Origin of the sequence: Prochlorococcus sp. MIT 1303, assembly GCF_001631965.1 — a bacterium.
GTDB lineage: Bacteria > Cyanobacteriota > Cyanobacteriia > PCC-6307 > Cyanobiaceae > Prochlorococcus > Prochlorococcus marinus_D.
On sequence record NZ_LVHK01000024.1, the window covers coordinates 1 to 53,898 of the forward strand.

Annotated in this window: 61 protein-coding genes; 32 read left to right on the forward strand and 29 right to left on the reverse strand. The window is 44.9% G+C overall.

Going from position 1 to position 53,898, the window contains the following annotated elements:
* Positions 1–343 precede the first annotated feature (343 nt).
* Positions 344–622, reverse strand: a complete 279-nt coding sequence (locus PMIT1303_RS00485; RefSeq protein WP_063395413.1) for a hypothetical protein — start codon at positions 620–622, stop codon at positions 344–346.
* A 1,198-nt stretch (positions 623–1,820) separates the two neighbouring features.
* Between PMIT1303_RS00485 and PMIT1303_RS00490 the strand changes: the two genes are divergently transcribed.
* Positions 1,821–3,083, forward strand: a complete 1,263-nt coding sequence (locus tag PMIT1303_RS00490; RefSeq protein WP_063397076.1) for an MFS transporter — start codon at positions 1,821–1,823, stop codon at positions 3,081–3,083.
* A 750-nt stretch (positions 3,084–3,833) separates the two neighbouring features.
* On the opposite strand, the gene PMIT1303_RS00495 is transcribed toward PMIT1303_RS00490, so the two are convergent.
* The gene (locus tag PMIT1303_RS00495) at positions 3,834–4,436 is read right to left on the reverse strand and encodes a hypothetical protein (protein WP_063397077.1); all 603 of its coding nucleotides are present in this window, start codon (positions 4,434–4,436) and stop codon (positions 3,834–3,836) included.
* A gap of 1,191 nt (positions 4,437–5,627) precedes the next feature.
* Here PMIT1303_RS00495 and PMIT1303_RS13120 point away from each other — a divergent pair.
* Positions 5,628–5,780, forward strand: coding sequence for a hypothetical protein (locus PMIT1303_RS13120; protein ID WP_156486854.1), 153 nt, complete (start codon positions 5,628–5,630; stop codon positions 5,778–5,780).
* 200 nt (positions 5,781–5,980) lie between these two features.
* Here the strand turns inward: PMIT1303_RS13120 and PMIT1303_RS00505 are convergent, their stop codons facing one another.
* Together PMIT1303_RS00505 and PMIT1303_RS00510 are read right to left on the reverse strand one after the other, a co-directional pair.
* A complete protein-coding gene (locus PMIT1303_RS00505) occupies positions 5,981–6,220 on the reverse strand; it encodes a hypothetical protein (protein WP_063397079.1) in 240 nt (79 codons plus the stop codon).
* Positions 6,221–7,177: 957 nt separating this feature from the next.
* Positions 7,178–7,678, reverse strand: coding sequence for a Sema domain-containing protein (locus PMIT1303_RS00510; protein ID WP_231901155.1), 501 nt, complete (start codon positions 7,676–7,678; stop codon positions 7,178–7,180).
* A gap of 343 nt (positions 7,679–8,021) precedes the next feature.
* Here PMIT1303_RS00510 and PMIT1303_RS00515 point away from each other — a divergent pair, with 343 nt between their 5' ends.
* The gene (locus PMIT1303_RS00515) at positions 8,022–8,279 is read left to right on the forward strand and encodes a hypothetical protein (RefSeq protein ID WP_063397081.1); all 258 of its coding nucleotides are present in this window, start codon (positions 8,022–8,024) and stop codon (positions 8,277–8,279) included.
* 419 nt (positions 8,280–8,698) lie between these two features.
* Here PMIT1303_RS00515 and PMIT1303_RS00520 read toward each other — a convergent pair whose 3' ends face one another.
* On the reverse strand, positions 8,699–8,932 hold the full coding sequence (locus PMIT1303_RS00520) for a hypothetical protein (RefSeq protein WP_063397082.1): 234 nt from the start codon (positions 8,930–8,932) through the stop codon (positions 8,699–8,701).
* Between the two features lie 437 nt (positions 8,933–9,369).
* A complete protein-coding gene (locus PMIT1303_RS00525) occupies positions 9,370–9,777 on the reverse strand; it encodes an OsmC family protein (protein WP_063397083.1) in 408 nt (135 codons plus the stop codon).
* Between the two features lie 280 nt (positions 9,778–10,057).
* Between PMIT1303_RS00525 and PMIT1303_RS00530 the strand changes: the two genes are divergently transcribed.
* Both PMIT1303_RS00530 and PMIT1303_RS12660 read left to right on the forward strand, forming a co-directional pair.
* Positions 10,058–10,396 carry a DUF3288 family protein gene (locus PMIT1303_RS00530; RefSeq protein ID WP_063397084.1) on the forward strand — a complete coding sequence of 113 codons (339 nt, stop codon included), beginning with the start codon at positions 10,058–10,060 and terminating at the stop codon, positions 10,394–10,396.
* 51 nt (positions 10,397–10,447) lie between these two features.
* Positions 10,448–10,723 (forward strand): Ets-domain-containing protein, encoded by a 276-nt coding sequence (locus PMIT1303_RS12660; protein ID WP_074159175.1) that lies wholly within the window; start codon positions 10,448–10,450, stop codon positions 10,721–10,723.
* A 525-nt stretch (positions 10,724–11,248) separates the two neighbouring features.
* Here PMIT1303_RS12660 and PMIT1303_RS00535 read toward each other — a convergent pair.
* On the reverse strand, positions 11,249–11,542 hold the full coding sequence (locus tag PMIT1303_RS00535) for a hypothetical protein (RefSeq protein WP_041384453.1): 294 nt from the start codon (positions 11,540–11,542) through the stop codon (positions 11,249–11,251).
* 133 nt (positions 11,543–11,675) lie between these two features.
* Between PMIT1303_RS00535 and PMIT1303_RS00540 the strand changes: the two genes are divergently transcribed.
* Positions 11,676–11,879: a hypothetical protein gene (locus tag PMIT1303_RS00540; RefSeq protein WP_063397085.1), complete on the forward strand. Its 204-nt coding sequence runs from the start codon at positions 11,676–11,678 to the stop codon at positions 11,877–11,879.
* A 334-nt stretch (positions 11,880–12,213) separates the two neighbouring features.
* Here the strand turns inward: PMIT1303_RS00540 and PMIT1303_RS13650 are convergent, their stop codons facing one another.
* Together PMIT1303_RS13650 and PMIT1303_RS00550 are read right to left on the reverse strand one after the other, a co-directional pair.
* Positions 12,214–12,384: a hypothetical protein gene (locus PMIT1303_RS13650; protein ID WP_197459714.1), complete on the reverse strand. Its 171-nt coding sequence runs from the start codon at positions 12,382–12,384 to the stop codon at positions 12,214–12,216.
* Positions 12,385–13,577: 1,193 nt separating this feature from the next.
* The gene (locus PMIT1303_RS00550) at positions 13,578–13,925 is read right to left on the reverse strand and encodes a DUF1499 domain-containing protein (protein WP_063397123.1); all 348 of its coding nucleotides are present in this window, start codon (positions 13,923–13,925) and stop codon (positions 13,578–13,580) included.
* Between the two features lie 233 nt (positions 13,926–14,158).
* Between PMIT1303_RS00550 and PMIT1303_RS00555 the strand changes: the two genes are divergently transcribed.
* Positions 14,159–14,434, forward strand: coding sequence for an Ets-domain-containing protein (locus PMIT1303_RS00555; RefSeq protein WP_231901156.1), 276 nt, complete (start codon positions 14,159–14,161; stop codon positions 14,432–14,434).
* A gap of 72 nt (positions 14,435–14,506) precedes the next feature.
* On the opposite strand, the gene PMIT1303_RS00560 is transcribed toward PMIT1303_RS00555, so the two are convergent.
* The 3 genes from PMIT1303_RS00560 to PMIT1303_RS00575 form a co-directional block, all read right to left on the reverse strand.
* A complete protein-coding gene (locus PMIT1303_RS00560; RefSeq protein ID WP_041384447.1) occupies positions 14,507–14,977 on the reverse strand; it encodes a DUF427 domain-containing protein in 471 nt (156 codons plus the stop codon).
* Between the two features lie 170 nt (positions 14,978–15,147).
* Positions 15,148–15,888 (reverse strand): dienelactone hydrolase family protein, encoded by a 741-nt coding sequence (locus PMIT1303_RS00565; RefSeq protein WP_063397087.1) that lies wholly within the window; start codon positions 15,886–15,888, stop codon positions 15,148–15,150.
* Positions 15,889–16,672: 784 nt separating this feature from the next.
* Positions 16,673–17,296, reverse strand: a complete 624-nt coding sequence (locus tag PMIT1303_RS00575) for a MarC family protein (protein WP_369818691.1) — start codon at positions 17,294–17,296, stop codon at positions 16,673–16,675.
* Positions 17,297–17,632: 336 nt separating this feature from the next.
* Here PMIT1303_RS00575 and PMIT1303_RS00580 point away from each other — a divergent pair, with 336 nt between their 5' ends.
* Positions 17,633–18,847 (forward strand): pyridoxal phosphate-dependent aminotransferase, encoded by a 1,215-nt coding sequence (locus PMIT1303_RS00580; protein ID WP_063397090.1) that lies wholly within the window; start codon positions 17,633–17,635, stop codon positions 18,845–18,847.
* A 667-nt stretch (positions 18,848–19,514) separates the two neighbouring features.
* Here PMIT1303_RS00580 and PMIT1303_RS00585 read toward each other — a convergent pair.
* A complete protein-coding gene (locus PMIT1303_RS00585; RefSeq protein WP_063397091.1) occupies positions 19,515–19,766 on the reverse strand; it encodes a hypothetical protein in 252 nt (83 codons plus the stop codon).
* Positions 19,767–20,219: 453 nt separating this feature from the next.
* Between PMIT1303_RS00585 and PMIT1303_RS00590 the strand changes: the two genes are divergently transcribed.
* Positions 20,220–20,492, forward strand: coding sequence for a cupin domain-containing protein (locus tag PMIT1303_RS00590; protein ID WP_063397092.1), 273 nt, complete (start codon positions 20,220–20,222; stop codon positions 20,490–20,492).
* A gap of 2,110 nt (positions 20,493–22,602) precedes the next feature.
* Here the strand turns inward: PMIT1303_RS00590 and PMIT1303_RS13125 are convergent.
* Positions 22,603–22,788 carry a cytochrome B6 gene (locus PMIT1303_RS13125; protein ID WP_156486855.1) on the reverse strand — a complete coding sequence of 62 codons (186 nt, stop codon included), beginning with the start codon at positions 22,786–22,788 and terminating at the stop codon, positions 22,603–22,605.
* A gap of 348 nt (positions 22,789–23,136) precedes the next feature.
* Here PMIT1303_RS13125 and PMIT1303_RS00605 point away from each other — a divergent pair, with 348 nt between their 5' ends.
* The 3 genes from PMIT1303_RS00605 (at position 23,137) to PMIT1303_RS00620 (ending at position 24,763) form a co-directional block, all read left to right on the forward strand.
* Complete coding sequence (locus PMIT1303_RS00605) at positions 23,137–23,379, forward strand: Signal peptidase I (RefSeq protein WP_156486856.1); 243 nt, start codon at positions 23,137–23,139, stop codon at positions 23,377–23,379.
* Positions 23,380–23,585: 206 nt separating this feature from the next.
* Positions 23,586–24,011 (forward strand): NUDIX hydrolase, encoded by a 426-nt coding sequence (locus tag PMIT1303_RS00610; protein WP_063397095.1) that lies wholly within the window; start codon positions 23,586–23,588, stop codon positions 24,009–24,011.
* A 368-nt stretch (positions 24,012–24,379) separates the two neighbouring features.
* Positions 24,380–24,763 (forward strand): MAPEG family protein, encoded by a 384-nt coding sequence (locus PMIT1303_RS00620; RefSeq protein WP_063397097.1) that lies wholly within the window; start codon positions 24,380–24,382, stop codon positions 24,761–24,763.
* 250 nt (positions 24,764–25,013) lie between these two features.
* Here the strand turns inward: PMIT1303_RS00620 and PMIT1303_RS00625 are convergent, their stop codons facing one another.
* On the reverse strand, positions 25,014–25,793 hold the full coding sequence (locus PMIT1303_RS00625; RefSeq protein ID WP_063395396.1) for an ion transporter: 780 nt from the start codon (positions 25,791–25,793) through the stop codon (positions 25,014–25,016).
* Positions 25,794–25,978: 185 nt separating this feature from the next.
* Between PMIT1303_RS00625 and PMIT1303_RS13130 the strand changes: the two genes are divergently transcribed.
* From PMIT1303_RS13130 to PMIT1303_RS14175, 4 genes are all read left to right on the forward strand, one after another.
* On the forward strand, positions 25,979–26,152 hold the full coding sequence (locus PMIT1303_RS13130; RefSeq protein ID WP_155728036.1) for a hypothetical protein: 174 nt from the start codon (positions 25,979–25,981) through the stop codon (positions 26,150–26,152).
* Positions 26,153–27,757: 1,605 nt separating this feature from the next.
* Positions 27,758–27,934, forward strand: a complete 177-nt coding sequence (gene rpsU, locus PMIT1303_RS00630) for a 30S ribosomal protein S21 (RefSeq protein WP_011130394.1) — start codon at positions 27,758–27,760, stop codon at positions 27,932–27,934.
* A gap of 654 nt (positions 27,935–28,588) precedes the next feature.
* Positions 28,589–28,723, forward strand: a complete 135-nt coding sequence (locus PMIT1303_RS14170; RefSeq protein ID WP_255359741.1) for a hypothetical protein — start codon at positions 28,589–28,591, stop codon at positions 28,721–28,723.
* A gap of 538 nt (positions 28,724–29,261) precedes the next feature.
* The gene (locus PMIT1303_RS14175; protein WP_255359739.1) at positions 29,262–29,396 is read left to right on the forward strand and encodes a hypothetical protein; all 135 of its coding nucleotides are present in this window, start codon (positions 29,262–29,264) and stop codon (positions 29,394–29,396) included.
* A gap of 422 nt (positions 29,397–29,818) precedes the next feature.
* Here the strand turns inward: PMIT1303_RS14175 and PMIT1303_RS00645 are convergent, their stop codons facing one another.
* Positions 29,819–30,529: a DUF4079 domain-containing protein gene (locus PMIT1303_RS00645; RefSeq protein ID WP_063397099.1), complete on the reverse strand. Its 711-nt coding sequence runs from the start codon at positions 30,527–30,529 to the stop codon at positions 29,819–29,821.
* Positions 30,530–31,342: 813 nt separating this feature from the next.
* Here PMIT1303_RS00645 and PMIT1303_RS00650 point away from each other — a divergent pair.
* From PMIT1303_RS00650 to PMIT1303_RS00685, 7 genes are all read left to right on the forward strand, one after another.
* On the forward strand, positions 31,343–31,537 hold the full coding sequence (locus PMIT1303_RS00650; RefSeq protein ID WP_041384432.1) for a hypothetical protein: 195 nt from the start codon (positions 31,343–31,345) through the stop codon (positions 31,535–31,537).
* A gap of 702 nt (positions 31,538–32,239) precedes the next feature.
* Positions 32,240–32,392 (forward strand): hypothetical protein, encoded by a 153-nt coding sequence (locus PMIT1303_RS13135; protein WP_156486857.1) that lies wholly within the window; start codon positions 32,240–32,242, stop codon positions 32,390–32,392.
* 335 nt (positions 32,393–32,727) lie between these two features.
* A complete protein-coding gene (locus tag PMIT1303_RS13140; RefSeq protein ID WP_156486858.1) occupies positions 32,728–32,916 on the forward strand; it encodes a hypothetical protein in 189 nt (62 codons plus the stop codon).
* Positions 32,917–32,951: 35 nt separating this feature from the next.
* Positions 32,952–33,236, forward strand: a complete 285-nt coding sequence (locus tag PMIT1303_RS00665) for a hypothetical protein (protein WP_063397102.1) — start codon at positions 32,952–32,954, stop codon at positions 33,234–33,236.
* 335 nt (positions 33,237–33,571) lie between these two features.
* Positions 33,572–34,219, forward strand: a complete 648-nt coding sequence (locus PMIT1303_RS00670) for a methyltransferase domain-containing protein (protein WP_063397103.1) — start codon at positions 33,572–33,574, stop codon at positions 34,217–34,219.
* Between the two features lie 676 nt (positions 34,220–34,895).
* Positions 34,896–35,228 (forward strand): hypothetical protein, encoded by a 333-nt coding sequence (locus tag PMIT1303_RS00680; RefSeq protein WP_063397105.1) that lies wholly within the window; start codon positions 34,896–34,898, stop codon positions 35,226–35,228.
* A gap of 543 nt (positions 35,229–35,771) precedes the next feature.
* On the forward strand, positions 35,772–36,215 hold the full coding sequence (locus PMIT1303_RS00685; protein WP_231901168.1) for a DUF1543 domain-containing protein: 444 nt from the start codon (positions 35,772–35,774) through the stop codon (positions 36,213–36,215).
* A gap of 178 nt (positions 36,216–36,393) precedes the next feature.
* Here PMIT1303_RS00685 and PMIT1303_RS00690 read toward each other — a convergent pair whose 3' ends face one another.
* The 4 genes from PMIT1303_RS00690 to PMIT1303_RS00705 all read right to left on the reverse strand — a co-directional run bounded on the left by PMIT1303_RS00690 (position 36,394) and on the right by PMIT1303_RS00705 (position 39,246).
* Complete coding sequence (locus PMIT1303_RS00690; RefSeq protein WP_063397107.1) at positions 36,394–37,143, reverse strand: phytochelatin synthase family protein; 750 nt, start codon at positions 37,141–37,143, stop codon at positions 36,394–36,396.
* A 206-nt stretch (positions 37,144–37,349) separates the two neighbouring features.
* A complete protein-coding gene (locus PMIT1303_RS00695) occupies positions 37,350–37,913 on the reverse strand; it encodes a peroxiredoxin (RefSeq protein ID WP_063397108.1) in 564 nt (187 codons plus the stop codon).
* A 271-nt stretch (positions 37,914–38,184) separates the two neighbouring features.
* On the reverse strand, positions 38,185–38,583 hold the full coding sequence (locus tag PMIT1303_RS00700; RefSeq protein WP_063397109.1) for a trigger factor family protein: 399 nt from the start codon (positions 38,581–38,583) through the stop codon (positions 38,185–38,187).
* Positions 38,584–38,883: 300 nt separating this feature from the next.
* Positions 38,884–39,246, reverse strand: a complete 363-nt coding sequence (locus PMIT1303_RS00705) for a hypothetical protein (RefSeq protein WP_063397110.1) — start codon at positions 39,244–39,246, stop codon at positions 38,884–38,886.
* Between the two features lie 521 nt (positions 39,247–39,767).
* On the opposite strand from PMIT1303_RS00705, the gene PMIT1303_RS00715 reads away from it, so the two are divergent.
* On the forward strand, positions 39,768–40,061 hold the full coding sequence (locus PMIT1303_RS00715; protein WP_063397112.1) for a DUF1651 domain-containing protein: 294 nt from the start codon (positions 39,768–39,770) through the stop codon (positions 40,059–40,061).
* Between the two features lie 533 nt (positions 40,062–40,594).
* On the opposite strand, the gene PMIT1303_RS00720 is transcribed toward PMIT1303_RS00715, so the two are convergent.
* Complete coding sequence (locus tag PMIT1303_RS00720; RefSeq protein ID WP_063397113.1) at positions 40,595–40,912, reverse strand: hypothetical protein; 318 nt, start codon at positions 40,910–40,912, stop codon at positions 40,595–40,597.
* Positions 40,913–41,559: 647 nt separating this feature from the next.
* Between PMIT1303_RS00720 and PMIT1303_RS00725 the strand changes: the two genes are divergently transcribed.
* Positions 41,560–41,778: a hypothetical protein gene (locus PMIT1303_RS00725; protein ID WP_063397114.1), complete on the forward strand. Its 219-nt coding sequence runs from the start codon at positions 41,560–41,562 to the stop codon at positions 41,776–41,778.
* 84 nt (positions 41,779–41,862) lie between these two features.
* Here PMIT1303_RS00725 and PMIT1303_RS00730 read toward each other — a convergent pair whose 3' ends face one another.
* Entirely contained in the window at positions 41,863–42,093 is a 231-nt protein-coding gene (locus PMIT1303_RS00730) for a hypothetical protein (protein WP_155724601.1), read from the reverse strand.
* Positions 42,094–42,119: 26 nt separating this feature from the next.
* Here PMIT1303_RS00730 and PMIT1303_RS00735 point away from each other — a divergent pair, with 26 nt between their 5' ends.
* The 3 genes from PMIT1303_RS00735 to PMIT1303_RS13860 all read left to right on the forward strand — a co-directional run bounded on the left by PMIT1303_RS00735 (position 42,120) and on the right by PMIT1303_RS13860 (position 42,871).
* Positions 42,120–42,323 carry a hypothetical protein gene (locus tag PMIT1303_RS00735; RefSeq protein ID WP_231901158.1) on the forward strand — a complete coding sequence of 68 codons (204 nt, stop codon included), beginning with the start codon at positions 42,120–42,122 and terminating at the stop codon, positions 42,321–42,323.
* Positions 42,320–42,505 (forward strand): guanylate-binding protein, encoded by a 186-nt coding sequence (locus tag PMIT1303_RS00740; protein ID WP_197459716.1) that lies wholly within the window; start codon positions 42,320–42,322, stop codon positions 42,503–42,505. Before PMIT1303_RS00735 ends, PMIT1303_RS00740 begins: the two co-directional genes overlap by 4 nt.
* 144 nt (positions 42,506–42,649) lie before the next feature.
* A complete protein-coding gene (locus PMIT1303_RS13860) occupies positions 42,650–42,871 on the forward strand; it encodes a hypothetical protein (RefSeq protein WP_231901160.1) in 222 nt (73 codons plus the stop codon).
* Positions 42,872–43,140: 269 nt separating this feature from the next.
* Here PMIT1303_RS13860 and PMIT1303_RS14180 read toward each other — a convergent pair whose 3' ends face one another.
* From PMIT1303_RS14180 to PMIT1303_RS13655, 3 genes are all read right to left on the reverse strand, one after another.
* The gene (locus tag PMIT1303_RS14180) at positions 43,141–43,269 is read right to left on the reverse strand and encodes a hypothetical protein (protein ID WP_255359740.1); all 129 of its coding nucleotides are present in this window, start codon (positions 43,267–43,269) and stop codon (positions 43,141–43,143) included.
* Entirely contained in the window at positions 43,266–43,706 is a 441-nt protein-coding gene (locus PMIT1303_RS00750; RefSeq protein WP_063397116.1) for a cupin domain-containing protein, read from the reverse strand. Before PMIT1303_RS00750 ends, PMIT1303_RS14180 begins: the two co-directional genes overlap by 4 nt.
* Before the next feature lie 81 nt (positions 43,707–43,787).
* Positions 43,788–43,961, reverse strand: coding sequence for a hypothetical protein (locus tag PMIT1303_RS13655; protein WP_197459717.1), 174 nt, complete (start codon positions 43,959–43,961; stop codon positions 43,788–43,790).
* 474 nt (positions 43,962–44,435) lie between these two features.
* Between PMIT1303_RS13655 and PMIT1303_RS00755 the strand changes: the two genes are divergently transcribed.
* The 4 genes from PMIT1303_RS00755 (at position 44,436) to PMIT1303_RS00770 (ending at position 49,753) form a co-directional block, all read left to right on the forward strand.
* Complete coding sequence (locus PMIT1303_RS00755) at positions 44,436–44,660, forward strand: hypothetical protein (RefSeq protein ID WP_063397117.1); 225 nt, start codon at positions 44,436–44,438, stop codon at positions 44,658–44,660.
* A gap of 51 nt (positions 44,661–44,711) precedes the next feature.
* Positions 44,712–45,461: a sulfotransferase domain-containing protein gene (locus PMIT1303_RS00760; RefSeq protein WP_074159174.1), complete on the forward strand. Its 750-nt coding sequence runs from the start codon at positions 44,712–44,714 to the stop codon at positions 45,459–45,461.
* 88 nt (positions 45,462–45,549) lie between these two features.
* Positions 45,550–47,004, forward strand: a complete 1,455-nt coding sequence (locus PMIT1303_RS00765; RefSeq protein WP_063397119.1) for a radical SAM protein — start codon at positions 45,550–45,552, stop codon at positions 47,002–47,004.
* A 763-nt stretch (positions 47,005–47,767) separates the two neighbouring features.
* Positions 47,768–49,753, forward strand: coding sequence for a RiPP maturation radical SAM C-methyltransferase (locus PMIT1303_RS00770; protein WP_063397120.1), 1,986 nt, complete (start codon positions 47,768–47,770; stop codon positions 49,751–49,753).
* Between the two features lie 872 nt (positions 49,754–50,625).
* Here PMIT1303_RS00770 and PMIT1303_RS13660 read toward each other — a convergent pair.
* From PMIT1303_RS13660 to PMIT1303_RS00785, 4 genes are all read right to left on the reverse strand, one after another.
* On the reverse strand, positions 50,626–50,784 hold the full coding sequence (locus PMIT1303_RS13660) for a hypothetical protein (protein WP_197459719.1): 159 nt from the start codon (positions 50,782–50,784) through the stop codon (positions 50,626–50,628).
* Positions 50,785–51,039: 255 nt separating this feature from the next.
* Positions 51,040–52,509 carry a hypothetical protein gene (locus PMIT1303_RS00775; protein ID WP_063397121.1) on the reverse strand — a complete coding sequence of 490 codons (1,470 nt, stop codon included), beginning with the start codon at positions 52,507–52,509 and terminating at the stop codon, positions 51,040–51,042.
* 130 nt (positions 52,510–52,639) lie between these two features.
* Positions 52,640–53,323 carry a hypothetical protein gene (locus PMIT1303_RS00780; protein WP_063397122.1) on the reverse strand — a complete coding sequence of 228 codons (684 nt, stop codon included), beginning with the start codon at positions 53,321–53,323 and terminating at the stop codon, positions 52,640–52,642.
* Positions 53,324–53,451: 128 nt separating this feature from the next.
* Positions 53,452–53,724, reverse strand: a complete 273-nt coding sequence (locus PMIT1303_RS00785) for a helix-turn-helix transcriptional regulator (protein WP_063397125.1) — start codon at positions 53,722–53,724, stop codon at positions 53,452–53,454.
* Positions 53,725–53,898: the final 174 nt, after the last annotated feature.

Consider the following 53,898-nt stretch of genomic DNA (forward strand, 5'->3'; position numbering starts at 1 on the left):
AAGCAAATACTTGGAATGGTTTTGTTCTGGCCCTAATTTTATGAATGTATAACTCACAAGCTAAACAGAACACATCTAAAAAACACATCATTTTAAAAAGCCCCCAGTCTTATCTCTCACGAATAGGAGACTCTTTTGGTTTTGTTAATTATGGCTTTGTTGGTTATGGCTTACCCCCCACCTTCCCTCCTTCTTCTTATTGGTGGGGGCGTAGCTTTGTTCCCTTTTGTGGATAGATGGCTTGATAATTTTACAAAAGAAAAACCCTGCACATAAGCGCAGGGTTTGCTTGAACCTATTTGAATTTAAAATTCATTAGGACTTGTCGTGGATTCTCTTGCTATTAGGCACCACTGAAATTTAAAAGCCAGCCTAGGCCTAGACATTTCCATTCTGCCGGGCAACTTGCAACGGATCCAATGCCATTGGGATCAGCATTTACGCCAAAGAACCAAAGGACCATTACAAATAAAGCAGGCCCACCAAGTAAAAGTGCATGAATGGCACCAACTTGTTGATCCTCTACACCACGCCACCAAATAATAGGTGGAGCCAGCCACCGCTGCATCCACTTGGGAGCACCGTCGAGTGGGTCAATTGGATCACCTATTTTTCGTCCCATAATTCCAGGGTTGAGCGAAGACCATATAGTTCTAGCATTTCTTGGGCGAATTAGAATTATCTGATTGCAAAGTTGAAGTTACTCTTCATTGCTTGTGACGCCCCATCTGCAGGCCTAAATTTATCAGATTAATCTTGATAGCAGCTTGGTGAGGCGCTGTTTATAAGCAATGCCATGGCATGTGCTTTTCAAGATGATTTGGATTGTTTTTTGATCGCAGCTCTGTGAGCGCATTTTCTTCGATGGGGACTTTTGACAGAGAATGAGCTAGCCAGGCAGGGTTCATTTTGTGGATTATTTTTTTAGATTGACCGAGAAGGCTTCCTGCCTCACTACTGACAACCAATCGATTATGCGCATCTCACCTAATGCCCTAAGCGTTTAGGGCTTATGGGACCAAACAGATTTCAAAATATGGTAGAAATGCTGCTTAGGGTTGGATTTTATAGTGTATAATTAACCGGCTTTGCATTCTAATTCAAATGATTCCTTCAGCTGCGATCCTTGGAGTCCTTGGCATTCTTGGTTTTGCTTTCTTCTTCTGGTTGGCCGTTAACGATCCAGCAGACGCCTGAACATAAATTGCTTATCGGGTAGAGCCTTTCTCTACCCGATTGCTTTTTTATTCTTCTAAGGTTTCTTGGAACACATCCATTGAAATCGAACTCATCAATTCATTCTGACAAGTTGAGAAAATTTGATTCTCTCGCGATGTAGAAAAAGCTCTTATAGCTTTACTGCATCATGAGCACACAGAACTGTTCTGAAAGTTAGAGACAGAACAATCTCAAGCAGTTTTCGAATCAACACTATCTCAATATATAGCAATACATTCCTTTGAGGAGTTGGTTTGTGAAAATTACTTAATTCCCTTGATTGGATCAATGAAAATGAATATTAATTCCGAAAAAAACTTTTTTGTGATCAATTTCAGGTCTTTACCTTTTTAGAGGTTTGGTTGTCATCAATGATTGAATTATGATTTGAACACAGAGTCAAAAGACGTCAGCGCTTGTGGATATGTTTAAGTAGGATACGATGAGTACATTGAACGATTTTTTGTTGCAACGTATGGGCAGCACCTATGCTGTATTCTGACTCTCAATTGCACCATTTATGATTGAGTCTTAGATCAGATTTACTTGCTTAATAATGACTAGAGATTCACCTTGACTCAGCATTACTTTGGTTCTTTGGCATGATCGTAAAGGCCCAAGAGACATCAAACATACGTGTGATACTCGCTGGTCTCGTTGGCAACGTGATCGAATGGTATGACTTCGCTTTGTATGGATACTTTGCCACCGTTATTGGACAACAGTTCTTTCCCTCTAGTAATCCTTCAGTCTCTCTAATTGCTGCTTTCGGAGCGTTTGCTGTCGGCTTTCTAGTTCGCCCTTTCGGAGGGCTTTTGTTCGGACGTATTGCTGATTTGCTGGGACGAAAACAGGCACTTATCCTTACCTTGCTGGCGATGGCTATCCCAACAGTGCTGATGGCCTGTATGCCCAACTACAGCAGGATTGGAATAGCAGCTCCGATCATAATCGTTTTGTTGCGTATTATCCAAGGATTATCAGTCGGCGGCGAGTACACAACATCAATTGTTTATCTCGTTGAGAATGCCCCTGATAAACGACGAGGCTTCTTTGCTATTTGGGGTCTATGGGGAGCAGTATTGGGAATCCTCTTGGCTTCTGCCATAGCCAGTTTGCTTGCCAATATTCTTGACCCTCAACAGCTAGACATCTGGGGTTGGAGAGTGCCTTTTGCGCTCGGTTCACTTGTCGCATTAATAGGACTTTTAATACGACGTGGTCTTGTCACTGATGTATGTACAGAAGAGGCCATAGACCCAGTACAGCAGGTTTTCGGGAAATACCGTATGCATGTATTACGCTTGTTCTTGCTTAATATTGGTGGCGGTGTTGGCTTCTATGCAGCGTTTGTGTATGTTGTGAGTTACGTCAAGGAAATAGATATGGTGCCCGAACGAATAGCTCTGAATATAAATACAGTTTCTATGGCAATACTTTTAATACTTTATCCATTAACCGCTTTACTTTCAGACCGCATTGGACGTAAGCCCTTGTTGCTCGCTGGTGGTGGCATGTTGATGTTTGGCTCGATTCCACTTTTTCAATTGATACACACCACTGATCCGTTACGAATTTTCTTCGGGCAGCTTGGATTTGTGATTGCACTCGCAACTCTTTCAGGAGGATTAAATGTCGCGAATGTGGAGCTCATGCCTAAGGCGGTTCGCTGTACCGGCCTGGCCTTTGCCTATAACACTTCTATGGGGATTTTTGGTGGTACAACACCATTAATTGCGACCTGGTTAATTCAGGGAAGTGGAAATCCAATTAGCCCTGCTTACTGGTTAGCGGGCAGTGCTTCGATCACTTTATTAACAAGTATCTTTTGGGTTAGAGAGACGAGACTTTCATGCCTCTCTTGAACATAGAAAAATGAAATCAAGCACCTCTATTCCCCAATTAAGGTTATTTACTAGCTCATCATTAACCTGAGGTGGTACCCTCAAATCGTTTGGTTTGTGTTCTATTGCTGACAGCACCCGGAAGGAGGGCTTGCCCTAAGGCAATTTGTTGCGTTTTAAGTGTTAGACACCACAGGTCGGATTCGTTTAATATCCTCTGATAAGGAACCAGCCATTCGTTTCAGCCATGGATTTGTCAACAGTACTTCTATGGGCTTCTTTGCCATTTGCGCTGATAACGCTTTATTTTGGAACTAGGAATGGATATTACGACAGTGATTTGTATGAGGGTGATGGATGCGCCCATGACGTACAGAGATAATACTCTTTCCATTATCAGCTTTTATTAATATTGATATTCCCTTAGTCTTGCTCATTCGGCTTGTATATAACCCATAGAATTTTTTGATTCTCAGAAATAAATGCTGCGATTCAAATCAATTAATGCATAGTTTCCATTTCTATACTCACCTTATAAATGCTTCTCTTGTGGATATGATAATTAAGCTTTTTGGCTAAATTGATTCAAAATGAGACCTTGAATTTAAGTTTATTTTATGACCAATGGCTGATCTGGACTTTCTTTAGTAGGAGTCTAGATTTGGGCGTAGTGTATTCCTTTGCTAAATCAGTTTGTAAATAGCTTATTGTAGTTTTAGCCGTTCTATTGAGGAATACTTGTTCTGTGCAGATAGATAGTTGATTTCATACTTATTCGTGGCCACCATTGCAACTCATCACTTTTGTCGGAAGATCAGTTCTATTCATTCCATCATTGTTGGAAGTAGATTCAATACATTCATTCTGTGACTTAGCCCAACGAGCAATAGGCTCAAGCCTTTCAGCAATCGGCTCAAGCCTAGAGACACCAACGACTAGGGCGATCGTGCTGATTGCCGCCATCACTGTGTAGGCGAGATCTTTGGCAATTTCTTGTTTGTTAACTTTAGGACGCTCTAGCTGTGAGATTTGTTGGGAAGCCTGAATTGCCTTCCAGTCAAACCGCGTTTGCGAGGTAGGGATTAGAGCTGAGTTGATTTTTGCTCGCGAGTTAGATATTGGTTGTGAGCCATGAGTCGATCGAGAGGTAAGGATTGGATATGAAGAGGCAGGAATTGCTTGCATTTGAGGGGTCTGATAATCGTTGCTAGGCGTTGATTTAGAAGCTTCTGATCGTGGCCTCGATCCTGCAATGGTGATCACAAGTGAGACAGCCGCTACAAATAACGAGCGCAGGCTTTTCAGGGCATCGCGGAGCTCCATCGCCAGGCGTCGTCTGTCTTCGAAAAAGTCCGGGGTTGTTTCTTTGGTCATGCCTCCTTTTAGCTTATTTCAACCTTTGTGAGTAGTCGCTTTGAACGTCGATTTGTCTCTTGAGGAGAAAAGCCTGTATTTCTTCAATTGTAAGACATCAGTAGAGGAGTTATTTCATTGCCACTCCGCTTTTTTGTCAAGACAGAAAACCCTTTTGATCTTGCTTCACCGATGCACTTGATAATGTAAGCTTTTGAGCAATGATTCTTGCTTATTGTTGCTGTATAAAGTCCGATGGCATCCTGAACGAATAGACGCATGATTGGAATGATCTGCAAGGTATCCTTGACGTTCCTTTGAGCGCGACCCTCACTATTCCTGCGACCCCATAATGCATCTGGCAGAAATGGTCGTGAACCCCCATCTCGACCACTCGCTCATGGTGGTTCGATTCAATCATCCTTTTGACGAAGAAACGCGCTGCAGTACTTCCCGTTTAGTTCGATACCCGCCGTTTTAGCTCTTTCATCGAACTGGATCTTTTCCGTCCTCGCTGGGGGACCACCAGACTGATTTGAAAAATACAATCGTCCATTCTTCCCAACGTCGTTGGTGATACTGGATTGTTGATTACTCCGTTAATGGATTCTCATATCAATAATGTATCTTAGGATTTAGGGGCCTGATGACCAGAATCTTAAATTCGTCCTGTTCGAATGCTTTGAGCAGGCACGCTGTTAGCGATGATGTCTTCAGCTCCATTGTTTACACAGCTATCGTTGATGTTCCTTGCTGATGGGTTGAGAAATTGATATGGAATTACTGCAAATAAGGATTTTAGTTGATTGCGAATTGAAGTGAACCTAGTCTGTTTGATGGGTGCAGATCTAGTCTGGTTGAGAGTTTTAATCTCCGCGTGCAGTGCTAACCTGATTGTCTCAAAGATGACTTATCTGCTCATGATAGTATTACTTCCTACTTCGTTTAGATCTTGCCAATGATTTAACAACTTCATAGTTATCTTATGTCCGATGGACCAACAATCATATAATCTTCAACGCGACAGGAACTAATTTATATGATGGTGGTATTGTGTTGACAATACTACCATTCCTCTGAAGATTTGGATGGCCAACCTTTTTGGACAACGAATGAAAATGAGCAAACTCCTGACATCTGCCTTGGCTACAACATTTGTTTTCGTTGGGGTGCCGATGTCCGCAGTCGGAAAACATCATCATCATCATCATCATGACCATTATGTATGTGCTATCGGTTACCACTATGTTGGCGATGGTGTTTGTCGTCGCAATGGGGTTTGGTATCAGGGAAGACGGCACGAGCGTGGTTTGGAATACCGACCTGAACCCAGAGGAACTGTTGAGTTGTTTGATGGAGCGCTAAAAGTTAAATTTTAATAGTGAGTTCATATGAAAGGTTAATGTCTTTCATTTTTAGTTCTTGTTCATTCTTGTAATTGTGTAAATCATCATCAATTACTAGCTCATCATGCCTAGCGTTCTTTTGAAGATCCTTAATGAGGTTGAATCTATAATGTTAAGCTTTCTAGTAAAACTTGAACGCTTAAAAGCTTAAGGCTCTTGTTAATAGCGGAAGCGTTTCACTACTTTTGCTGGTTGATGGTTAGAACCCTCTTGATAGAGGATCCATTGGTTCGTTTCTAGGTCATGATCACAGCCAAATTCAAGGCTTTCCTTGTAGGATTCCCATTTTATGAAGTGGCAGGCTTGGTCTGCTTCAAAGGCTGAACGGTAACTAGTGAAAAATAAAAAAAGCATCACCCCAGCGGCGAGAACAATAATGGTAACGAAGCCGGCTTTCATGTTTGCTCTGATCGGTGTCTTAAGTACAAGGATGATATTGGCATAGCTGATGGAGTCTTGGCTGAGGTGAAGTCAGTTCTTGATTTTAATACAATGAACAGTACCTTTGTGAATCAAGGATAAATTTGAAATCCGATACTTGCGGCCAACAGTTTGTTTATTCCTACTTCTCTACTTGATTTTTTTAAACAATACCAATTCCATTGGGCTATTGGTTGTAATTCAACGCAGCTTTATGATGGTAGTAATAGCAATCTGGCTCCTCTAATAAACCCTAGGCGAAGTTTCACTTCTCTAGCGATGTCAGCCTTGTCAGCCCAGTTCGTCCCAACAACGACCTCGATCAGAGTTAAATATTTCGTCTTCGCAGATTTAGCAACCACAACGATACTCCAGTGTTTTTGGGATGATGATTGGATTGTTTCTACAAAGAATTACTGAGCTTCTTTTTTTGATGACAGAAGGCCCTATCAACTGCAGAAATCGTGACTTAGAGGTTTCTGACCCAGTGGATGAAATAGCCTTGCTGTCCAGCTGATCTACTTTCTCTCAAACCTTCAATCCTTCGCATCTGCTTTCGCTAAGTGGCTTGTGTCGGTTATTGATGTAGATCATACCCCTGTATCAAATACCAGCCAATAAATCCAGCTATGTTCAGACCAATGACAAATGCCCAAACACGCCAAGGTTGATCCTTCGAGATTTTCATAATTCGATTTCCTTGATGCACTATCTTATCATTTAGTTTTCTTTATTGTTAGACTAGCTCAGGGTACATAAGCCAGCTTTGCTTTCAACGCTACGCGCACTGTCTCTTGATATTCGATCATAGACTAAACTTTTGTTAGTTATAGCTCCTAGCAGGATTAAGCTATCAAATCTTGCTGATCTTAACCAGTGAGATCCCAATATTCCCAAAGCTTATATCGGTCTATTTGTTTATGCTTTACCGCCTCATCACCTCTTCCTTTGGAATAAGAACAATACCAACAACAGCGTTCCCCAGATTGGTAATAGATAAATAGCGGTGAAAACCCCCATTACGAAAACAGTAGAGGCAACAATTATTGCTGCTCCGATTCCAGCCCAAAGTAACCAGCGACGCAGCCTTTTCGGCCATACTTGGCCGGTGAGTCGATCTAGTTGATCCTGTAGCTCCCTACGTTCTTGAGTCATCTCCAGCAGACGGCTCTGATGCCAGGAGACTGAGTTGCGCGCTGATGATTCAACGATCTTTTTCTGTACACCTCCCAAGAAATCTGAGGAGCCAGAGAGCATTGAGCGCACACTAACCGCTTGAGCTTGAATGAGTGCACGGCTGGTTTCGCCGATTTTTCGCTCGAGTCTCTCTAGTCGAGCTTGCAAAGACTGCACAGGGTCAGCATTGCGTGAGAGGTCAATCCTTTGCAGGGCGACAACTTTGTTAGGTCTGCTAAAAATCCCTTGAATGAGGCGCAAATGGTTAGTTCCGGACCTTTGCATTATGGGTGTGCTCGTCAACACGTTCTATCGCTAGCCACCTATGGCCCTCCACTGGTTGGGAGCTTTGACAATGGATGTGTTGAGTCTGCCTGAGTCGGCTTTGAGCGCAGGCTTTTTTAGGATCCGTGCAGCCCGCTAAAACACCATTGGTAGTGGCTGGGGGGTGTAAACACTCCAGCGCATCCACTCATGACGTTCGTTTTGCTGCTGACTAAAACGGAATTAGAGCCAAGGACAGGGTGATGGAAGCAGAGGTCGGTCCTGAAAGGCTTTTGGGGCCTACTTTGTTCGCCCCGCTAGCAACGGTTGGAGTCAAGCAATGGCAATCCAAAGCTCAGATAGCAAACGAAAACCCAGAAAATCAGTTTGTTATTCAACAAACTATGCCCTTAAAGCTGACTACCGTGAGAGTCGTCGCCTGGATTTGAAAAAACGGCTTGGAGTATTGCTCTACAGACGTGAACGTATGGAGCGTGAATTAGAAGCAATTAAGGCAGCCTTGAGCACATTGGAACAACAGATGAAGAGTAATGTCGCCTATGAGCAGCTTTCTATCTGTGATAAATCCCCTTCTTAAATACCACTGATTTGTTATTATTATCAATTTAGACATCAGAAGAGGTTCTAGAACTTTTCAGCTAAGATTCGTATTTCTTCTGCTTCCCTTTGGAAGGTTTCTGCGTAAGATGGCAGAATAGATTTTTATCTGAGCTGAGCAAACAAGCCTTTCCTTATTGACCTTCCTGTAAAGGTTCATGTTTTTAAGGGAAGGCCTAACGAAGACACCTTTTAGAATGTATCATTCAGTTGAAAGTTGATCTTCTTTCGATACTTTCATATGCCTTCTTTAAGATCAATTCTCTAAAAAATATTCTCTTTTTTGTGCTAATGCAATGATGCCTAGGATAAGTTGTTGCTTGTCAATGTTTTTTTAGATAAATAGCTGAAATCATTTTCTTTGCAGCTTCGTTCCCCAATCTGTCCTTTGATACTTGGTTAGGGCCATTCGTCGAAGTAGTCCTGATCCGCTTGGGGGCCCTGTTGATCGTCTTGAATTTTGCCCTCTGCTCGATCAAGTGAGCTCAAGGATTTCTCAACATAGGTTCTTACGTAAGCAGCTCGCTTCTGTTGGTAATGCATGTGACGAAGGGTACGAGTTAACTCATGCCGTCGAACGCGTCGCCACTGATGCATGAATCGAGCGAGAAATGTTGGACGGCGACGGCTCATCGATCTAGTCGCTCCCTAAAGCACATTGTATTCAGTTTTCTTGGTGCAGTGAAGAATGCTGCAAGATCATTCGCTGATAGTTGCAGATGGGTAATCAAAGGGCAGGCATTGCTTGTCATAGATGATGCATCCTCTGGTGCACTCGCGACCATAAGGCTGTTGAGCTGAGTGAGCTTGCGCCCCTCTCCTTTGACGAGGTTGTGATCTGTTTGCTGGTGATGTACGCAGTACTGCTCAAATTCACGGTCATCAGGAGGTGAAGCGGCTCAACCTGCAGGCTTCACAACATCAGTAAGGTTTGAAGCCTGCAGGTATGCGTTGAAGAAGGTCACTTGGGGCCTTTCACGGAAGATAGGTATGGGAGTGAAGTGAAGTCGTATCAGTGGACTCCCTGCTTATAACTGCTTTAGACAGGCTTGTCGTAAGAGGGAAGTTAATCAGCTCCAGCTGAACTCCATAGCGATCCCTTCTTCGAGGCTCCGTTTAACTGGGCAGGTATCAACCACCCTTTGAAGCAGCTTGACCTGTTCATCGCTCAGCTCAGGCGGCATGGTAATTAGAAGTTTTAGGGCTTTGATACTGTGCGGGCCTTCACTGGTCATGATCTTCTCGACCTCAACTGCTGCACCCTTGATTCTCCAGCCCTTGCGTCGGGCAGTGATGCCCATCACGGTGAGCACGCAGGTGCCAAGAGCTGTTGCGACTAGGTCTGTAGGTGAGAAGGCCTCGCCCTTACCTTCGTGATCGATGGGGGTATCGGTGGTAAGACGATCCCCAGAGGGGGTATGTAGGGCTTCACAGCGCAGATTGCCCTTGTAGCAACAGGAGATTGTGGGCATCGTCATTCAGCGCTGTACTGACTTGCTATGCAGAGATTCTGCTATCGGATGTCTTTGAGAACCACATCGAATAAAAAATCAAAGGCCCCAGTAGCCTGCAAACCCCAGTAGCCTGCAAAGATTAATTAAACTCTTGGTCACATCGAGGTTGATCTGATCTGATCATCTTGGATTCAACCTCAAGTAAGCCCAATCGCTATGGCGCTAACTGCTTAAGGCCTACTAACTAGAGATTGATCAATATAAATCAGGCTTTTGTATAGGCCCATTCAAATATCCTGTTGGTATGGAAAAGAAAAAACAAGAGGAGACTTCACCACCAGATCAAAATCACCCCCTCTATGCGAGTGATCGTGATCGAGTTGATGCTCTTTTAGGGCATAAGGGTCATCCCAACGAAGACCAGCTCACCACGGCAGCAATGCTTCTCAACCGTTACGACGGTTTCCCAGGTGCGATGGACTTGCAGGAAGATCTGACAAAGGTGGTTAAGAGTTGGGGTTTTGATCGTGAAGCCCTGAATGCCAAGACCAGAGCGATCTGGTCCAGTGGTTGGCGACCAGGCACTGCCACTTCTGGCGATGACGTTGGCTCAGGAGCCGACGTCGTTGATAAGGAGACCTGATTGGTACTACCACTCAAGGTTGATACTGCTATTGATGTTCCCCTTGCATCGATGAGCGCCCCCTACCAGGAAGGCAGGAGACTGACCCCACGCGCAATGGTTAGATCACATGCTTTTCCCGTCTTGGCTGCTTTAAGTACTATCAGCATCATCGTGATCGCCTGGTCACTTATCCCAATTTCTAGACAGGCAGCCCGTTGGAACGGATGTTTTGAGGAATCCTTACGCTGGCAACGTAGGGACTTCCCAAAGGAGTCCATACCGATTTCGAAGTTGTGGGCGACTCGCTACTGCAATGGTGGCTCTCTACCAATGCCAAGGAAGTAAACGAAGCCTCACCGTTTTTGCGTAAGTTGCAAGAATTGATTGGGCCTGATAAGCCGTTTGAGCATCCTGTTTATAAGGGAGTTCGGTAAGTAGTTCCAAGAGAAAACCGATGCCTTGACATATATAAGATTTTAATTCTTCAGAAAGGATGCGACCGCCTATTGAATTAATCCAATGCACAACTTCTTTCGCATATTCAGAAAAGCCTACAAATTTAGCAAAGGTTCTCTGTTGATAAGTAAGTACAAATTAGCCAAGAAGAGGACTTTTAGGGCTCTGCTTGGATAAAAGTTGAAAGAGTTACTTCGAGTGTCTATGCTATCGGCTTAAGATCATTTTTTGTGTATTTAGCATAACAAAAAACATCTATGAGTCAGTTGTGGTTTTGATTTTATTTGATCAGCCTCTCTATGAGCTTCATCCATTATTGCATGAAGCTCATAGAGTATGATTTTGTTGAGCTAAACTTTTAAGTGTTTACTTGATTGCGATTGTTGTGATTTTAGTTGAGTTTAATCTCACCCTCTAGCCAGCAGCAATCATTGAAGATAAAAATTCCGGGATTGGTAGCTTAGCCATGAGTGAAGAAAGAAGATCCATATTGAACTTGTGGACTGCTGGAATGGTGCGATCCAGAATAAAAATTGCTAGGTATGGAATGTTCATCGCGATTTGCCAACGCCATTTGAAGGTCAGGATCCCCCAGGCCTTTTTGGCGTAAGCCTTTTGAGGATCAGTAAGGCGCTCCCATCTCTGATTGCCAAAAGCGGTGATCCGTTCCTTGAGAGAGGCTTGAGACAGTGAACCTGTTGACTGCATTTTATGTCTTGAGATGGAGGCCTTTATAGCACATAGGGGTTTTTACCCATGCCTGATGGGTCTTGGCTGCCGATTCATGGCGATGTTGTTCAGGCAGATACACAGCTAGAATGAGTGTCTGATTTAATCAAGCTTGCTTGTGCCTGATCTTTCAAATGGCTTAGATCCTTTCTCTCCTTGGGGAATCGCACTTTTAACTTTTGGGGTGGTTTTTACCTTTTGTATTCCCTTCTTTTTGATTAAAAGTGATGATTTTAACCCAGACAAAGGTAGCAAAGCCTATCAGGATGAGATGAGAGCAAAAAAAATAGCTAATCTCTATCCAAAAAAACCTTAGCCAGAGAAATACCCTAATAGCTATCAATCCAATTCTACTTTGCACCAGCATTGATAGTGTTGACTTACGTATGCTTTGCCAAAAGAGTCTGGTCAATAGTTATGGATTTTTTTATTGTTTAGTGCTTCTGTTAGCTAGAATTGCTGATTGATTGATAGGTCAAATTGCTTTAAATTTTTCTATGAAGTTATTTTTTTGGTGCAAAGAATTTTAATCTGACAAATGCGTAGATATCAATTAGCTGGCATTTTTTGGTCTTACAGTTAGGGATAGGTGTTGCGGCTAGAGAGTTTTCAGATGATAGAAATTAGCGCAATATTGATGGCATTGCTATCTATAGGGATTTGATCTCTTCACGCGCCTTGCATAGATCAAGGAACTTATTCCAAGCTTTTGGCCACCTCCAGCGAACGATTAGAGCCAAATAGAAGAGGTAGGCCACCCCCTCCACGGGATGCTTGATAATCGATAAGAGAGATAGTGCCTGTTCGACTGGTGACGCCATGAATGACTCTGTCCGTTACCCATAATTAGACGGTAATCGTAGGAATGGCTCAAAACTGTTTCTAACTGTCGTAGCTTCACATGACTCCATTGGCGAGCTCTTGGCTTTTGCTGAACTTGAACTGAAGAAAACATCTAGCCGATTTTTCTGCTCTTTTTATTTGTGGCAGAGATGAGATGCGCCTTCTCCTGGCCATTTATAAGCTCCCCTTGGATAGTACAAATATTGCTTCGAGCATGAAGTTCTCCTTTTTTGGGGCCGCTAAACGCCGACTGGAAACCTCTTGGCTTAAGTACCCTAGGCGACTTTCATCACAGGCCTGGGGAGATCGCTCTGGCCAGGCCTATGGCTGTTTAAGTATTCTTATGGATCATTGTCTGAGCAGTTACTTGCTTAGTGAGCCAAAAGGAACCATCAACCCCTTTCCATTATAGGAAAGGCTTTCTCTGTAGAGGGTTCTATCTTTTTACGATTAGCCAATATTGTGGAAGGATTTATATCTCTTTATTGCTAAATGGTTTTTGCTGTGAAATTTGATTAGAAAAGGCTATTGGGATGAAGAGCCTATGGACAGCTCAATTCTTTGTCGATATTGCGGAAAGGCGATTTCTTCTGACTACCAATGGGAAAAGGAGGCATTGTTGATCAATAAAAGTTGCATGGAATGCCTTGATAAAATTGAAAATGGTGAATTAATTATTCAACGACGCATCTCAACGACTAATAAGCAATGTGGTGAATGAGGGCCCATGCTGTTCTTTCTTCCAACAAGGCAAGCAAGGAAATAGTTTCCCTGTAAGCAGATTGATTGATTCTCTCGACAGCTTGCAGAATGTTTAACTCTAGCCTAGGTAATTGTATGGCATTGTCTATTTTCTTGGCGCCATTGAAATAAACTATATCGTACCTCAATATTCAACTTTGTCTTGGGCTAAGATTGTAGAATATAAGACGAATATAGAAGTCTTTCCCTATTGGCCTTTTGACAGTTGATCTGGTTATTTGTATGAATTTTGTACCATTACTCTAATGATTTATTCTTTTATGCCTAGCATCTTTAATAGCTTTTAGACCATTTAAGTGAACTTTATCCTTGGCTATCCCTGTTTTATCATTGTAGAAAAAGGCCTTGTAATTTAGAGGCTAATGCATTTTTTCTGTTGCTGTTATTTTTTTAGGCCTGAGCGCTATATTTATGAGTTTTTTAACGTTTCCAGCAGTTGATTGTACAGACTGTCAACTCTTTTTTTATTCACGCCTAGATCTGAGACACCAACTCTTGAAGCTGATCGAACTTGGATAACCTTTTCGTTTGGTATTTGAAGAATCTCCAGGTCATCTGGGAATCGAAAAACTAAGCTTCTAACGACAGCATGCCAATAATTGTTGGTTTGCTCGAGGACTTTGGTTCTTGGTAGTTGAGACGCAATGACTAAAAGATTCTCATAGGACTGCTTCACTTCGTTGACTTCCCATTCAACAAGCACACAGTTTGTGTCAACTGTGCATTCGGATAAACCTCCTTCCATAGTGAATGCCATGGCGGGATTAATGTGAATGGTGATGAGCGTTATGAAAAGGCAAGGAAGCAGAAAGTATGCTAGACGTTTCATTGAGAAGAAATCATTGAACAGAAACCCACAGGTTGTAGGCTTTTGTCAAGCCGTATTTTAAGTGTACAACTTTGTCTGATGTCTCAATTGGAGCAATGAGTGAAAGTTGGCATCCACCGATGACCGTTCAAAAACCTCTCTTAGATAACGTCTCTGCATCGATGCAAGACCCCGACCGTAAAGAACAGAACCTCAATCTGATTGAAGGGGTTGGATCTCACTCTTATGTGGTTTTGGCTACTTTATGTACTGTTAGCTTGATCGTGATTGCCTGGTCTCTTGTTCCAATCTCCAGGCAGGCAGCCCGCTGGAACGTATGTTTTCAGGAGTCCTTTCGTTGGGACCGCAGGACTTTCCCAACGGATCCAAATTTAGTTTCAAAGTTGTGGGCGACTCGCTACTGCAATGGTGGATCACTATCAATGCCTAGGGAGTAGTCGCTGCTGACTTTGATGCAGAGTCACCATGATTGCACTCAGCCTCGATTTCTTTTGAGGTGCTCTCATCGATCAAATTAACTGAGGATGTGCAGGATCACCTTTGAATGGACCGACCACTTGGGATGTGATCCATCCTCCATAGAACTGTCCGGGTTGGGGGATCACTGTCTCTCCATTGACGCTGCAATGATCCATGCGTCCGGGGTATAGCGCATACCAGCCCGTAAGGGCCCTAAATGTTGGGGTGGGATCTGGATACGACCAGATTGCGCCCTCGAGACGTTTGTCTGCAATCACCAGATCCCAGTAGTTGGCGATTCCCTTCCATTCGCAGAAACTGCTGCGTCGGCTGCGTATCAGCAGATCCTTCCGCATTGCCTTTGGAGGAAGATAGTAGGTGGGCGGATGGAATGTCTCCAGCACACGCAGGCAGTCATGTGTTTCACAGATACGCGTACCAAGGGCCTCCACAATCACATGGTCTGAGCAGGCCACAAGAGCTGGCGGACGTGGGTACTCAGCAACAATTTCAAGGCTCATTAGCTCTCCGTTGAGAAAGTGACTTTGTTTCAGGGGGTGGGTGATGACATTTGAGCCCGGTCGCCCATGCCAGAGATGTTGTGTACTGGCCTTTGACACAAGGGTTAAGGCCCAGGCCTTTTAAGCAGAATTGGTTAGTCGCAAGGATGACGCCAGAAGCTGCCAAATGATTAGCGTTCGAAACTCTCTAGCAGTAGGCGCCAACCTAGGGCGGAAGCTTCAGCGGCGAAGCTTTCTCTTTCTTCGCACATAAAACCATGATCGGCGCCAATGATCTCTACGTAGCGCAGTCGCTCTTCATCAGGATCCTGCATGCGTAATGCCGCTTGGATTGCTTGCCGATCTGAAGTTGGGATCAACGGATCTGCTGTACCGCACAGACATGTCAGTCGGCCTGAGACCTGCGGTAATAATTCGAGGCTTGGTGCACCACCTCCCGGGCGGGTTTTGCTTACATCGGCACCATAAAAATTGAAGGTTTCGCTCACCTCGGTCATGGTTGCAGTGATCAGTGCAGCGTGTCCGCCGAAACAGAAGCCAATCACAGTGATTTGTGGTTGATCAAGCTGTTTGTTGAGCCAGCAAATAGCTGTGTAGGTATCGGTAAGGATTTGTTCCATTGAGGTTGAGTCCTTGTTTCGTCGCCCTTCGATCAGGTTGTCTTCGCTATAGCCAAGCTCTAGCTCCGGTGCGGTGCGAGAAAATAGTGGCATCGCCAGGGCTGGGATGCCTCTGGTGGCGAGGCGATTGGCCACACTGCGAACCCAGTTATTGACTCCGAAGATTTCTGGTAACACCAGGGCAACACGATTCGGCCCTTCACCGATTTCATCACGACCTTGACTCGGTTTTGACCACCAGCAGCGCAGGGGGACTGAGCCTTCTTTGATCACAATCCATTCGCTTTTCATTTGAGCAGCTGTCTCATGAGTCGTCGGTGCGAAGCCTTCTGCCAGATTTCTGCAGTATGGGGCCTTCAGCTGGCTGATCTAGGAGTTGCTTTGCCTAGATCACTGGGTAGATGTGCCAGGCTTTCTAGGAGTGGATGGTTTGCCTTGATAAGGGCTTTTGTGATCTTGTTTGGATCTCAAACAGCCTCTTCTATGACCAATTGTGCCGATGGACTCAATGGCTTGTGGAGCTCGTAGCTCTTAACACTGCCCTTGCTTGGGACGATTCGTCAACGAAGACCGGTCTCCTTGCTGGTGATGGCGAACTTTGGGCTAGTCACTACTCAGCAATCTGGTGAGATTCCAGTTCATCAAAGCTTTGCTCCATATTTGCTTTGAGGCTATTTAATGGCTTGATGGATCCTTTAGACCCTTTAAGCCAGACTGGAAGACACCTTCCATTAGCAATTCTGCTGGTTACAACAGCGTTTGGAGCGTTTTTTGGAGGCGCACTCATCACTGCATTGATCCGCGCGAGATCTGAGCTTGGCTGGTTTAAGAGGGAAGAGGAATGAACACTTTTGCTGCCACTTATGTTGTTTTTGTTCAGGCCATCGGAGTACTGGTGATCTTTGGTGTTGCTGCTTAAGCTTCAAAAGCCAATCGATCAGCCAGATATCCGAGTTGAGGTGACAAGACGATGAGCTTTAACAACCTTGTTGTTTTGGTTGACTCGATGGAGGTGTTTACTGGTTCAAGCGCCGAGCTTATGAATTTCTCATTGCCTTGATGATCATACATCGGCTCATTGTGAAATGTTTGGGAACGAGATTTCTAGGCCATCAAGTAACATCTGAACAGCAATAGATGTAAGCACTATTCCCATTACTTTCGTTAGCACTTGCAGGGCTGATACACTAATCTTGGACGAAAGCATCTCGGCGGCATCAAAAATAAGATAGATTATCAAAGATAGTAGTAAGACTATTAAGCTCAATGAAATTTTGCCATCGATGGAAGAATTCACCGGGTCGGCAATTGCAATCGTCAGTGTGCCAGGGTCTGCAAGAAGGGGAATGCCGATAGGCACGATTCCTTTCCCTGAAGAACTCTTGTCCCGATCAATCGAGGCTGGGTCATGGTGCTCCTCTGGTGGTTTGGATCGGAGCATGGAAAGGCCGATCAAGATAACAATTAACCCACCAGATATTTGAAAGGCTCTTTGGCTTATTCCGAAAATTGCCAGCAAATCATTCCCGAGCCATGTAGCCAAGAGAAGTGCGATCAAGAAGGTGAATGCACTGTTGCGTGCGATTGCTTTGTCGGTTTTTTGATCTCCATCTTTGAATGAAAGATAGATCGGCAGATTTCCAATAGGGTTAGCAACAGTAAAGATTCCAATGGCAGTGTTTAGAAGAGAGATAAAGATCGGAACTAATTGATTTTGTTGCTAACATTTACAGGTCTGATTGAACCGCAGATGTTAATTCTATGCCATGTATTTTTGATCTGTAAGTGCCTCTATTGGCAGCAGATCGCGATCAGCAATGGGTTTGATTTCAGCAGGCTTCTTAGGTAGGCTACTTATACTGGGCTGAGATTGCCTCGTGTAAGACGGATTATTTCAGGAATGATAAATGCTTTGATAACTTCATGTTGAGAAGGTGGCTCTTCTCTTTTAGTCGGTCAATATCTTATGGATTTGGTCATTTGAGATTTCCATTCCATACTGGTAAATAATGGACGAACCTTTAACTCTATCGACGTGAACTCTTTGTCCTCAAGCAAACACCCTCAACCTGGCACGCAGATCGATGCTGTGTTGGACCCTGTGATTCCAGAACTTAACGAGTTGGTGGCGAAGACGCCAGGGACCCTTTCGCTGGCCCAGGGTATGGTGAATTGGGCTCCACCCGTTGCCGTAAAACTGGCAATGAACAATGCTTTGTTGAATCAAGAATCAAGCCTTAATCGTTATGGCCCGGCTCGAGGTGATCCTGAACTGCTTGAGCTAATTAAGCAAAAGTTGATGATCCAGAACGGTTTGGATTTGGCCGCAAGCATGGTCATGGTTACTGCTGGTAGCAACATGGCATTTCATGCCATTGCTCAGGTTCTCTGTGACCCTGGCGATGAGGTCATTCTGCCGCTGCCTTATTACTTTAATCATTTTATGGCTATTCAGTTGGCCGGTGGAGTACCTGTGCCTGTGAATGCTGGTTTAATACCTAACCCTGAGCTCATAGAGGCTGCGATTACAAAATGCACCCGTGCCATTGTCACGATAAGCCCTAATAATCCAAGCGGAATCGTTTTCCCTCAAACCTTACTTGCCGCCATCAATGGGATCTGTGCCCAGCATGGTTTGCTGCACATCAGCGATGAAGCTTATGAGGATTTTGTGTTTGGTGATGTACCTCATTGGAGCCCTGGATCTCTTCCTGGTGCAGGGAACCATACTGTTTCGCTCTATTCGTTCTCCAAGGCCTATGGCATGGCCGGATGGCGTCTTGGTTATATGTCAGCTCCTATTGGCTGGAGTAAGGCTTTGGCCAAGGTTCAAGACACAGTCTTGATCTGTCCACCTCGTTTTTGCCAACGAGCAGCGATTTCGGCCTTGTTGGATGGTTCTGATTGGGTGCGGCAGAATGTCTCTCAATTGATAAGTCGATATCAGTTGCTCTTGAAGCGTTTTGCCGCTAGCAACGATAGACCCTGGCGCTTTTTACATGAACCCAATGGAGCTTTTTATTGCTTACTTGAAGTGGATTGTGCTTGCAATGGAGACACCCTGATGCGTCAGCTGGTAAGAGATTATCGAGTTGCCACGATTGGAGGTTGTAGTTTTGGTTTTAAGAACGAGAGTTGTGTACTGCGCATCAGCGTGGGGATGCTTGAAGGCGCTGAATTGATAGATGCCTTTGATCGCTTGGAGGCAGGCTTGCTTAATGCTGTTCAACAAGGAGACCGTACCACCTGAATAATAATAAAGTTAATTCCAATTTATTTTTTTATTTTATTGAAAATAGCAATCAGCACTTGTTGATTAATGACTTCGTGGTGAATTTTTATCAGCTCTGCAGCAGCGAGTTTTGCTGCTGCAACCTTGCTTAAATCATGCAATAAGCCAATGAAATTAAGATCATTAATTGCTGCATTTATTTTTATGAGCTTCTATCTATTGCTGTGAGCACTTGCAGCATTGTGTAGATGTGATTTAATCATTTTCTTGCACGTTAAGCAGTCCAATCCTTTCAGTAAGCTTTGATTTTATCCACTGATGACTAGAGATGATGCTTCTTATGGCTTTTTACCATAATTGATTGGAAGGTAAATAGTGATCAGAATTCTTGCTCATAACTCTATGGGTATGATTGTAGGGGCTGATCGCCTTTGTCTTGCATGTTTTTCGCAGTGTTGACTATTTTTTGTCATCACTCTTTGAGTACTAATGAAGTGATAAAGCCTTCGTCTGTTGGTGAGGATATCAATCATGCTGTGAGGATGCATGGATCTAATCTCAGAGGCTTTTGTTTTGATTCTTAAGTGTTTAACTTCACCCATTCTCTTCTCATATGCAAATAAATGCAGACCTTTTGGCAATCCTAACTGTCTCTATTATGGCAGGCTAACTTCGTTGATTGAAATTATTTCTTCTCGTCAGTATCCAAGCCTAATGCTGAGACAATAAGGTTATTTTCTAATACCTTTGGATATAGAAATACAGCAATGATCACCGATATGACTGCTGTGACAACGAAGGTTGTGACTTGGCCTATTGAGCCTGGCAAGTAGATTTCAGAGTTTAGAAATGGCAAATCAATTAGAGAACCTATGGTTCCCCAAATCAATACCCATGCAGACACATATCCAATGCCGAACCAGTCTTTCTTTGACATGTGACCTCTGAAAACACGAAACAATTTTTGAATACTAGCTGATAGACACGCATAGGCTTAATAAAGTGGCATCTCTGATGTGCAGCTTGTCTGACCAGTGACTACACCTAGGCTCTGCTGCCTATGATTTCCCCAAGTCTTGTAGTGACTGTTTTGCTTGCTGCAGCGTCTCTTCATCTTCTTTCTCTTGGCGGTGGAGCGCAGATTGATCCGCGTTAGGTGCTACCCCTCAGTGGTTTGCTTCTGTTGAATGAGGTCTTGGCATAACTGAGCAAATGATTGGTTTATCTCACACAACAGACAAACTTAGCTCCATATAAGAGTTTGTTCTCGTTAGTATCTTCGCTTCTATTCGTCATCTTTAATGAAACCCGAACCCTCCGCTCCGTTTTCTTGTTAAACAATTCATCAGGGCTGGTACTAGGTTCAAGAGAGTCCTCCTTCGACCCGCCCATGGCGATTAGCGTTACCTCTTCATGTCCAGAGAGCACAATTAATGAACTGGGCATCCGCCAATGGCCAATTTGGACTTGTGAGCCCAGCACCTTTCCTTGGACCTATGCTGAACAGGAAACCTGCCTGTTGTTGGAAGGCGAGGTGAGCGTTACACCCGAAGGCGGAAAGCCCGTGCACTTTGGGGCAGGCGATCTTGTGGTGTTCTCTGCTGGAATGTCTTGCATTTGGGAGGTTCATAGGGCAGTTCGCAAGCACTACCGCTTTGGTTGATGAATGAGCCATGACGGCTAGCTGTGAAGTGAAATTGCTTAACACTGGATCAATGCATGGTCTAAGAGATGTAAATGATTAGCTGATTACTCTCAGGAAACATTAGACAGATAAACTGCATCCTATTAGTTGCGATATACCATTGCAGCAATGTTATTTAAACGTCGAGCTGGGGCTTGGGAGGGTATGTTTTGCGCAGTTGAGTTTGAGTAAATAGGTTTTGTGCTTTATGGGTGGTCTGTCACGATCCGCCTGATGTTCATCGCGTGCTAAGAGTCAATGATGTATTCACTTGAAGTTTATAAGTGGAAGAAGTGGCTTCATTACAAGTGTCAATTGTTAAACCAATCGAGAGCATCTTGCAGTTGCTTGACCCGAAGCATTGCTGATTTTTTTCGGAACGACTCGATGTTGACTGGGATTTCTGCTGAGCAGCCTGTGCTCCGACATGAGCCTGTCGGCCAAAGCTCTCCTCTGTTGTAGGCCTCAAGGATGGATGCGTAGTGGTCTTCCCTAGGTTTTGCTTGATGTGCCATGTACTCATGTGGTTTCTTTGCTTGAAGGCAAGCGCATCACCCTGTAACGCGCGATCGGAGGGAATACTCAAAAAGAGTGCTCTCTCCCTTAGACAGATCTATTCATGCATCGTGATTTGAGGGTCGCCATAGGCCATAGGGTGAAGACCCTGAACCTTGACTAAGCCAGATAATGGAGTAGAGATCAAAATTAAGCTATGGCTGGAGTCATTACCGGGGTAATTTCTCTATCACTTCATCTATTCTGGAAGTTCAGAACAGCGAATAGCAAGAGAGCTAAGTGGAAGATCTTGCTACCTACCGTATGGCTCCCTCGCCAATATGTAACATTTGCATCCTTATCCCAGTTTTCATTGCTGGTGAAAAAGAGCATCACTTCCGCGAGACTGAAATACTAGCTTGATTGATTAAGCGAGGGTAATCCATACCGCTTAAACTTTATAACCCTACTCCTTTTGTAATGGTTTGAATATTTAGACTTAAGTCACTATTGCTATAAGGGACTATTCCTAAGTAGTGTTCAACCATAAGTATTGAGCTAGGGCCAGACTTCGGGGTACTCAATAATGATTTCAGGATCCTTAGGCGTAGAGGTGCACTTTTCTTTGACCACTCTTTCTACTAAAGTTCTAGACCATCTGTCAAACCTTCTTGCATATGTGGTTTTACATTCCTCTATGAAGACCTTCCCTCTGGCTTCTGATTGCGTTACTGCCGATTTAGTAATGCATACGTATTGATACTCTCCTTCGATTAGATCATATACTTCTCGGCTACATTGACGGATTGAGTTTTTAAATGCCTGAGCATTGACACTATCCTGCATTACTAATAATAGTAGGATTAAAGTGCTAAGTGATAAATTCATAGCAATAGCATGTCTCTAAAATTAGTTGCTCTTAATCTTTATCCTTAGGTCGCTGTCTCAGGATATAGAGCCAAGCAACTGTCGCTAGTGCGACTGTAAACTCTGTAAGTATTGTTGCATTGCCCGCAAAGAAATCGTACCAGCTAGAGGTGTTGTTCAAGTATTGATCTTTTGGCTGCTCATAGTCTAGCCGTAAGCCAGTACAAAGCGCTACCAATATGTGGCTGATGGTTGGGTTCCCGGTGACAGGCACGAATTAATAACTTGTCACCTGTATTGTTGAATTGAAGCCGCAGATAATATGAGATTTTACTATTGGAGATTTCGGAGACCGTTTGTGTCTGGTTGGTCTATTCTTGTCGGCTCCTGTCTGGAATTGAAGACACTTAATACTCCCCTATGCTTTTGATGATCAGACTATTTGTTAATACAAATTTCCCATCTTATTATCAAGCCGGCCTAAGCTCTACGAACATAGCGCTAATAAAAGAAAGCGACCGCTCTAATCAGCTGAGATCTCTGCTTCTTTAGTCTATTTAGTCTAAAACGCGGTTGATATGGGCGTAAATCTGACTGCTCTGAGGCCTGCTAGGTCGCACAGACGATCTCCGCTTGAAAAGGATCTAAAGACTTAGCTAGGATTAATTTTATGCCGTTAATGCAATACTGTTAAACTGTTGAAATGCCTAAATTAAAACAGGAAGTCTTAACTGCTCCCCTTCTTGCTTGATTCCTGCTGGGCAATCTTGAACCACAGCAGAATGAAGTAAACCGATGAGATGCCTAGGAAGATCAACGTCAAGATCATCCATGTCCCCATGCTTAGGCCAAGTACGCCTGCATTGCTTGCGTCGCCGATTGTTGCGTAGGCCAGAAGAGTGGGGAAAGTCAATGGGGTCAGTTTGTTCTGGTTATAAGTTCAGCACGGCTAGGTGGTTGGTCGTTGAACCTTGCGCATTGAAAAAAGGAGCCCCTTTGCTTGATGGAGGCGCACTGAAGTAAAAAGCCGACTGATGCCGATCACCCAGCCACGCTGACACTAGGAACAGGCTTGCAACCTGTCATACGCAGAAACACTACTTATGGTGCCACTTGTACTTTCTTTAAGCCGAAGCGCTATTTGTAGGGGCTTGCGTCAATAAGCTCTTTCCCTTAGAAATAAAGCTCCCCATCACCCAGGCCCGTCGCGTCACGCGAGGGTCTTTTTTTTTTGTTGATCAGCTTCCCCCATGGGGCTGCAATGAGCCTCCTTTTTGGTCGAGGGCATAATGCAGAAAGATTGATGAGCGGTGATTCGATGGACGAACCGCAGCCGAAAGAGAGTTTGCTCAAGAAGAGTGGACGAATCGGCGCAATCCTTGGTTTTGCCTGGATTGCTCTGAATATTGTTGTGCCTTTGGCTTTGTTGCGTGTGCCTGCGGTGCAGCGCTGGCTCGTGGCATTTGACAACAAGCTCCCTTTTCACATTCCAGGGATTGGCTAGCTGCCTTTTGTTTCCGATTGCTGTGGTGGCCATGATTGGACAGGTGGTCAAGCCCTCTCCAAGGTCAATAGCCTTGGACAACGCATCTGTTTACAGAACAAAACCTGATGAGCCGAATTTTTGAACCTTTTGGCGGGTCTATAAGACGTTAAGTAAAAGGGTGCGGCAGGCTGGCGTTATGGGTAACGACTTTTCGAAATGAAGAGATGACGCACGAGGTCTCTCTTGCTGTGCTGGAAAGGGATGGTCGCTGGCTCCTTCAGCTTCGTGATGACATCGAAGGAATCTTGTTTCCAGGTCATTGGGGATTATTTGGAGGTCACTTGAATGCAGGGGAAACGCCTTTTCAGGCCGTGAACCGTGAACTTGTCGAGGAAATCAACTGGGCACCTGAAAATCTCCTCGTTCCTTGGTTCAGCAACCACAGCAGCACGCTTGTGGCGCATGTGTTTCGAGGGCCACTGTGTGTTTCCCTTGGCCAATTGCAGTTGCTTGAGGGTCAGGATATGACCCTGGCGACTATGGAGGAGCTGGCGAGTGGTGCTATCTGGAGCCCCAGACTTAGGGAGTTCAGACCGATTGCGCCAGGCCTGGATATCGTGCTGCAGCGTCAGCTCTCAGATACAGACTGAAGCCAGGTTGTGTGGAGCAATGTTTTGAGGTTTTGCGGAATTTCGATGCAGAAGATCTTGTAGGCCGATCCCTTGCCAAGACAGCAGGACAGGACTCTCTCTTTGTTGGGCTTTGGGGAATTTGAGGGGGGAGCAGCCGCTAGTTCAACGATGATGATCACCTTGGTCAAGTGCGCGACTTCAGGGAGGAGCTTTCCCCTCAGTTGGGCAGCTATGAATGTCGTGGCTCTGGTTAGCTAGTTGCTTGGACCAAGCGGCGATGCAGAGACAAACACTGCTCTTCATCAGAGAGGCACAGCCCCACTCGCTGGTCATCAAGGCTGGAATTCAGATGGCATCCTTAAAGTCATTGTGCTGATACCAATTTCATGACCATTCCTGTGCTTCCAGCCGTTGTCACCTTGGCTGCCGCGATCGTCTACCAAGCAACCATGTTTGCTGTGGCATTTGCACGAAGCCAGCACAAAGTAAAAGCTCCAGCAACGAGTGGGCCAGAAGAATTTGAGCGAGTGCTACGTGTTCAGCAGAACACCCTTGAACAGATGATGTTCTTCCTGCCGGTGTTCTGGCTAGCATCTCTTTCTAGTAACACGTCTGTTGCCTGCTTGATTGGCTTCATCTGGGTGGGCGCACGTATTGCCTATGGCATTGGCTATTGGAAAGCGGCCAAGCTGAGAGGGCCAGGCTTTGCCATTAGCCTCCTTGCCAGCGCAGTTCTTCTGGTGATGGCAATTGTTGGTCTATTTAACTAATAGTTGGCGATCTTATAGGAAGCTTCCCTCGGCAATAGAGGCCTCTTCTGTCAGAAGCCAACATTGTGAGCTTCGTTTGCAGAGGCTGCGCACTTTTGGCTCATTGATTGGTTAGAAGAGAATAGGCTGAAAGATAGAGATGCCTTACTTTATCTAGCCAACCACAGCTAAAACTCTCATCTTTCAACTTTTGCCTGAAAACAAGGATTTGATTGTTTGATATTGTGAACAAATTGCCGTGTGTCGATTCCTAAGTAATGCTTTCCTGAGCAGATTCCTCAAGATTATTCTTTTGCACAGCAATTGATTCGCTAAAACCTGCGGCAAGAATTCCGGTAGGTATGGCGATGGCGCCAATTCCCATAAGAGAAGTTACTGAAGCGATAATCTTGCCTACCGCACTAATTGGCACTGAATCTCCATGCCCCACTGAGCTGACTGCATTAATTGACCACCAGAGGCATCTTGGTATTGAACCTAATAGATCAGGCTGAATAGATGACTCTGCAAGATACATCAATGTGCTGCTAATCAGTAAAAGTAATAATGTATAAACAGTAGATATCTGCAGCTCTTGGCTCTTGGATCTGAGTGCATAGTTGAAATGAAGCATGCTTTGCTTGAATCTTTCGCTGCGGCCAACCTTTAGAATCGTAAGAAGACGAATAATTCTCAGGATCTTTAGTTCTGTTCTTACGCCGATAAAGGAGGGGATAATTGCAATCAGATCAATAATGGCCATTGGTGAGAACATGTAGCGAATCGTGCCTTCTATACCCTCTCCATATTTGCCCTCAAGTGGGGCCGTCCACACTCGACAAAAATATTCAATGCAAAACAGACAGCCAATGATCCAATCGATTGCATCTATTTGTCCGCCAAACTGAAAATCAATTTGATTTTCAGTGCTTAGAACTGCAAAAAATATTGAAACAGCAATTGTTGCGCCACTTAATTTATTGAATATCGATGTATTGCCTCCTGTGGATTGATTGATTACCTGTTCATGCAGTTTGAGGCGGAATCCCATGATGGTCCCCAAGGTTCCCTCTCCCTTTTGATTTCAATCCATCCTAGGCACGGGTCGCTCAAGCGAGTCTTAGCGTGCCAGTTGTCCGGAGCTTTCCTGGTAGACGTGAGCATGGATCTAGTTTGCTTAATTCTTCGGCTTTGACCTCGATCTGAGAGGATGATGAAGATGTCTTGCGGATCGTCATGCGTGCTCTTGTTTTCGCGATGGCTCTTGACTTGAGTCCACTGACGATTGGAGTGATTGTGGTTGTCGGAGTATTATTCATTGCGATGTTCGGGATTAGCTCGGCATTTGGTGGCTATCAGGGAATCTTCGATTGGACCCAGGAGAAGCCAGGTGATCAGAAGAAAAGGTGAGAAATGAACCAATTCTAAACGATACTTTTCTTTCTTTAAGCAATAGATTAGGTAACATCGCATAGCTAATCCATAGTGGTTATGGTTATTAACTTACCTGCTCTGAGAATGGATGCTTATGCGGTGTTTGCAATCGTGGTTGTTGTTTAAATTTGGTTTTTTCAATGCTCAATAAACCACTTTTAACTGAAAATAATATGACCATTTTTACAGGTCTTTTGCATCCAGGTAGCGCCATATTGGTCGGAGGCCTAAGCAAAGTGAGCATTGCTAATTAGTGTACCTCCATCGCTCAGCAGTTCTTGTGCTCGTTTTTAACACTTGAATTGAACCATCAGTGGCTTTGACTTTATTTGTTTTTTTATTTCTTCTGCAATGGCAGCATTATCTGAGCGGAGATTGGATTTATTGCCCACCACAAAGCTATTACTGAGAAACCTCTCAGCGAAATAGCCTGATCAGCATTGGGGCTACGTGAAGCAAAGGCTTCAATAATGAGTTAAAGGATTTTAGGGATTGATTAAGAACTGATAGATCACACAAGGCTTAAGCGCTTAAGTATTACTGAAGCGCAGGATTGCCAATCTTCTCTTGTTTAGATCTGCAGTCGTGCGATATGGGCAAGTATCGGCTCGCTGCCCGGATTGGCTTCAGGAGATCTGATAAACGGATTCCCGCAAAGCATGAGCTGAGCAAGTAGTCGCCATGATTTGTCGCAACCTATTCACATTAATTGTGCGTTCTTAACTTGAATGAGTGAGAACAGTCCCCCTGAACCTGTCGCCGGGGGGTGTGCTTTATGCGTTTGGAAACCCGTTCGCCATGATTTTTGCCCGAAGCAATTGGGACGAGGTTTGGCAAATTAGATGGGGGTCATTGCTGCCTTGATATCTCCTTGTTCTGATAGAACTTCTCAAGATGTGTGAGCCCATCACAAGAGCTCGGGGTGTAGGTCGTTCTGAGCAAGTGGTGAGTTCAGTAGAACCGTCAGTGGCTTTTGGCAGATTTTGCCTGGTTAGACCTTGGCAGGATGCAGCAGTTGATAGTGGATCTTCAGTGGACTATGGCTTGCCTGAGAAGATATTTTGCATAAAGGGTTGTTTGTCTCGTAAACAACACTTGCCTTTTGTCTTTGGTTGTCAAATTGGTCCCTCTTGGGATCGAAGCGACCGATTTGTAGCGAACTAATGCTGTAGCGGAATCAGCAAAGGAATGTCTGAGCGAAATGCTCCTGTTGGGCCAGATTGAAGTGAGCAATCAGCGGTTGACTGCCTAGCGGGGTTGGTGAAAATCAGGAACCAGGCGTGTCTGGTTTGCTGTTCTGGAGCGATCGAGACCCCAAAGATGGCCCCTCTCTGAGGCAATCAGGATGGCCTCGTAGAGATCGCTGGTCCTGGCTTTGAATTGGCTTTTCTTCATGTAGGTAAAAGTACCGACAGGAGTGGCCTTGGATCAATGGAAATACCAAATCCTGATGCCTTGCATAGGCTTGGTTTATTGATCAGATCTCCAATTCTCAAGGTGATGCCGCACACCTTTTTGTTGTGTTGGTGAATTTCTAACGAGAGGTGGCCTGGTAAATTCGTTGATTGGTTGAATTTGCTTATGGCTCAGGTCACGGTAGGGGAGAATGAGGGCGTTGAATCGGCCCTTCGTCGCTTTAAGCGAGCAGTCTCTAAGGCTGGGATTTTTTCTGATCTCAAGCGCATTCGTCACCACGAGACCCCAGTCGAGAAGTACAAACGCAAGGCTCAGCAACGTCGTCGTAGTCGCAGACGTTGAGTCCACTCCAATCGAGCAGCTGATCCCTCCTAGTAGCTCTTGCCTTGATGGTTAATGTCTGCTGGTTGGGTCCAAGAAGATTCTCCTGGGAATGTTTTTTTTTTCTGATTTGCGATTAGAGATTCGACAGCATTGACGCATCCATTGCTTATCGGCGCACATTGAGCTGGCGGTGAATCTGCTCGGTTTGATGGTTCAACTGAAGCCATACCTCCTAGCTTCAGTTTCTTGTTAGTTGTGCAAGCGGTGCTCCGAGACAATGGTGAAAGACGTTTCTGCACGCTTGTGTGAATGGTTTTCACTGGCGTTGGAACGCTCAATCCCAGCTGGTCAAGTTGAGATCCAGTTCCTATGAGCTGTTCTGTCTCTGGGTGCGTTTCGGCCGAAAGGAAGCGAACAAATCTTTGCGCGGCAAGTGGTCACCTAGGTAATCAACCATGGCCACCATTACACCATCGGCAGGGCGATAAGTTCTTATTGCTTAGTTAGTACGCTAAATATGGAATTGTCATTCAAAAATAGTCTAAACAAGGGGCAAAAGTTTCAAGGATATCCCTGACCTCTAGCCACCAGCTGGATGGTTGACGAAGGCTGAGCTCTAGGGCTCAAATTCTTGTCCTAGCTTGAGCGAAGAATGTGATCAATCGCATTTGGATGCTCATGGACGAATTTGATCGTTTCCATGGCAACCTGCCTGGCCTCAAAAGAGTCATTTGCATAGGCACAGAATTCGCACCGATGACTCTGAGCATCGCGATAGCTGATGGTGTAACCGTGGCGGCTCATTAGCCCAGCCATTCAATTGATCATTTACATCCTTGCTCAGCTGAGGATGGAGTTGCCACTAATTGTTCAAAGAAGTGAGCGAATGCACAAGAACCAACCTTTCTCAAAGCTCTTCCTGGCCACATCAACTTCAGGATCAGTGACCATTCCTCTATTGAGCAGTGGGCCTCCTTTCCATATCCTTGTGAGGGCTTACTGACAGACTCTGGCAAAGGCACATCGTGATTTGCTGCAGTGGAAGGGTTCCCTGGATGATCCATGAAAAAGGTTTCCTCCGTAGGTTTGGCAATTGCCGCAAATGTCTCTCTATTCCTTTGGGCTGCGATCAATAGTCCCGTTGGCTAAAGATTTAAACCGCTCTGTCTAGCAGCATCAATCGCCTAACCATCAAAGGAAGTGAAGGCTTTTGTTGAAGAGCATGAAAAAGGCCCGCGATTAGTGCGGGCTTTGCTTATTCGTACCCACCCTTAGGGCAGTGGAGGCTTTTTGTTTTCGTGCTTCTCCGCTGCAGATAGGTTCTTGCCGCTTCTGTAGAAATGCAATGGCTTGGATCAAGTTCAGCAATGAGCCTGATCCCAGCGCTCTGGCACTGCAGACTGAACCGGCTTGTGGCATTGATGTCTCATGCCTAAAAGGCGTTGCACTGCAAGCTTTGTTCATGGTCAACCTTCTCTGATGAAAAACGCTCAACCAAGCGTTTCCAATTTGATTGCTTCCTTCACAGCAGCTGTTTCAGCAGCCATTTGATGTGTCTTGGTGCCTTCATTCATCACACGATGCAGTTCTATATGGATTCGCTTTTTTCGTTGATTATCGGCTTAGGCCTGAGAGCTGATTGAGTGCTTAATTGAGCTGGCAACAGTGATCATTTGTATCCCTTTTGAGAATCTTTTGTTTGCAGAACTCCTACATTTGTTTGCTGCGTTGAACCAGTTTGAAGAATGCTGATGGCATGGACGCCTTCTTCTCCAATGGCAACCATGGCAAGCGCTCGATAGGGATCAATTGAAAGACCAGGAGGGCTTAGAGCGCATCGTTGATCTGTTTGGCGGCATGACGTTTGTTCCAGAACTGGTGCCTGGGCGCGTACAACAACCCTTACGCCTTAGGAGCATTCGCGGTGTAATTTGCTACGCGCTCGGCTTTTGCCTGTTGGATGTAAGGCTTTTGCCAGTTCAGGGGGATCTCTAGTAGGGCTTTGGGGCCGGTGATTGCTTCTGCCAGGAAGATCACCGCCGCAAGACTATTGGCTGTGATGTGCAGCCATCGCCAGCGCAGATCACGCAGGATTTCTTGTCGGGATGCCAGCGAGAACAGCATCAGCCCAACGAGACCAATGCCACCCCAGAAATGCGATTGCCAGAATTCTGCTTTGAGGGGGTTGTCACCGAGGCGGAATACTTCCGGCTGCATCCCAAGGACGATGACACCTGCCCAGCAGAGTAAGGAGAAGCCTGCTCGATAAGCGGGTCTTTTGTCTCGCCAGGTTGTCAGCAAGGCGATGCAACTTCCAATGAGTACCAGTAGAAGCAATCCAGCACGGATCAGACCTCCCTCAAACTCCGTTAGCGGATGTTCAGTGCTGATCATCACCACCAGAGCAAGCAGCACGATTGCGATCACTCCGGCTGAGAGCCATCGGCCGAGATTGCTGTGCAGACTCCCGACATTGGCTGGACTTTCGTTCTGAAGTTTTAGCCGACGACTGCGGGTTTGAAGTGACAGGTTTAGGACTACCCCCAGTAAGGGGTAGATCAAGGCTACGGCGAAAATCGGGTGTAGCAACCAGATCCAGTCAAGGGTCTGCATGGTGAGGGTCTGGTCGGGGAATCAAAAGGGAGACAACATTGGATTAGCAATGGTGTTAAAAGCCTGCACGCCATCGCTTAGAGCTTATTGATTTGAACTGGATTGAGACTCTCTCCGTTTCTGGGTCCCTGATTCTCTCCCTATCGAAGGAGCTTATGGGAATTCAGGTGGTTGATGTTACTCAGTCATTCTACAAACCTTCCTAATTCGTGAGAGTGAATGATTATTTTCGCTGCTTGGCTAGCTGAGTAAGCATTTTGAATTAGCCCAAACCCCTTTGCTGTTGCAACAGTGATGAATAGAGCTTGATTGGGATCTAAGAGGATGTAGGTCAAGCCATCAGGAATGTTTCTGAGGTGCCATGTCTTTGCTGATATAAGCAGGAGCGATCATGAGCATAGGCCAGCAATTGTCAATGGGGTTCGAGTGAAGAACTGAGCCTGTGCTTGTGGCGATACTTTGCTGCTGTTATTAGTCCGCATCAAAACCAATACATGGGAATAAGGGGCTTGGGGGAGGTTTTGAGTTGAGTGGCGAATGAACGAGATACGTTCTTTGATTAGCTCCGCAATGCTGATCGTTTGAATCAAATTTCTCTTGCCTAGCCTTGGCTTTGGCTTGCCTACTGGCTAAGAGCTACTTTTTGGCAGATGTTCAAAGGAAGAGCTAAGTCGAAGTCAATTCAGTCATGCGCATCAGATGGGGCCCCTTGCGTAGAAATTAAGGCGAAGGCGGAACTGTTGCTACTAATGATTCAGGGCTTGCTGGTCATAGGTGAGGTGAGCTACGACTAGCTCCTAACTGAGGCGATAGATGAGGGGCATTTTTGAGCTGTTGCTGGCCTGGCGTTGGCCGCTAGCCGTTATCGTGAGCACAGCCTTTTTAAGCAAGGCTTTAATCGCGATTACTCGCGCGGGCATTCGTGTTGAGATTTTCACCAGACGTCCTATCAAGGTTTCCACTGGACCATCAGCGATTCAGGCCGAGGTCACCAAAGTAAGGCTTTAGGGGCTGAAATCTTTGAGACCCTAGGCAGGGAAATGCTCTGGTAATCCCGTTAAATATACAATGATTTTGAAGAACTAATTTCTTTCTTTTGATAGAAAAAATAATCAATACCTATCGCCATGATCAGCAATGATTGCTTCTCAATACTGTCTACTATCTTTATATCCTGATCGGCAGTATTTGTTATCCATTTAATTCCTCTTTGAGCCTTGCTGATTTCATGCAGCCATGTCTGATCGCAAAGACAGCTGTTTGAGTTCGATCGCATATGTCAAGCTTGTCGATGATTGTACTTTGGGGCAAAGTATCGTAATCTTTGCGATGTTATCGAGCTTCCATCAAGGCATCCTTAAAGATTAATCGTAGAGTTCAGTAAGGATAATTTCAAAAGGGGAATTTAAAATCTTGATTCTCATCTAGTCTTCTTTTGTCTCGCTAACATAAAGAGAAGCTATTGCTTAGAGGCGCTTAATACAAACTATGGCCTTCTATAGAAATCTGGAAAAAACCTGATTGGAGAGTGTAAGTCGCGAGAGCTGCAGAACTTGGTTTTTAAACACGATCGACTGACGTTGATCGAAAAAAGCTTCAGCCGTTCCTTCCAGATCAACGTATGGATTCGTGCGTGAGCAAGGAAAGACCCTTGGATGATGATCCGGGCACCCAAGGGAGTGAGTCGCTGTATCTCCACGCATAGAGATCATGAATGATCCAGAAAAAACCGATGTAGGCAATGATCCAAAGACATGTATTCGTGCTTACCACTTGGTTGATGATGTTGGAGTGATCGAACATTCGCCCGATCAAGTGAGCTTTGATCAACCCTTGGAAAACAAGGGCCATCCGCTTGGCTGATCTCAAAGACCCCTCTATTGCTTTGAGATTTGGCGAGCGGATGGCCAATCGTCAAATGGCGAAATTGGCCTGGAAGGCATCACTGATGAGCCAATGCACAACGTGGTGATCGGCATCAACGAACTAATGCAATCACAAAAATGCCTTTCTGGGATGGCGGTCAGAAGGTAGAGGCAGACCTCTAGATCAAGGCCCTGACTTGATATGGAGCGGTGGGATCCACAGATGTATAACTAGAAAATGCCTTGGGGAGGGGCATTTCTGCCCCATAGGGATGAGGTTATTTACGCCCAGGGGTGAAAAAAGAGATCTCAGTCGTTTTTGCTGCGTCGCTGATGAGCATCACCGTCAAGGGAGTGCCTCTAACGACGAGGTCCAGCTGTTGTGGAGTGCTTTTGATCAAGCCATCTATTCCCCGATGCAAGCTGATTGGCGAAAACCGTACAAATATCACTTTGGAGTGGTTTTTTAATCCCAACCGGGCCTGGTTCTCCGTACTGTTTTTGTTCGGCCTAGGCATTTAGGTCGACCAAGCTGTAAAGGTCTCTCATACATCACCATGTACTCTCTCTTTGACGAGTTTTTCTTTAGTCCAAGCTTCTATAAAACACGTCCTCGCGTTTATGTGATTAGTGATTCTGATTTCAAGGCTGCTCAGGATCACAAGAACGCAGAACGTGTTTCTCATCTCGAGAATGTAAGGGCCGATTTGCTCGATTCAGTCAACAAGGTTGAAGCACAGATTGAGGCGCTCCAAACAGCACTGCCGCAAGCCAAGCAAGCCATCAAGGCACCTATCGCTGAGCCTGCCGCAGCAAAGGAGACCTGCTCGTTCTCGGCATGAAAAGAATTTTTATGGTAAGGACGAACCACTACAAGCTCAGTGGCGATTCATGAAGCTCCTGCTAGTTCTGGGGCTTTCTATTTCCTGCAAGTAGCTGCAATTATTGGTAAGAAAATTAACTGATAATGCTCCTAAAAGTTCCCCTTTGGCAGCTTCAAATTCATCTGCTCGAGTGGATTAGCACTGACATGATCTATATAGAGAAACTCGCAAAAGTCGACTATGGCGAGCATGTTTTGCCGATATTAGCTTAGTTGAATCTTGTGAGGCCTTCAGGTTATTGACTCGCGGAATGGTTTGCAGCAGGCGAGACTGAGCATCGCTTCGCAATCCCCTTGGCGGTTCAAGTTCTTCAAAACGAACAACGTTCCAAGCTCGATCAGAACGATGACGTGCTTTTTTATGCTGAGCCTCGTTTCGTTCATCATCTGGACGAGGCATTTCGGGGGCGTTTGACGCGGCTTTATCGCGAGAAGATTCCGTCTTGCTCCACAGTGCTCGACTTGATGTCGAGCTGGGTGTCTCACCTGCCTGATGACGTCATCTATGACCGTGTGATCGGCCATGGCCTCAATGAAAAGGAACTAGTGGCCAACAACCGGCTTGATAGCCATTGGGTTCAGAATTTCAATCTCAACCAGTCCATTCCGCTTAAGGATGAGAGCATTGATGCGACTCTCATCATTGCGGGTTGGCAATACCTTCAGCAGCCTGAGGATATGGCTGAGGAGTTATTGCGTGTGACGCGTTCGAAGGGCCAAGTTATTGTTGCCTTCTCGAATCGTATGTTTTTCACAAAAGCTCCGCAGATCTGGAGGGATGGCGATGACCGTGATCACTTCACCTACGTTTCTAGGGTGCTGATGGCTCAGGGTTGGCCAAAGCCTGAGATCATCGCAGAGCAGACTCGCTCAACAGGCGTATTGGGGTTGCTAGGCGGCAAAGGAGATCCATTTTTTGCAGTCATCGCGACAAAGCCTTGACTGCAATAAAGCCAACAAAGGAAGTAATCTGAGTTGGCAAATAAGACGAAACTCTTTGCATGAAGGCTACAATTAATCCAGACTCTATGCACACATTGCTAATCCATGACCTCTTCATTAGTTTAAACTAGTGTTTGCTTGCATCCTGAGAGTATTGCTTTTTCCTAATGGGCCATGATTCATACAAAAGACGAAGGCTAAGTCACTCTATTGTTGTGGATGACCTTAGGACTCCTAGGAGGAGTTAAAAATTAAACAGTGTCTCCTTCGTGGGAGCTAAAATAGAAAGAGACTAAAACTAAGATTTCCTTTTTTTGATGCATGCCTTGATTGATGTATTGATTTTATGATTGACTCTTATACTCTGAAGCAGTGCAAAGTTAATAAGCACATTTGCAAGCTTAAAGCTAGAAACCTGGAACATGCTGTTCAACAGGCAAAGCTGATGATTGCAGAGTCTGCTATGGAACCTGAAGCACTCGTTTCCTTAAGGCGTAAAGTGGCTGAATCAATTCTGGACTTAGAAGTATTGTATTTGCTGATGGAGGAGGAGGGCCAAGTCAATTAGTAGTTTAAAATTCAACTGTTTTAAATTTACACAGATTGGTTTTGTCTTGTAACTGCATGGCTGTTTATGCTTAATTGCATGTCGGCTATTGCATCATTCTGATTTGCTATGATATTAACTGTTTGTCACTTTCACATGGATAAGTCGACCAAAGATCAAATTGTTGCATCTTCTGCTGGTTGGGTTGCTGTTGCATTAAATGTTTTGCCAGGTATTGGGGCCGGTTACCTCTATCAACGTAGGTGGAAGGCCTATTGGATTACTTCCGCGATCGTTAGTATTTGGATTGTTCTTGGTGCTGTCTTGGGTCAAGACATTGATCCTGTTAATGATCAAAGAAATCAATTAGTGGGTCTTATAGGTCTCTTGCTTGTCGCTGGAACAACTGCTGTAGAAGCTGGTCTAGCGGTAAAACGTGCGCGCAATAATGAATCGACTTGATCGATAGGATTAACAAACTATCTGGAGCGAGTTGTCCCTCTCTAGTCTGTTGATAATTAATCTCGATGTTTGCTTTTATTCTTATGCCTATAGGCCCCCGTTCTTCACTCCAGTAGGCTTTGCTCGTAGTGCAAGGATGAATGAAATAAGGGTAGATTCATGATTTAATATGGGGATTAATCTAATTTTTTTTTTTGCCGTTAATCATGTTTAAGTATTTTGCTTTCTTTTCTTGAAAATGCTTGCTAGGGTTGTGAAGAACGAGAGAATTCAGTATGCACACATACCTTGTTGAGGCATTGATCGTTGTCTCATCTACTCTTTGGGTTGTATTGTTGCTTTGGAGGCCTCAAAAGGAATAGCTGAAAGTCTAATCTCAAACTATTTTTTGGTCTTTTCTTTTAGCAAGCTGGCTTAAGTGAAGCTTCCGATCAGTATTCATTTTTAAGCATCAAAAATGATCTTTTCCTTGATTAATCTTTTATAGAGATGAATCTCTACCTTGTCGTGTTGGGTGGGAGGACGCGCGGAGGACACGTGGAGATGCACGATGTGCGCTGGGTGGTGGGTGAAACGATTGAATCAACAGTGCCCCAGCTGAAATCACAATGGATTGGCAATCCTCGAGGGTTGCATGTGGACAGCTACATGCGCATCCGCTTCGTGGATGGTTACCGGATCACAATGGCTAGCGCCGGCAATGTCAAAGCAAATGAGGCCAATAAGCTCTGGTTCATCAATCTGGGAGGTTATAAGGCTGGCGAAATGCTTGAACAGCATCATTTGGAACTTGTGGTCGCACCTTCAGCCCAAATTGCCAAGGGCAAGGCACGTCGCCGCTGGTTCGAGCCGATGGATCAGATCCACAAGGATGATCATGCCGCGATCATCCGTCTACAGGGATATTCAGTCGTCCTTGAGATCGATCCTCAGGGGCGACATGATGGCATGAAGCCCGACTGGAGTGGCTACTGGGTCATCACTTGATCAGCATTCTCCCGGATTGGTTTCATCTCATGGTTCTGCTGGCTCTTAGCTAGGCATAATCTTGTCAAGTTAGAACTTATAGGGACAATGATTTATCTATTGCATTAGTATTTCTTTGCGAAAAGGGACAAGTGTCATGAGCAATGATTTTATCAATGATTCTCCCTAATCTTGCACACTATTCAATAACAAGCATCCCTCTCTGCAATCCTGATATGACGTCTAATGTTCGCATTGCTCTCCATAGATCATGTGTTTTTACCCATACAGAAGGATAGCGATATCTGGCAACATCTAGGATTAGAACTTTGTCAGTAACAGCGTCATAAGCTGCTAGTGGAGAGAAGTGTCCACCGCCTTTTTGGCCAATAACCTTTCTGTCATAATTGACAATCAAGCGATCACTTGAATCGTCAAGATTAGTTTTCAGAAGCGATCTAAATGCTGACAGACTAAGGATGTCTCCGTGTAAACGCTTAGATGAAACACCATGATGACTGAGTAGGTTTTGAACTTCTTGAAGTGTCATGCCTTGACGCTTGACTTTGGCTGGTCTAATTACTGCTTGAGATGAATCCGAATCGAAGATATTGTCTTGGGTCCAGAAGTGGTAGTTTCTGAAACCATCGACTGGAGGTGCCGGAATTGCTAGGCTGTTTAGAACCATTACGGCACTGGCAACCCCGCAATAGGCAAGGTTTGATTGGGTCAGAAAAGCTTCCATTAACGAGCCGTAATCTGATACAGACTTGCTTCTTTGCAACAAGACCATTCCTTCTGAGGACGTTATTGGAACTAGTTTTTCCGCTAGGGCAGAATTAGACCATGGGCTTATTATCAAAGCAAAACTCAATAAGCCGATTCTAGGAGAAGTTATCCAGATGAAATGTTTGGCTGTCTTGTATTTTTGAGCAGGATTAAAGAGCATGGCTTCACCTATACTGAGCAGTGCACCATTCTATCTAGTTTCAGACTTGCTTGACAGAAGGAATGAATCCTTACAGTATCAACGCTTTCCGGTGTGCACAACATTGCAGTTAATTTCAAGATATTTGAGCTATTATTTTGACTGTTTGCGATAAGTTTTTCGCCGTTTGGGCAGAAGGTAGATTGTTTCTTTCTCTCGCGATTCATTTATGACTGCTGAAGTTCCTTCAATGCTCGCAGGACATCTTGACTGTGGCGGGATGGACTTACGTCTTCCCAGCGAGCGCGAAGGATGCCATCGGGATCAATCAGAAATGTATGACGTTGGCTGAATGGTGAACTCCATGATCCATACCTTTTGCTTACGACTCCACCTGGGTCAGACAACAGTGTGTATCCAAGCCCTTCGCTGCTACAGAAACTCACGTGTTCTTCGGTGCCATCAGCGCTGACTCCTACAACAGCTGCACCTGCAGCTTTAAAGTCTGAGAGATCTCGCTGGAATCCACGCGCCTCGAGTGTGCAGCCACTGGTGAAGTCGCGAGGGTAGAAGTAAAGAACCAGCCAACTGCCTAGAAAGGCATCACGTTGTAATTTCTCAGCCAGTGCACCTTCTTGAGCAGCGGCCTCTAGCTCAAAGTCTGGGGCTTGAGCGTCTAGAGCAGGAGGCTTTCCCTCCATTGCCACGGCTTGGCTTGGGCGCCCAAGACATTGGCTGATACTCAACACTGCCGCTCCTGTTATGACTCTCAAGAGTTCAGATCGTTTCACCGGTATCAAGCCAACTGCAGAAGAGATTAGTCAGAACAACTGCGCGGCGGAGCTAATGTGGCAAACGAATCTGACGATTGTGATCTCAACCAGTTTGATTTGATTCATGAGTCAATCACCCTTAATTCTTATCTAGTTGACCAACATCTTGCGTTAAATTGAAATCTATAGCTTAGTCACCCCCCCCCCCTATAAGACTACCAACAGTTATTAGTCATGCTCTGATCTTCTTTGTCTCTTTACTCTTTTCAAGTTCTAACCGGTCGGCTTTTCACTCTTCTTCCTGTTTGCTTGCTGAAACCACCTCTGCTTCAAGAGTAAATGTCACACTTTTATCAGGACTGAACCGATCCACAAGAGTTCTAAGTTCTTCTTTGAGCTGCGCCTCAGAAATTGGTTCAATTGATTCTTGAACGATGGCTTCCTTCCATGTCATATCTATCAGCTTCTCTAATGCTGCTGCTTTGATACGTGCGATACCGATCTGCTGAATGATCACTTGCTTAGGAATCTTGCCTGGACGGAAGCCTGGCAGCCTTATCGCGCTACCTAGGCGCGATAAGGCTGCGTCATAACTTGATTTGCAGCGTGCTGCTGGAACCTCTAGCTCTATCGAGATGTGGTTGTCTGGTAACTCATTGATTTTGACTTTCAAGCCCGACTTCGTCATTGGTAAGACTCCTTAAGCAGTGACAACGCAACAGCAGCAGACCCACTAACCCCTACAGCAATGGCACCAGGTCGACGCAGGCTCATTAAAAGGACGTGTGATCTCCTATCCCTCACACTAGTTTGCCCTCGCTGATTTTTCTTAAGCGCTGTTCTGTGTATGCCTCGCTTACTGGAGGTAATTCTTTGTCAATTTGGATCAATCATTTGCAACAAAGCTTAGGAACTATTCATTTGACTGTCGCTAACTACATGCTAATTTGCTAGAGAAGGTGGTAGCCATTCCTAAGCTAAAGTTAACTTATAGAGCTTCACAGTTAAATTCTTGAATTTCACCGAGTGGTGTAAGACCCCTGAAGGTTGGATGTTGATGATCTTCATAGCTCCACCACCATTTGCCATCAGTAAAACTGGTTTCGCCAACGTTGAAGGTTCTTGGTAGCATCAGTTTTGAATTTACTAGGTTGATCACGATAAAAGCCCCAGCATCAAGCTCTTCATATGCTTCTACTCTGCTGTATGCTCCATTCTCATTGTTGTAGATTGTTGTTTCGACAAGACTTCCATCACATGTAAATGAGGTTGATTCCGGAGCCAATGCACTTGGGACTACTGGTGAAATACTGATTAGAAAACTCATCATGAAGCCAAGGAATGTCATCATTAACTCTGTCCTGACTAAACTAACAGGGCTCAACTGATTGATAGTATGGCAAATACGTGCTCTCAAGGTATATATTTTTAAATCATCGCAATAAGTAGAGGCCCCGCGGAAAGTGAGGCTTTACTTGGTGGTTTTTCATTCTGTTGTGGTGAAAATTTTTTCTGCATTCTTCACCGTTGTCTATAGCTTCTGGCAACTTGCCCTGCCAAGTCGTTGCAGGGCTCAATGATGGCTATGGGGTTGATCAAAATTTTCAATTGGACGGGCGTTACCTTTGCGAACCAGGCCAGATGCGTTGCGTGAAGTTGGGCAGCTCTGCGAAGGAGTGTTTTTGATGCCTGGGCAAGGCGCAAATCTCACAGCGCGATTTTGAAATGGGTTTTCGGGTCGTCGCGATCGTCCGGAGGAAGGCCTAATCAAGGGCATGTAGGGGCGTAGCCAACAAGATCAGCGTGCAGTCCATCGTCACTATTGACAGACTTCAGGAGCGAGGCTAGTACAGGCGTACTTTCGTTGGTGTCATGCAAAGCCCTCCAGTGCAGCAGGTCAATGGCTGGCTCATCAGTCCTGATGGCCATTTCTGCTATCGCTTCCACCGCGATGCAAACAGTTGGATAAGAAATCCCTTCGTTTTTGTTGATCAATGGAGTGCACAAATGGATGGAACTCCATCGCACATGAAACTGCGCCTGAGGCTTCCTTTGGATCAAGCCCTTGAACTATGTGGTCAGATGCTTCTTGATGGATGGCAAAAACTGACGACTCCATGCGGGGAAGACCCAGACCCTCAGCTCACAGAAGAGATCGCCGCATGACCCAGAATGAACTCGCCATGAGATTGGCTCGAATATTGCTACTTAAAGAGGGTGGTGGCACCTTAGAGAGCTTTGAATCCTTGCTTTGCTTGCGGAGTTATTTTTCCGAATTGACGCTTGATGAGTTGCATCAAATCGCAATTGAGTATGGGATTGAGGCCTAGAGACTCTGGCGATGACGAAGGAAAAGCCCTGGTTTTGACTAGGGCTCTTGGTTTGCATCAACAAGCGAATTGATCTTGAAGGCTCCTGGAAACGACGCTTTCAATCCAGCGACAACCAGGACTTGTTGAAGGGCTGAGGGGTAGTGCCATTCGTAGCGGCAAAAGCATGTTCATCTTCCGCGGGCAATGAGCCTTGACTGGCCCATCAGCTCTCTGGAACCTTCTCGGTGGATTTAGTAGGGCATGGTTCGAGTTGTCTTGCTCATGATCAATGGTCTCGATGATTCGCAGAAAAAAATGACATCGGTCACAGCATTAATCCATCCTGATCCATCGGCAATCTTTTGTTTTGCTTTTTGCTAGTTGCTATCAATTCGATCGCGTTAGAGAGGTACTCGTGCTCGCGAGCAGGCGGGTCTCTGCAAAAACGCGGCATTCGCGGCCCAGTTCGTAGACTTGGTGGGTGAGGATTGTCCATTCTTTGAGATGGATGTGCCAACGAGCTTGCACATTTGAAACTTGCTCAGCCCAGGAGACAATTCCACTGCTTCGCTCTGAGTTTCTTTTGCGCTCTACTTCCAGCTCTGTAAGCAGTTCATTGCGTGTCCAGGCTTTACCCGTGGTGGGGTTGTTGGGGATTGGTGTGTTTGCAGCCATGGTGTTTTTATCGGCAACGTGAACAAGCATAGTACACCTGTATTGGCAACATGTGGACGGGCAGCCTGCCCCTGGCGACAGCTTTGGCATCGATCCATCTGTCAAGGAAGAGGTAAGAAGCCGGGAGGAATGTCAATTGATGCCAGATCTTTTGTGTTGGCGAGGGTGCTCGCGTTGGTCGCTCCATGCTTAGGGCCAATGTTTAGAGCGATGGCTTATTTGTACTTCTTGCTTGGATTTGGCCTCGCTGGCGAATTGCATCGCCCAGACGACTGAAATTCATGCTTTGGCCCATAGGGCGGGAGGCCCAAGGGCGCTAGCTTCTGGAAGGCTTTAATACCTTAGGAACCTGTTAGTGTGATATCCTAGTTGCGTAGACTCTTTGTTGATGCATGTATTAGCTCTAGGGTCAGCTGTTAAATGGCCGCAAATACAGCGATGCAGCAGGTTTTGCTCGAGCCTAAGTATGCCAAGTTCGCAGCAACACTCTCCCCTATGAGATTGGAGTGAGTGCCCCTGCTTGATAGCACTCCTTCTGCTCACCCAAATGCCCCTGATCATCGCTCCTGCAGATGTTCAGGCTTTGATGTGTGAGTTAGTTCACATTGAATTGAGATCAAGACCCCTAGCTGAGAGGCTTTTTTGTTGCTATTAAGAGCCAACAAAAATTCTTCGACATGCCAGCAACACTCAAACTCGTGGATAACTACTCTCCAGTAACACTCACTGAAGAGCAAAAGGCAGCATTGGCTCGTGCAAGAGACCCTCAAGCAACAAGCGTTGATGAGTCAGTGAACCTCTTGAAGACGGTGTACTTAAGTGCCGAACCAGAGAATTGGGATGACACCACTGAATCAGAATGGAATTGTGTCGCCACCTGTATCCGTGCTGCTTAGGCAGGCTGATCAGCAATCCTGTATACAGTGAGGCAAAACAGCGCGATAAAAACGCCGAGTGTGATCGTGTAAAAATCCACCTGATTAAGCTCTAGCCTTGGCATAGATGGGTTGAAGCGTCCCACCGTTGTGATCATCATCATCTTCGTTATCGAAGAACGAGAGGCCTAATAAAAGTGCGCTTACTGGCAGTAAAGGGAATAGCGCAGCCAGTTGACCACTACTTAGAACAGGTTGCACTGCATCCCAAGCGGACCAAACAATCCAGAGTGATGTGAAGAGGATGAAGGAGAGGGTGAGCTTTGATTGAGGCATTGAATGTGCCTGCCAAAAGACGTTCCATGACAATGACAAAAAAACAACGCCAATGTGGGGGCTTTGGGGCCTGCGTTGGTACGGATAGCCGAGGCTTTATTGCTACTTATCTAAGCCCAAAGCATCGATTATCGAAGTGGTTTCAAGCGGTCTCAGGCGGTCTTGCTGTCATCGTTAATACAACAGAGTTCAATCACTCGCCTGATCATCCAGGGATCGCGTTGTTGTGATCCCTGCATCTGAGTACGAAAAGCTGCAAGAGCGTCAGAACGCTGAACGCCTTGCTTGCCTAGAGGCTCGCAAAGCAGATTGTCTCGGAGTTGTTGAACAGCTCGAGAAGCGGATTGCTGAATTGCAGTCTTCTCTGCCAGCAGCAGAGAAGGATAAAGAATTGGCGGCAGCTGAAATCTGACCGCTAGCACCAGGTGGTGAGAACACCTGGTAAGGGGGGATACAAAGGGCCTCTGCTGCAAGCGAGGGGCTTTTGTTCTGCACGATTGAAACTCGCGATTGAATGAACCAGCAGTATTCTCTTTTTTTGAGACTGTTGTCTTGCTTGACGCAAGCCAGGCTGAACTGGGCGCAAGATGGTTGGGGCCTTGTTGGTGATGCTGAATCTTCAGTCAATCACTCAACAGATTTGGCAGGACACACCGACTTGATATTCACAGTTTTGAGCAGAGTTGTTGAGTTCTTGGGCTGTGCTCAGCTTTGTGGGCGAGAAGGACATTGGTTTGTTCAAGATCTTGTTGTCGATCCAATCGACAATCATCTCTAACCTCTGTTCATTCCAACAGGGCAAAGATTTTGGGGCACAAAGGCAGCGGCTGCTCTATGGCAAGCAATAAAAAAGACCCTCGCAGGAGAGCGACGGGTCTGGGTGATGGGGAAATCAACTTTTAGGCAAAAATGATCAAAAAAACAAGCTTCCACTACAAGTGGTGCTGGAAACTCAATATAAATGCATTTAAACCTAAATATAGTGTGAAGACCATCACCTTCACCCTTGACAGCCACTATTCTCTTTCCGTGGCCGGGTGATGGGGATCAGTCGGTTTTTGCACAAATCCGCCCCCTTGTTAGCTGGGGGGCTCTTTTATTGCCTATATAAAAACCTGCGCAGGCGCGATGTGCAAGAGGGGCTGTCACCAACACTGCCAACAGTTCTGGCTTCACTCAGTTTTGACAGGTTGCTTGAGCGGCACTCCTTCTACCCCTGCCCAAGCAACAAACACAACGTCATCTTCATTGCCAATGTTTTCACAGGCGTGTTGGGTGTCTCCGGTCGAGGCAACAAAGGCTTCTCCTCGCCTGAACTCCCTTGCCTTACCAGACTCTGTGAGTGTGCACTTGATCCAACCTTTCTCGACATACACGACACCAGGTTGAGGGTGTGTGTGGACTGGGGTTTTGGCACCAGGCGGAAAAACAGCTCTTATCAATGTCATCTCAGCTTTGCCTTGCGGATAGCTGAACCGATCCCCATTCCATGATTCTTTTGAAGACACCAAGACATCAGATCTGATCGGTGCACTGGCCTGATCCTTCGTGTTGCTGCAACTGACAGCCAATAAACCAGCGAGGCAGATGGTCGAGACGATGAGAGTTCGCATAGGACATAAAAAAGCGGCTCCCTTGAGGAAAGGCCGCTGATGTGATGTGATGTGATGTGATTTCTAGGAGATTTAAGTGATTTATATGGTGTAGTCAACCCCTCGATCGGTGTGGTTGTGGGCACCAAGTTTCGCTGGGGATTGATGAACTGAGGTGTAGTCAATTCCTCGATAGCTTTTCGCCATCAGGAATTGGGAATGAGACAGGGCAGCTTGCTTTTGAGCTTTGCGCTGAATCATGAAGAGGATGTTCATCGAACGCTCCTGCAGTGCTTAAGCCTCCGTTGCCTGGCATACATAAGTCTGACTGCGCCACGGGACGGGGACAAAGTTTGGAAAGACTATAAAGACGTTTGCCTGGCATTTCAGCTCAGAGGGATCTGGTCTCAAGATCGTCGACAATCGGCAGCAAGGCTTTTGTTACAACTCTGTAACCTAGCGCTCTCTACTTTTCAATTGAGAAGCAATGGGAATTTGAACTCTGAGTAAGCTAGGCGAATATTTCCAGGCTAATGTACGAAATGTCTAATGTTGAAATTAATTCATGATTGATTGGCTGTTCTAAAAAATAATGAACCCTGACTAGGAATTAATTCCGAGTCAATGCGCCAACAAGAAGGTTTCAATGGTAAGCTTTTATTAAGATGCGAAGTTTTTTGATTATTTCTGTGCTAAATATTTGATTGACTAAACAAAATTCTTTAGTCGGTCGTCTGCACTTTTCTAATCATGACTTCTCCAGACTCTGGGAATAATCAGGAAGATGAAAACCTGGATGTTGAGCTGACTGATGAAGAATTTGAGCAAATTGCTGGAGGCCTACGGGCTTTAAAGGAATTCAAAATGAAAAATGCCAATTTGATGGGCAAGCCATTTAGAATCAAAAATAAAGCAGGAATGGACGTGAGAGTAGATCAAGGAATGATTTATGGCGGAGCTCATTACCCAAACTGAGCTGACATGATTAATTGCGAAAATTTATACTCAGAATGAAAATAACTATGGATGTCTAGATTATTCATAAACTCTATCCCCAGAAGCGGTACGCACCTTTTGATGAGATGCATATCACATTTTCCGAATTATAAATCAGGTATTTCTTGTCCAGGCCTTATTCCATATTTGTCTTCCTACCACAGTTATAGAGAATTATTGGACTTGCTCTCAACATTATCAGTAGAAAAAAATAATTTTATTTTTGGACATTTACCTTTCTCAAAAACTGTAAGTAAACTCTTGGAAGAGGAGCATGTTGTAGTTTTGATTCCAATTCGGGATCCTAGAGACGTTATAATTTCACAGATGAATTATATTATGTCCAATAAGAACCACTCATTGAATTCGTACTTTGCAAGCTTGTCGAGCAACATAGAGAGGCTAAAAGCATTAATAATTGGTGTCGACTCCCCGGTCAAAAAACAGCGCTTATTACCAATTAACGAAATATACCGTCAAATGAAGGGATGGACAAAAAATCCACGTTCACTGGTTGTGTATTATGAAAACCTTGTAGGGCCAAGAGGAAAGGGCAGTGAGTTGAAGCAGAAAAATGAAATTTACAAGATTTCAAATAAAATAGGAGTATCTCTACGAAAATCAGATATTGAGAATATATGTGATCAAATTTATTGCCCCCAAACACCTGGGTTTCGAAAAGGTGTCGCCGGAGATTGGCAGAATGAATTAGGCCCTGATATTTTGGAAACTTTTAATCTTTGTGCACAAGAAACTCTTCTAGAATGGAATTATAACTAAAATACCGATTTTTAAATCGTATGAATTCTTGCTAAATCTGTACTAAACGTATGGCTGGCCATCAACATTATTAAACCCGACTAATGCCATGAGAAAACCTCGAGAAGCACTTGCCGAACAATCAGGACAATCGAAGCGATTGCGTGTTTCTAGTAATATTGGGGAAAACGTTTTCTCTATCATACCTGTAGAAGCACTTGCCGAACAATCAGGACAATCGAAGCGATTGCGTGTTTCCAAGTACCTGCGAAATTTTGAATATGGGGGCAAACATTTTCTCTATCATTCCTGCCTAGGTAATCCGATAGAGGTAGTTGAAGATTATCCTGATTTTATTGAGGCAATTAATAGTGGTGTTACTTTAGAACAATTAAATGTATTACCTGAGATAAAGAAGGAAGTTGAACAGTTAATAGAATTGAGCCTGGTAGAGTTCTCCGATGAGCCGGATTTAATCGAACGAGGAATAATAGAGAATGATGAATTAATAGAGACTGGCAAGTTAGTCAATATGCTTGTTCTTGATGTGAGCACCAGATGCAATATGGGTTGTAGTTACTGCAATGTTCATAAGACTCAGGACAAGCATGATATCAATGGTGGTTTAATGGATTTTGACATAGCAAAAAAATCAGTTGATGAATATATCAAACTTGTGATTGAATCAGGCAAAAAGACTGCTTCTATTAGTTATTTTGGTGGCGAACCTTTTCTTAACTACAAGATGCTGAAGAGGCTTATGAGATATGTTTATTCTCTGAGGAGGATTTACCCCCAATTAAGTATTTACCATGGTGTTAGTACTAATGGTACTATTATTGACGATGAAATACTAAAAGATCTCAAAGACCTTGAAGTTAGGGTTGCAATAAGCCTAGACGGATTACAATTAGATAACGATCAAAAGCGTTCATTTTCTAACGGTAAAGGTACTTTTTGGATAGTTGAACAAAATCTTAAAAAGCTCGTTAAGCAAAAAATTGACGTTGAAATCGTCACTACCATATCAGAACATAACGCCTTCTCGATACCTAAGTTTGTAGATTTTCTTGTAGATATTGGAATTAAAGATTTGAGTCTTAAGAGCTGTGCGTATAGAGATTATGAGGATAACCAGCGTAGAGATGTCTATGAAGCAGTCATCACAGGAGTCCATTATGCAAAAAAGAAGGGGATCAGGGCCAGAGAGGGCCATGGTGATCTTGATTACACTAGAGGCTGTCAGGGATTAGGTGGAATACTTTGTGTTGAGCCTTCAGGAGATGTATTTGCATGCCCCGAAGGAATAAGAATTAAACTTGGTGACTTCGATAGCCTTAGTTCAATACCAAAAAAGAGTCAGGAGTATCGCTTTGTTTCTTCTAGAATTACAGGCAATCTTCCTGACTGTCGTGGTTGCGATGTAGAAGGATTGTGTCGTGGTGGTTGCGCCGGGCAATCTGAATACAATTTTGATGATATATACAAAGTTGACAAATCTGCATGCGAGTCAATTCGTAGGAATATAAAACGAAACCTAGCAATAAGAGCTAGTTTTGATTGAATTATTCGCGTAACATTATCAATAAGTTCTGGTTGTCACCACAAATACTTAAACCTCGCCCATTCGGCGACTTGATTTGGTAATAACTAATAAAAATCTCCCCATAGCTACATTGTTTGACTGTCGAAATGGGATGATAGCGTAGATAATCTGTGCAGTTTGATTCTCAATCGTTGACTGATCATGGGCAATATTTTACTTTTCATGTATCCATGAGTGAATCTTTTTTTATGTGAATTGAATCGTACGGACCTTGCTTAAATATTCAAACTCTTTTTGTTGAATATAATCAGTAATATATGAATTCTTATTCTTCTGGATGTTATTAATTCGATCCATTAGCAATATCCCAATATTGGCTCCTGATTATTCCTATTCATGTACGTTTTCCTCATCTTTTATTTCTTTGCCATGACTGCAGATATTTGAAAACTATTGCCATCAAGCTTTGGTAGAAATGCAGTCAAGACTCATAGGCATGTAATGAGGATTATCCGCCTCGTCGATAATGAGTGCTAAAAATTTTTCCAACGATGGTTTCCCTCTGTTGTTGACTGTGATTCAAAGTTGCTTGTCATTGTACATATTCAGTCATATGTCTTTGATCTGTCTATTTTGTCATGTGAATTTACCATCTCTCTCTCCTCAAAAAGTTGGTAGCTTTGGAACGTACCATTGAAATCGGGTTGTATCTTTTATGATTCAAATACTAAATTTATTTGTAAATAGCTAGCATGATTCGTATCTTTGAATAAGATTAGTTATGAATAAGCCAGAGCTTGGGATGTTAAATGAAAATAATTTACCGTCAGGTTTGAACGAGGTCGGCTCAGTAGATGTTGTTTTCGCTCAAATGCCTTATCATGCTCTAACACACCCTGCTTTGGGTCCTAGTATATTAAAGACTTGTCTTCATAATGTAGGTATAAAGTCAAGAATAAATTATTACTACCTTAAGTTCGCTCAGATTATCGGACTGGATAGATATTGCCAAATGCTTAATTCCAAAAGTGAAACACTCAAGGGAGAGTGGACTTTTGCACGTTCGGCGTTTGGTTCTACTTTTTTGACTGACCGGGAGAACGATATTGGTGATCAATACCCTTATATTTCACAAGAGATGGTAGAAATTGAGCATCTTACTAGTGGCTGGATTATGCAGGTGGCTCGAGATATTTTGAGATATAGGCCACGAATATTAATCGCAAGTTCAATGTTTCAACAGAATCTAGCCTGCCTGGCATTAATCAAGGCTGTTAAATCGATATCCCCCCAAATCATTACCGTCATGGGTGGTCCTAATACTGATGGCGTACTAGGACTTGCTCTTTTGCGTCGTTGTAACTTGCTCGACTTTATATGCACTGGCGATGGTGAAGTCACACTTCCAGAATTGTGCATCAGCATTTTAAATCGGCAATTAAATACTGAGCTACCCGTTGGTGTTTATGCACAATACAATGTTCAAGATTATAAAGGTATGTTTGAAGGAGATTTTCCCCGTGGATTGCTCACAGACCTTGACCTCAGTCCCTATCCTGATTTCTCTGACTATTTTGAACAACTAGAAGATTGCTCTTTTTTAGTAAAGCCAGGGATATTGCTTGAGTCCTCCCGAGGTTGTTGGTGGGGGCAACGCAAGCAATGTACATTTTGTGGTCTTAATGGGACAAGTATGTCATACCGCTTAAAGTCTCCAGATCACACATTGGATATGCTTAAACATACGACAGCCAAATATAGAATTGACAAAGTATTTTTTGTTGATAACATTCTTTCTAAATCGTATCTTGATGACTTCATTCCGAGGCTTCACCCAGAGCAACTTTCATTGTTTTACGAGATAAAAGCTAATGTATCGGAATCTCACATTAAAACCCTTGCCGAAGGTGGAGTCCGTTTTGTGCAGCCTGGAATTGAATCTCTATCTACACACCTACTTAAGCTCATGCGCAAGGGTTCTTCCACTCTTGTCAATATCAAATGTCTGAGATTATGCAGAGAATATGGAATACGCCCAAATTGGTCATTGTTGTCTTCATTTCCAGGAGAGGAACTTAAGTGGTATCAGGATATGATAGATCTGATGCCTAAGTTGTTTCACTTAAGGCCTCCTGACGGGATCCATCCGATACGCTTTGATCGCTTCAGTCCATACGTGGATAATCCCAAGGAATGGAAATTAAATCTCAATCCTAGTGACGCCTATCAGTATATATATCCACCATATCAAGATAGTCATGTTGACATTGCGCGCTTCTTTCAGCACCAAGTTACTAAGACCGACTTGTTTGGTAAGGAATCCTGGCATTCTGTTCACTGGGACACAGAAGCTTGTGTCAATGAATGGATAAATACTTGGATTAATAGCAATAAAACGAATAATTCGCCTCCTTACCTCGTTATTGCCTTAGACGAAGATGATCAGTGGTCTATTCGTGATACACGTCAAATTAATACCCCGGAAATTATCACACCAATAGACGTTGCTCTCGTTAATTTGCTTCAATATTGCAGGGATGGTAAATCTCCATCACTATTGCCTCGGCTCGTTACTTCTGGCTTGCTAGGCGATTCTCGCCACCTCAGCCAAGTACTTGATTTAGCATGCGCTAACTCTTGGTTGATCTTAGTCGATGGTCAGTACTTAACTCTTGCTCAAAATCATAATTATGCACCTCCACATCCTTCATGTTTTCCAGCTGGCGTTTATCAATCATCAGACGTTAAGGTACACCAGCTGTTTTGATTTAATGCAACGGGTGTACTACATAATCTACACTTCCTTGAGTATTTTTATACTAATAATTTATAATCCATCTCTCTATCCAGCTCAAATCTAGCTTTCTATTTATCAACTTGCCATGGGATATTATTAGAGCTTACCTCTATTTTAAGTCTCTTCTTCTTTTTACTTAAAATAATAAGTAGTCTTTCTTGCTATCACGCCTGCCTTAATTAGAAGTGTTATGTTTAGGCTTTGTTGTAATTAAGTAATTCATTTGTTGTGTTTTTTTTGCAGGCGGCCCTCGGCATGTCTCATCATTTATTCGTGTTGCGGCTATACCCATTCCCCGCATGATTTCAAAAGTTACAGGAGCAAAATATTTCCTTTTTTTTGCTAACAGCCTCTTCCCATAGAAAACAATCGTCTCTAGTATCTTTTCCTGACCTGGCTTGCCTGGGCTTTAGGCGTGATGATCCCCTCAGCACTTTCTGCTGTTCTCTCAATGCTTCCTAGATCCCTGGTTTGAGATTTCGCTATTTTTTGCCACCTTTTTCGCTTCCCTTTTGGTGGTTGCCCCTTCTGCTTGTAGCGCTTTTGACTGGAAAACTGTTTGTTTACATCTTATTTTTGGTATTGAATAAATGCTGGCAAATGTTTGCTATCATTGCCATTGTCCCTCAATATTTATAGTCAACCAATTCGATCCTAGGTTGTTTGCTTTTGATTTTAGAATTAGATATTCACTTTTAATGGTCTTCAGTTTATTCCTGCCTTCTCTAATTGTACCCCAGGCGAAGATGTGTGCTCGCATAGCAAATAAAAAAGCGGCTTCCTCGAGGAAACCGCTGATGTGATGTGATTTAGATGAGTTTTAAACGACTCATATGCTGTAGTCAAACCCTCGATCGGTGTGCGTGGACAGCGAGTTTCGCTGGCGATTGATGAGCTGAGGTGTAGTCAATTCCTCGATAGCTTTTCGCCATCAGGAACTGGGAATGAGACAGGGCAGCTTGCTTTTGTGTTTTGCGCTGAATCATGGAGAGGATGTTCATCGAACGCTCCTGCAGTGCTTAAGCCCCCGTTGCCTGGCTTAAGTCTGACTGCGCCCCGGAACGGGGCCAACGGTTGGGAAGAGTCTACAGGTGTTTGTTTGGCATTTGTGGGATGTGCCTCCCTGTCCATCCCAAATAGGAGTTCAGGCTTTTGTAATCCTCTAGGCATGATGCCGATTATTGATGGTTGCGATCGCTTTGGGATTGACTGCAAAGTTGAAGGCTTTGCTTTTGCCTTGTTGTTTAGACGAACACCTATCTCAGTGCTTGGTTTGCTGCTTCGATCATGGCTTCACCGCGCCGGTGGATCTCATTGGCGTAGTCGGTCCAGGTGCCTTGGCCCCAATAGCGGAAGCAACTGGTTTCTAGCAGTAGCAGGTAGAGCAGAGCTTCTTGATAGTGCGGGGTGTGCGTGATTGCTGGATGCTTTGTCACCAAGGGATCAAACCGCTGGTGAAACTTTGCGCTGAGGCTGTTGATCGGTTCCAGCACATTTTCATAGCCCTTGATCCAGCTGAGATTATTGGTCCAGGATGCGCCGTCCATCGAGAAGGAGTGATCTGTTTCTTTGAGGTCGCTGATGGCCGCTTCGATTGATTCGGGGTTGATGGGGCTGTCAGTGTTATGCCACAGCTTGTGTTGCTGTATCGCCTGAATCTTCGGGTAATCAGAGGCTTCCACACCGGCGGCCTCCAGCAACTCCAGATATTCAGTGCCGTTGAGCGCAACTGTGCTTACAGGATCAACCTGGGAGGCGATCGTGCGATGGGCTTGGATAAAGGCGGCTGGAAACTCATTCATCATCACGCCTCCATTTTCTCCGTCGGCAATTTGAGAGACCAATGATGGAATCGATTTGCCTGCCAGTGATTGTCTGCCCAGGCCTAATGCTTCGTGATAGGGCTGCATCTGTCCTACCAATTTGGTGTCTGAGCCCTGGGTTTTGATCAACGCCACAATGCTGACTGTTTCCCCTCTGGAGTTACGAGCCACAAGTTGATTGGGGCCGTATTTCTGTGCATGGCGAAGGCATGAGCCATCGAAGTTTTCAACGCTGTTTTCTTGAACAAGGAGCCAACGGTATCCGCAATCTCTGAGGGCTTTCACCAATTCATAGAGGGTGTCTGGATGGTTGGGAAGGTGCATTTCCGGTGGCGAGAAACCCTTCACTCGTTGCAATGCCTGCCGCCCAAACATGGCAGCGAATTGATGCTGCCAGGCCAGGATTTGTAGCTTTAGATCTGGAATTGGAGTTGAGGGTGCAACGGCATGGCTCCAAAAGGTGCCGAGCCATTCCACATGGGGTTGAAGCGTGGGATCGCATGCCAGACGTTTAAGCGCCTCGAGAATGTCGACACGGCCCATTTGCTCAACACCCCAGAGCAAGTTGCCTGAGTAATCCAGCATGATGCGAGGGTTGCATCCCTCTTCAATCAGTTGGGGAATGATGTCTGCGAGGCGCTTGTAGCAATGGGCAAAGGGTTCGGCGTTGTGGTTATCGCCTTCTTCGCTGTGCTCCAGCATGTATTGCAGATGCGAGATCAGTTCTCCATTCGCACCTGCTGGAATCGTGGGCTGATGCATGTGGAGGGCACAGGCAAAGGCTGACTGAAACTGCTCCGGCTTGCGATTGCTATGCGTGAGCACAGCGGGATTAGCTTGTTGAACCAGGGCAAGAATTTCGGCTTCGTAGCCAGCGATCGGAGGCAAGCTTTGCTTGGGCATCAACTTTTGTTTGCGGTAGTACGGGCCTGGTAGAGCTTCAAGCAGGCGCTGATCAAGGCGAGACTTGAAGGGGGGCTAGCCGGTTGCCTGTCAGCTGGAATGTGGCGAAGCGGCTTGGTTCCCTACACCCCTACAGCGTGTTGACGTTGTTCTGAGTGAAATCGACATTTTTTTCGCCGATCAACGTCTTGAGATCTTCCGGTGGTAGCCAACGCCTGTTGGCGCCATGTTTAAACGCGAAGCGAAGGAATTCTGCTGCGTACTGAATGCGAAGTCTTCTGCTTGTGGAGCCGGGCTCTCCTCCATGACGTTCGATCAATGCTTTCAAAAGCGTGTAGCCGGAGCTGGGTTCAGGTTGGCTTGTGAGAATAACGACTGTACGGGCAAGGGGAGTGCGGTAGTTACGGTTCCAAACCCGAGCTCCATTTTTGCTTTTACTTGTTTTATGTGATTTGAATTTTTTGAGTAGTCGTTCCCAATCGAATTCACCATCAGCTCCAGACTCGTTTCTTTGTTTCACCAACTCGTAGGCATCAGTCAATCCTTTGCCCTGATCTTTCATTAACTCAGAGATCTCAGTTGAAATTTTCAAGATCCAATCAGCGCTTGTTGCGATCCATGGAACGAAATCAGGATCGGTCTTGGCCTTTGGACCGAGGATGATGCTGGTGCGGGAGCCATCGTCGAAGCGCACAGTCAGCTGAACCCTCTGGAGAAGACCGTCACCAACGCCACGAACCATCCATCCATCGCCACATTGTCGGCGGATCCGGTCGCGCAGGGCTGTGATCCATTTCGCTGACTTATCGGCCATTGGGATCCTGTTGCACCACAAGCTGTTGGATTGTTCTTGTCAATTCAACAGTGTTGCGGCTGCATCCTCAAGCCGCTGGGGCTTTTGCTTTGGTCTGCTGATCAGGTTCATCACTAGCAACAACATCATTACTCGCAGTCAATCGTTGGTTTCTGGCATTGCTCGGCTAAAGATGAAAGCCAATCCTGCAAGATACCAAGGGCTTTTGGCTCTAAGCGGTAATAAACCCAACGACCACTCTGCCGATCAACAATCAAACCAGCATCTTTTAAGACCTTGAGATGAAAGGAAAGGCGTGATTGGCCAAGACTTAACTCATTAATAAGATCACACACACAACGTTCACCACAGGCAAGCTCCTCGATCACTTGCAGACGAATAGGGTCTGCAAGTGCCTTCATTAAAGTTCTGGCACGACTTGAATCAAGCAAATGTGGTGGTGCGATTGTCACTTGCTGACCAAGCCAACGGCACTACGAGCTTTGTCGAGAATTTTGCCTTGAAGGGGAACGAAGCCCAACCCATCAGCTTGCGCCTGAGCCTCATCACTCAACATGTAGTCAAAGGTTGTTTTG

Excerpts from the sequence above, each read along its gene's own strand:
- PMIT1303_RS00565 (WP_063397087.1), bottom strand. The coding sequence starts at position 15,888 with ATGAAAAGCGAATGGATTGTGATCAAAGAAGGCTCAGTCCCCCTGCGC.
- PMIT1303_RS00585 (WP_063397091.1), bottom strand. The coding sequence starts at position 19,766 with ATGTCAAAGAAAGACTGGTTCGGCATTGGATATGTGTCTGCATGGGTA.
- PMIT1303_RS00750 (WP_063397116.1), bottom strand. The coding sequence starts at position 43,706 with ATGCGAACTCTCATCGTCTCGACCATCTGCCTCGCTGGTTTATTGGCT.
- PMIT1303_RS00785 (WP_063397125.1), bottom strand. The coding sequence starts at position 53,724 with ATGAAGGCACTTGCAGACCCTATTCGTCTGCAAGTGATCGAGGAGCTT.
- PMIT1303_RS00705 (WP_063397110.1), bottom strand. The coding sequence starts at position 39,246 with ATGATGACATTCCTTGGCTTCATGATGAGTTTTCTAATCAGTATTTCA.
- PMIT1303_RS00495 (WP_063397077.1), bottom strand. The coding sequence starts at position 4,436 with ATGACCAAAGAAACAACCCCGGACTTTTTCGAAGACAGACGACGCCTG.
- PMIT1303_RS13135 (WP_156486857.1), top strand. The coding sequence starts at position 32,240 with ATGAATGATCCAGAAAAAACCGATGTAGGCAATGATCCAAAGACATGT.
- PMIT1303_RS00535 (WP_041384453.1), bottom strand. The coding sequence starts at position 11,542 with ATGCAGTCAACAGGTTCACTGTCTCAAGCCTCTCTCAAGGAACGGATC.
- PMIT1303_RS00515 (WP_063397081.1), top strand. The coding sequence starts at position 8,022 with ATGGCAATCCAAAGCTCAGATAGCAAACGAAAACCCAGAAAATCAGTT.
- PMIT1303_RS00680 (WP_063397105.1), top strand. The coding sequence starts at position 34,896 with ATGATATTAACTGTTTGTCACTTTCACATGGATAAGTCGACCAAAGAT.
- PMIT1303_RS00625 (WP_063395396.1), bottom strand. The coding sequence starts at position 25,793 with ATGGGATTCCGCCTCAAACTGCATGAACAGGTAATCAATCAATCCACA.
- PMIT1303_RS00775 (WP_063397121.1), bottom strand. The coding sequence starts at position 52,509 with ATGCCCAAGCAAAGCTTGCCTCCGATCGCTGGCTACGAAGCCGAAATT.
- PMIT1303_RS00560 (WP_041384447.1), bottom strand. The coding sequence starts at position 14,977 with ATGAGCCTTGAAATTGTTGCTGAGTACCCACGTCCGCCAGCTCTTGTG.
- PMIT1303_RS00665 (WP_063397102.1), top strand. The coding sequence starts at position 32,952 with ATGTACTCTCTCTTTGACGAGTTTTTCTTTAGTCCAAGCTTCTATAAA.
- PMIT1303_RS00760 (WP_074159174.1), top strand. The coding sequence starts at position 44,712 with ATGTCTAGATTATTCATAAACTCTATCCCCAGAAGCGGTACGCACCTT.
- PMIT1303_RS13140 (WP_156486858.1), top strand. The coding sequence starts at position 32,728 with ATGAGCATCACCGTCAAGGGAGTGCCTCTAACGACGAGGTCCAGCTGT.
- PMIT1303_RS00645 (WP_063397099.1), bottom strand. The coding sequence starts at position 30,529 with ATGCAGACCCTTGACTGGATCTGGTTGCTACACCCGATTTTCGCCGTA.
- PMIT1303_RS13120 (WP_156486854.1), top strand. The coding sequence starts at position 5,628 with ATGACCATTATGTATGTGCTATCGGTTACCACTATGTTGGCGATGGTG.
- PMIT1303_RS00650 (WP_041384432.1), top strand. The coding sequence starts at position 31,343 with ATGAGGGGCATTTTTGAGCTGTTGCTGGCCTGGCGTTGGCCGCTAGCC.
- PMIT1303_RS00720 (WP_063397113.1), bottom strand. The coding sequence starts at position 40,912 with ATGCTTGTTCACGTTGCCGATAAAAACACCATGGCTGCAAACACACCA.
- PMIT1303_RS13660 (WP_197459719.1), bottom strand. The coding sequence starts at position 50,784 with ATGAACATCCTCTCCATGATTCAGCGCAAAACACAAAAGCAAGCTGCC.
- PMIT1303_RS00520 (WP_063397082.1), bottom strand. The coding sequence starts at position 8,932 with ATGAGCCGTCGCCGTCCAACATTTCTCGCTCGATTCATGCATCAGTGG.
- PMIT1303_RS00605 (WP_156486856.1), top strand. The coding sequence starts at position 23,137 with ATGAGCCTCCTTTTTGGTCGAGGGCATAATGCAGAAAGATTGATGAGC.
- PMIT1303_RS13650 (WP_197459714.1), bottom strand. The coding sequence starts at position 12,384 with ATGGCGTCACCAGTCGAACAGGCACTATCTCTCTTATCGATTATCAAG.
- PMIT1303_RS00725 (WP_063397114.1), top strand. The coding sequence starts at position 41,560 with ATGCCAGCAACACTCAAACTCGTGGATAACTACTCTCCAGTAACACTC.
- PMIT1303_RS14175 (WP_255359739.1), top strand. The coding sequence starts at position 29,262 with ATGGCTTGGATCAAGTTCAGCAATGAGCCTGATCCCAGCGCTCTGGCA.
- PMIT1303_RS00690 (WP_063397107.1), bottom strand. The coding sequence starts at position 37,143 with ATGCTCTTTAATCCTGCTCAAAAATACAAGACAGCCAAACATTTCATC.
- rpsU (WP_011130394.1), top strand. The coding sequence starts at position 27,758 with ATGGCTCAGGTCACGGTAGGGGAGAATGAGGGCGTTGAATCGGCCCTT.
- PMIT1303_RS00770 (WP_063397120.1), top strand. The coding sequence starts at position 47,768 with ATGAATAAGCCAGAGCTTGGGATGTTAAATGAAAATAATTTACCGTCA.
- PMIT1303_RS13655 (WP_197459717.1), bottom strand. The coding sequence starts at position 43,961 with ATGAACATCCTCTTCATGATTCAGCGCAAAGCTCAAAAGCAAGCTGCC.
- PMIT1303_RS00525 (WP_063397083.1), bottom strand. The coding sequence starts at position 9,777 with ATGACGATGCCCACAATCTCCTGTTGCTACAAGGGCAATCTGCGCTGT.
- PMIT1303_RS00755 (WP_063397117.1), top strand. The coding sequence starts at position 44,436 with ATGACTTCTCCAGACTCTGGGAATAATCAGGAAGATGAAAACCTGGAT.
- PMIT1303_RS00490 (WP_063397076.1), top strand. The coding sequence starts at position 1,821 with ATGATCGTAAAGGCCCAAGAGACATCAAACATACGTGTGATACTCGCT.
- PMIT1303_RS00780 (WP_063397122.1), bottom strand. The coding sequence starts at position 53,323 with ATGGCCGATAAGTCAGCGAAATGGATCACAGCCCTGCGCGACCGGATC.
- PMIT1303_RS00765 (WP_063397119.1), top strand. The coding sequence starts at position 45,550 with ATGAGAAAACCTCGAGAAGCACTTGCCGAACAATCAGGACAATCGAAG.
- PMIT1303_RS00610 (WP_063397095.1), top strand. The coding sequence starts at position 23,586 with ATGACGCACGAGGTCTCTCTTGCTGTGCTGGAAAGGGATGGTCGCTGG.
- PMIT1303_RS00505 (WP_063397079.1), bottom strand. The coding sequence starts at position 6,220 with ATGAAAGCCGGCTTCGTTACCATTATTGTTCTCGCCGCTGGGGTGATG.
- PMIT1303_RS00485 (WP_063395413.1), bottom strand. The coding sequence starts at position 622 with ATGGGACGAAAAATAGGTGATCCAATTGACCCACTCGACGGTGCTCCC.
- PMIT1303_RS00590 (WP_063397092.1), top strand. The coding sequence starts at position 20,220 with ATGGCGATTAGCGTTACCTCTTCATGTCCAGAGAGCACAATTAATGAA.
- PMIT1303_RS00550 (WP_063397123.1), bottom strand. The coding sequence starts at position 13,925 with ATGGCATTCACTATGGAAGGAGGTTTATCCGAATGCACAGTTGACACA.
- PMIT1303_RS00530 (WP_063397084.1), top strand. The coding sequence starts at position 10,058 with ATGGAAAAGAAAAAACAAGAGGAGACTTCACCACCAGATCAAAATCAC.
- PMIT1303_RS12660 (WP_074159175.1), top strand. The coding sequence starts at position 10,448 with ATGAGCGCCCCCTACCAGGAAGGCAGGAGACTGACCCCACGCGCAATG.
- PMIT1303_RS00735 (WP_231901158.1), top strand. The coding sequence starts at position 42,120 with ATGACAATGACAAAAAAACAACGCCAATGTGGGGGCTTTGGGGCCTGC.
- PMIT1303_RS00685 (WP_231901168.1), top strand. The coding sequence starts at position 35,772 with ATGCACGATGTGCGCTGGGTGGTGGGTGAAACGATTGAATCAACAGTG.
- PMIT1303_RS13130 (WP_155728036.1), top strand. The coding sequence starts at position 25,979 with ATGCGTGCTCTTGTTTTCGCGATGGCTCTTGACTTGAGTCCACTGACG.
- PMIT1303_RS00715 (WP_063397112.1), top strand. The coding sequence starts at position 39,768 with ATGCAAAGCCCTCCAGTGCAGCAGGTCAATGGCTGGCTCATCAGTCCT.
- PMIT1303_RS00555 (WP_231901156.1), top strand. The coding sequence starts at position 14,159 with ATGCAAGACCCCGACCGTAAAGAACAGAACCTCAATCTGATTGAAGGG.
- PMIT1303_RS00730 (WP_155724601.1), bottom strand. The coding sequence starts at position 42,093 with ATGCCTCAATCAAAGCTCACCCTCTCCTTCATCCTCTTCACATCACTC.
- PMIT1303_RS14170 (WP_255359741.1), top strand. The coding sequence starts at position 28,589 with ATGCTCATGGACGAATTTGATCGTTTCCATGGCAACCTGCCTGGCCTC.
- PMIT1303_RS00700 (WP_063397109.1), bottom strand. The coding sequence starts at position 38,583 with ATGACGAAGTCGGGCTTGAAAGTCAAAATCAATGAGTTACCAGACAAC.
- PMIT1303_RS00620 (WP_063397097.1), top strand. The coding sequence starts at position 24,380 with ATGACCATTCCTGTGCTTCCAGCCGTTGTCACCTTGGCTGCCGCGATC.